The 57,671-nt window shown below is 41.0% G+C and carries 49 protein-coding genes (1 of these 49 running past the window's edge); 27 read left to right on the top strand and 22 right to left on the bottom strand.

Features of this window, described 5'->3' with window-relative positions; all coding sequences use genetic code 11:
* Positions 1-1,058: the start of an adenylate/guanylate cyclase domain-containing protein gene (locus tag G626_RS0112595; protein WP_022933147.1), read on the bottom strand. It extends 1,987 nt beyond the left edge of the window; only the first 1,058 of its 3,045 coding nucleotides appear in the window; its start codon is at positions 1,056-1,058; its stop codon lies off the left edge, out of view.
* Between the two features lie 104 nt (positions 1,059-1,162).
* Here G626_RS0112595 and G626_RS0112590 point away from each other — a divergent pair, with 104 nt between their 5' ends.
* On the top strand, positions 1,163-2,284 hold the full coding sequence (locus G626_RS0112590) for a 6-phosphofructokinase (protein WP_051142236.1): 1,122 nt from the start codon (positions 1,163-1,165) through the stop codon (positions 2,282-2,284).
* Positions 2,285-2,307: 23 nt separating this feature from the next.
* Positions 2,308-3,339 carry an alpha-hydroxy-acid oxidizing protein gene (locus tag G626_RS0112585; protein ID WP_027727174.1) on the top strand — a complete coding sequence of 344 codons (1,032 nt, stop codon included), beginning with the start codon at positions 2,308-2,310 and terminating at the stop codon, positions 3,337-3,339.
* Between the two features lie 38 nt (positions 3,340-3,377).
* Here the strand turns inward: G626_RS0112585 and G626_RS0112580 are convergent, their stop codons facing one another.
* Positions 3,378-4,154 carry a helix-turn-helix transcriptional regulator gene (locus tag G626_RS0112580; RefSeq protein ID WP_022933144.1) on the bottom strand — a complete coding sequence of 259 codons (777 nt, stop codon included), beginning with the start codon at positions 4,152-4,154 and terminating at the stop codon, positions 3,378-3,380.
* 165 nt (positions 4,155-4,319) lie between these two features.
* Between G626_RS0112580 and G626_RS0112575 the strand changes: the two genes are divergently transcribed.
* From G626_RS0112575 to G626_RS0112565, 3 genes are read left to right on the top strand one after another with little or no spacing between them, the layout of a single operon-like run.
* A complete protein-coding gene (locus G626_RS0112575; protein ID WP_022933143.1) occupies positions 4,320-4,673 on the top strand; it encodes a GntR family transcriptional regulator in 354 nt (117 codons plus the stop codon).
* 9 nt (positions 4,674-4,682) lie between these two features.
* Complete coding sequence (locus G626_RS0112570) at positions 4,683-5,381, top strand: ABC transporter ATP-binding protein (RefSeq protein WP_022933142.1); 699 nt, start codon at positions 4,683-4,685, stop codon at positions 5,379-5,381.
* Positions 5,382-5,396: 15 nt separating this feature from the next.
* Positions 5,397-6,191, top strand: coding sequence for a hypothetical protein (locus G626_RS0112565; RefSeq protein WP_022933141.1), 795 nt, complete (start codon positions 5,397-5,399; stop codon positions 6,189-6,191).
* A gap of 29 nt (positions 6,192-6,220) precedes the next feature.
* On the opposite strand, the gene G626_RS17685 is transcribed toward G626_RS0112565, so the two are convergent.
* From G626_RS17685 to G626_RS16650, 6 genes are all read right to left on the bottom strand, one after another.
* Positions 6,221-7,159: a GNAT family N-acetyltransferase gene (locus G626_RS17685; RefSeq protein WP_022933140.1), complete on the bottom strand. Its 939-nt coding sequence runs from the start codon at positions 7,157-7,159 to the stop codon at positions 6,221-6,223.
* Positions 7,159-8,520, bottom strand: coding sequence for a PFL family protein (locus G626_RS0112555; RefSeq protein ID WP_022933139.1), 1,362 nt, complete (start codon positions 8,518-8,520; stop codon positions 7,159-7,161). The genes G626_RS17685 and G626_RS0112555 overlap by 1 nt, the downstream gene beginning before the upstream one ends.
* Before the next feature lie 149 nt (positions 8,521-8,669).
* Positions 8,670-9,263 (bottom strand): hypothetical protein, encoded by a 594-nt coding sequence (locus G626_RS0112550; RefSeq protein WP_022933138.1) that lies wholly within the window; start codon positions 9,261-9,263, stop codon positions 8,670-8,672.
* 75 nt (positions 9,264-9,338) lie between these two features.
* Positions 9,339-10,424 carry a glycosyl hydrolase family 18 protein gene (locus G626_RS16655; RefSeq protein ID WP_022933137.1) on the bottom strand — a complete coding sequence of 362 codons (1,086 nt, stop codon included), beginning with the start codon at positions 10,422-10,424 and terminating at the stop codon, positions 9,339-9,341.
* Positions 10,425-10,438: 14 nt separating this feature from the next.
* On the bottom strand, positions 10,439-12,103 hold the full coding sequence (locus G626_RS0112540; RefSeq protein ID WP_022933136.1) for an ATP-binding cassette domain-containing protein: 1,665 nt from the start codon (positions 12,101-12,103) through the stop codon (positions 10,439-10,441).
* A 198-nt stretch (positions 12,104-12,301) separates the two neighbouring features.
* Complete coding sequence (locus G626_RS16650) at positions 12,302-12,598, bottom strand: helix-turn-helix domain-containing protein (protein WP_022933135.1); 297 nt, start codon at positions 12,596-12,598, stop codon at positions 12,302-12,304.
* Between the two features lie 121 nt (positions 12,599-12,719).
* On the opposite strand from G626_RS16650, the gene G626_RS0112530 reads away from it, so the two are divergent.
* The 4 genes from G626_RS0112530 to trhA all read left to right on the top strand — a co-directional run bounded on the left by G626_RS0112530 (position 12,720) and on the right by trhA (position 18,460).
* Entirely contained in the window at positions 12,720-15,530 is a 2,811-nt protein-coding gene (locus G626_RS0112530) for a DNA methyltransferase (protein ID WP_022933134.1), read from the top strand.
* Positions 15,531-16,022: 492 nt separating this feature from the next.
* A complete protein-coding gene (locus tag G626_RS0112525; RefSeq protein WP_022933133.1) occupies positions 16,023-16,520 on the top strand; it encodes a YchJ family protein in 498 nt (165 codons plus the stop codon).
* A 65-nt stretch (positions 16,521-16,585) separates the two neighbouring features.
* Positions 16,586-17,425: a 23S rRNA (guanosine(2251)-2'-O)-methyltransferase RlmB gene (gene rlmB, locus G626_RS0112520; protein ID WP_022933132.1), complete on the top strand. Its 840-nt coding sequence runs from the start codon at positions 16,586-16,588 to the stop codon at positions 17,423-17,425.
* A gap of 132 nt (positions 17,426-17,557) precedes the next feature.
* Complete coding sequence (gene trhA / locus G626_RS16645; protein ID WP_022933131.1) at positions 17,558-18,460, top strand: PAQR family membrane homeostasis protein TrhA; 903 nt, start codon at positions 17,558-17,560, stop codon at positions 18,458-18,460.
* A 133-nt stretch (positions 18,461-18,593) separates the two neighbouring features.
* On the opposite strand, the gene G626_RS0112510 is transcribed toward trhA, so the two are convergent.
* On the bottom strand, positions 18,594-19,892 hold the full coding sequence (locus G626_RS0112510) for a CotH kinase family protein (protein WP_022933130.1): 1,299 nt from the start codon (positions 19,890-19,892) through the stop codon (positions 18,594-18,596).
* Between the two features lie 97 nt (positions 19,893-19,989).
* Between G626_RS0112510 and aspS the strand changes: the two genes are divergently transcribed.
* The gene (aspS, locus tag G626_RS0112505; RefSeq protein WP_022933129.1) at positions 19,990-21,843 is read left to right on the top strand and encodes an aspartate--tRNA ligase; all 1,854 of its coding nucleotides are present in this window, start codon (positions 19,990-19,992) and stop codon (positions 21,841-21,843) included.
* An 81-nt stretch (positions 21,844-21,924) separates the two neighbouring features.
* Here the strand turns inward: aspS and amrB are convergent, their stop codons facing one another.
* A complete protein-coding gene (amrB, locus tag G626_RS16640) occupies positions 21,925-22,833 on the bottom strand; it encodes an AmmeMemoRadiSam system protein B (protein ID WP_022933128.1) in 909 nt (302 codons plus the stop codon).
* The gene (locus tag G626_RS16635) at positions 22,794-25,493 is read right to left on the bottom strand and encodes a DUF3160 domain-containing protein (RefSeq protein ID WP_022933127.1); all 2,700 of its coding nucleotides are present in this window, start codon (positions 25,491-25,493) and stop codon (positions 22,794-22,796) included. Before G626_RS16635 ends, amrB begins: the two co-directional genes overlap by 40 nt.
* Before the next feature lie 52 nt (positions 25,494-25,545).
* On the opposite strand from G626_RS16635, the gene G626_RS0112490 reads away from it, so the two are divergent.
* Complete coding sequence (locus G626_RS0112490; RefSeq protein WP_022933126.1) at positions 25,546-27,021, top strand: AMMECR1 domain-containing protein; 1,476 nt, start codon at positions 25,546-25,548, stop codon at positions 27,019-27,021.
* Here the strand turns inward: G626_RS0112490 and G626_RS0112485 are convergent.
* On the bottom strand, positions 27,018-27,242 hold the full coding sequence (locus G626_RS0112485) for a hypothetical protein (RefSeq protein WP_022933125.1): 225 nt from the start codon (positions 27,240-27,242) through the stop codon (positions 27,018-27,020). The two genes, G626_RS0112490 and G626_RS0112485, sit on opposite strands and share 4 nt — an antisense overlap.
* A 127-nt stretch (positions 27,243-27,369) precedes the next feature.
* On the opposite strand from G626_RS0112485, the gene G626_RS0112480 reads away from it, so the two are divergent.
* Positions 27,370-28,032 carry a TetR/AcrR family transcriptional regulator gene (locus G626_RS0112480; RefSeq protein ID WP_022933124.1) on the top strand — a complete coding sequence of 221 codons (663 nt, stop codon included), beginning with the start codon at positions 27,370-27,372 and terminating at the stop codon, positions 28,030-28,032.
* A gap of 75 nt (positions 28,033-28,107) precedes the next feature.
* On the opposite strand, the gene G626_RS0112475 is transcribed toward G626_RS0112480, so the two are convergent.
* Positions 28,108-28,887 (bottom strand): tRNA1(Val) (adenine(37)-N6)-methyltransferase, encoded by a 780-nt coding sequence (locus G626_RS0112475; protein ID WP_022933123.1) that lies wholly within the window; start codon positions 28,885-28,887, stop codon positions 28,108-28,110.
* Positions 28,888-29,022: 135 nt separating this feature from the next.
* Here G626_RS0112475 and G626_RS0112470 point away from each other — a divergent pair, with 135 nt between their 5' ends.
* Positions 29,023-31,128 (top strand): methyl-accepting chemotaxis protein, encoded by a 2,106-nt coding sequence (locus G626_RS0112470; RefSeq protein ID WP_196800494.1) that lies wholly within the window; start codon positions 29,023-29,025, stop codon positions 31,126-31,128.
* An 18-nt stretch (positions 31,129-31,146) separates the two neighbouring features.
* On the top strand, positions 31,147-33,123 hold the full coding sequence (locus G626_RS0112465) for an AMP-dependent synthetase/ligase (protein ID WP_231365118.1): 1,977 nt from the start codon (positions 31,147-31,149) through the stop codon (positions 33,121-33,123).
* Here G626_RS0112465 and G626_RS0112460 read toward each other — a convergent pair.
* Positions 33,120-35,117 (bottom strand): EAL domain-containing protein, encoded by a 1,998-nt coding sequence (locus tag G626_RS0112460; protein WP_022933120.1) that lies wholly within the window; start codon positions 35,115-35,117, stop codon positions 33,120-33,122. The two genes, G626_RS0112465 and G626_RS0112460, sit on opposite strands and share 4 nt — an antisense overlap.
* A gap of 393 nt (positions 35,118-35,510) precedes the next feature.
* Between G626_RS0112460 and rocF the strand changes: the two genes are divergently transcribed.
* The 3 genes from rocF to htpG all read left to right on the top strand — a co-directional run bounded on the left by rocF (position 35,511) and on the right by htpG (position 39,005).
* Entirely contained in the window at positions 35,511-36,416 is a 906-nt protein-coding gene (gene rocF, locus G626_RS0112450; protein WP_022933118.1) for an arginase, read from the top strand.
* Positions 36,417-36,463: 47 nt separating this feature from the next.
* Entirely contained in the window at positions 36,464-36,961 is a 498-nt protein-coding gene (locus G626_RS0112445) for a hypothetical protein (RefSeq protein ID WP_022933117.1), read from the top strand.
* A 64-nt stretch (positions 36,962-37,025) separates the two neighbouring features.
* Entirely contained in the window at positions 37,026-39,005 is a 1,980-nt protein-coding gene (htpG, locus tag G626_RS0112440; RefSeq protein ID WP_022933116.1) for a molecular chaperone HtpG, read from the top strand.
* Between the two features lie 2 nt (positions 39,006-39,007).
* On the opposite strand, the gene G626_RS0112435 is transcribed toward htpG, so the two are convergent.
* Genes G626_RS0112435 through G626_RS0112410 form a run of 6 tightly spaced genes read right to left on the bottom strand, consistent with a single transcriptional unit; the run spans position 39,008 to position 45,241 of the window.
* Entirely contained in the window at positions 39,008-41,203 is a 2,196-nt protein-coding gene (locus G626_RS0112435; RefSeq protein ID WP_022933115.1) for a caspase family protein, read from the bottom strand.
* A 37-nt stretch (positions 41,204-41,240) separates the two neighbouring features.
* Positions 41,241-42,044, bottom strand: coding sequence for a hypothetical protein (locus tag G626_RS17680; RefSeq protein WP_022933114.1), 804 nt, complete (start codon positions 42,042-42,044; stop codon positions 41,241-41,243).
* On the bottom strand, positions 42,028-42,528 hold the full coding sequence (locus G626_RS16625) for an RNA polymerase sigma factor (RefSeq protein WP_196800493.1): 501 nt from the start codon (positions 42,526-42,528) through the stop codon (positions 42,028-42,030). The genes G626_RS17680 and G626_RS16625 overlap by 17 nt, the downstream gene beginning before the upstream one ends.
* A gap of 59 nt (positions 42,529-42,587) precedes the next feature.
* A complete protein-coding gene (locus G626_RS0112420) occupies positions 42,588-43,436 on the bottom strand; it encodes a lysophospholipid acyltransferase family protein (RefSeq protein ID WP_022933112.1) in 849 nt (282 codons plus the stop codon).
* A gap of 21 nt (positions 43,437-43,457) precedes the next feature.
* Complete coding sequence (locus G626_RS0112415) at positions 43,458-44,126, bottom strand: beta-ketoacyl synthase chain length factor (RefSeq protein WP_022933111.1); 669 nt, start codon at positions 44,124-44,126, stop codon at positions 43,458-43,460.
* Positions 44,123-45,241, bottom strand: a complete 1,119-nt coding sequence (locus G626_RS0112410; protein ID WP_022933110.1) for a methyltransferase — start codon at positions 45,239-45,241, stop codon at positions 44,123-44,125. Before G626_RS0112410 ends, G626_RS0112415 begins: the two co-directional genes overlap by 4 nt.
* Positions 45,242-45,428: 187 nt before the next feature.
* Between G626_RS0112410 and G626_RS0112405 the strand changes: the two genes are divergently transcribed.
* The 8 genes from G626_RS0112405 (at position 45,429) to G626_RS0112370 (ending at position 53,748) form a co-directional block, all read left to right on the top strand.
* Positions 45,429-45,686 (top strand): phosphopantetheine-binding protein, encoded by a 258-nt coding sequence (locus G626_RS0112405; protein ID WP_022933109.1) that lies wholly within the window; start codon positions 45,429-45,431, stop codon positions 45,684-45,686.
* 21 nt (positions 45,687-45,707) lie between these two features.
* Complete coding sequence (locus G626_RS0112400) at positions 45,708-45,959, top strand: acyl carrier protein (protein WP_022933108.1); 252 nt, start codon at positions 45,708-45,710, stop codon at positions 45,957-45,959.
* A gap of 15 nt (positions 45,960-45,974) precedes the next feature.
* Complete coding sequence (locus tag G626_RS0112395; RefSeq protein ID WP_022933107.1) at positions 45,975-48,002, top strand: AMP-binding protein; 2,028 nt, start codon at positions 45,975-45,977, stop codon at positions 48,000-48,002.
* 104 nt (positions 48,003-48,106) lie between these two features.
* The gene (locus tag G626_RS0112390) at positions 48,107-48,484 is read left to right on the top strand and encodes an ApeI family dehydratase (RefSeq protein WP_022933106.1); all 378 of its coding nucleotides are present in this window, start codon (positions 48,107-48,109) and stop codon (positions 48,482-48,484) included.
* Positions 48,485-49,243: a glycosyltransferase family 2 protein gene (locus tag G626_RS0112385; protein WP_022933105.1), complete on the top strand. Its 759-nt coding sequence runs from the start codon at positions 48,485-48,487 to the stop codon at positions 49,241-49,243.
* Complete coding sequence (locus tag G626_RS0112380; RefSeq protein ID WP_022933104.1) at positions 49,240-50,196, top strand: hypothetical protein; 957 nt, start codon at positions 49,240-49,242, stop codon at positions 50,194-50,196. Before G626_RS0112385 ends, G626_RS0112380 begins: the two co-directional genes overlap by 4 nt.
* A 3-nt stretch (positions 50,197-50,199) precedes the next feature.
* Positions 50,200-52,644, top strand: coding sequence for an MMPL family transporter (locus G626_RS0112375; protein ID WP_022933103.1), 2,445 nt, complete (start codon positions 50,200-50,202; stop codon positions 52,642-52,644).
* Between the two features lie 120 nt (positions 52,645-52,764).
* Positions 52,765-53,748 (top strand): Rpn family recombination-promoting nuclease/putative transposase, encoded by a 984-nt coding sequence (locus tag G626_RS0112370; protein ID WP_022933102.1) that lies wholly within the window; start codon positions 52,765-52,767, stop codon positions 53,746-53,748.
* 48 nt (positions 53,749-53,796) lie between these two features.
* Here G626_RS0112370 and G626_RS0112365 read toward each other — a convergent pair whose 3' ends face one another.
* Positions 53,797-54,390: a helix-turn-helix transcriptional regulator gene (locus G626_RS0112365; RefSeq protein WP_022933101.1), complete on the bottom strand. Its 594-nt coding sequence runs from the start codon at positions 54,388-54,390 to the stop codon at positions 53,797-53,799.
* Between the two features lie 159 nt (positions 54,391-54,549).
* On the opposite strand from G626_RS0112365, the gene G626_RS0112360 reads away from it, so the two are divergent.
* Both G626_RS0112360 and G626_RS16620 read left to right on the top strand, forming a co-directional pair.
* Positions 54,550-56,133: a hypothetical protein gene (locus G626_RS0112360; RefSeq protein WP_022933100.1), complete on the top strand. Its 1,584-nt coding sequence runs from the start codon at positions 54,550-54,552 to the stop codon at positions 56,131-56,133.
* Between the two features lie 160 nt (positions 56,134-56,293).
* Positions 56,294-57,202, top strand: coding sequence for an RpnC/YadD family protein (locus G626_RS16620; RefSeq protein ID WP_022933099.1), 909 nt, complete (start codon positions 56,294-56,296; stop codon positions 57,200-57,202).
* 175 nt (positions 57,203-57,377) lie between these two features.
* On the opposite strand, the gene G626_RS16615 is transcribed toward G626_RS16620, so the two are convergent.
* Positions 57,378-57,671: IS30 family transposase (locus G626_RS16615; RefSeq protein WP_027727141.1), on the bottom strand; the 294-nt coding region annotated here is incomplete at its 5' end.

Below are 57,671 nucleotides of genomic sequence, written 5' to 3'. Positions count from 1 at the left end.
GGGTCTTCACAGATTGCATTAACTGCAATTGGCATGGAGATTGTACGGAACTTTCCCTGACTCATTTTTTCAATGCCACCGCGGTTATAGGCAATCCACATGTTGCCCTCGCGGTCTTCAAAAAGATGGTTGATGTAATCGTCGGCAAGGCCGTTACGTTTATCATAATAGGTGTAGATGCCGTTATGAAGGATAGTAATACCACAGTCAGAAGCAAACCAGAAGTTACCGGCTGTATCCTGGAGAATAGAGTTTACAACAGTTCCTTCCTGATGGTCGTGTCCAATATCAAAAACAGCTTCTTCTGTATCCTTAATGCGTACTGCATAATGAGGAGCAACACCGAACCAGAAGGCACCGCTCTTATCCTGACTTACTTCATTTACAGAAGGATTTTTGATTTTTGTGATGCCGGTAAAGCGTTCAAGCTTTCTTGTAGAATAAACAAAAAGATCATTTTCGATTGCAGTAGAAATCCAGATGCGGCCGGCAGTATCGCAGTAGAGGCGGGAAACCTGAATAGTGTCCTGACCAAGCTCGTGCAGACCCTCAGGAATTTTTACTTCTCCTTCCGGAGTAAGATAGCAGAGGCCGGAAGCAGTTCCAAGCCAGATGTTATTATTAAAGTCTTCGCAGATGGCGCGGATAGAGTTGTGAGGAAGACCGTTTTCTGTAGTGTATTTTAAGATAGCTCCGTCCGGCTCAATGCAGGTAACGCCCTCATCATTATGTCCTACCCAGAGCCTTCCTTCTGTGTCCTGGAAGATTGCACGAACAGAAGCAAAGTCATACTTAGGATCGATGTTGCGTGAAAAGGTAACAAACTCTACACCGTCAAAGCGTACGAGACCTTCATAAGTACCAATGTAGATGTAACCCTTGTTGTCCTGCATGATGGAAGTAATTGTCATGCCCGGAAGGCCATCTGTGGTAGTCCAGTTGCGGCAGACAAAGTCATTCAAAAAGGCCTGGTCAACCTTTCCTTTGGCTGCAGATTGTGAGAAAGCTGCAGTAAAGCAGCCCAAAAGTAAAGCTAATAAAAAAACTGATTTCTTCATAACCTAATATTTTAACCCATTGTTATTAAAAAGCAAATTTTGCAACTTGGGGATGACAGTTTTTTTGTTGGCTCTTGTCTCAAAAAACTGTTATAATTAAAGGCATGAAAGCTTCTACAAATAAATCTGTAAAATCAGAAAAGGCAGAAAAGCCGGTAAAGACAGTTGGAATTTTGACCTCGGGCGGAGATGCACCGGGGCTTAATGCGGCAATTCGCGCACTTTGTATTTCCGGAAAGAATAATTACGGAATGAAGTTTATTGGTATTCGTAACGGATACCGCGGACTCATAGACAACGACACCTTTAAAATGGACGAGCTGGATTTAGAGCCTCTGATTTCTCAGGGTGGTACAATTCTTGGAACTTCCCGAGTAAAGCCTTTCAAAAATCCGGTGCAGGATCCAAAAACAGGACTTTTACCTGTAGAAGGAATCAAAGAAACTTTCAAAAAAAATAAGCTTGATGCTCTTGTTTGCCTTGGCGGAAATGGTACAAATACTACGGCGTCTCTGTTGTCGGAGGCGGGCTTTAATGTAATTGGAATGCCAAAGACAATTGATAATGATATTGTGGGCACAGACGAAACCTTTGGTTTTCATACTGCAATTGATGTTGCAACCCACGGAATTGAAGCAATCAGAACTACAGCAAAGAGCCACAGCCGTGCAATGGTTGTTGAAATCATGGGCCACAAGGTTGGCTGGCTTGGCTTGTATGCAGGACTGGCCGGCCGCGCAGATGTAATTCTTCTTCCGGAAATTCCTTATGATATTAAAAAGATTGCGAAGTTCATGAAGGCTAAAAAAGCTAAAGGCCAGAACTATTTTATTATTGCCTGTTCAGAAGGTGCAATTGATTTGAATGAAGCAAAGCTTGGCAAGAAAGAGTTTAAGAAGGCCCGCGAAGCAATGCCTCAGTCAGTTGGCTTCCGGGTAGCAAAAGAGATTGAAGCAGAAACCGGAATAGAAACACGTACTTCGGTGCTCGGCTACTTACAGCGCGGCGGCGATCCGGCTCCTTATGATATGATTCTTGCAACAAAGCTTGGAAATGCGGCAGCTGATTTTCTTGCAGAACGCAGATTTGGAAATCTTGTTGCAGTAAAGAACGGTGCTATTGCGGCAACTCCTCTTTCTGTTGTTGCAGGCCGTGTAAAAGAAATTACGGAAAAAGACCCTGTGCTTAAAACGGCACGCGACCTTGGAATCTGCTTCGGTGACTGATTGAAATAGTGGGGACTAGTATTGTGAGCGTGGTGGGAAAAAAGAGCGGGCTTGCCCAGGGCGAGCTCAAGTGTCATCGTTGTGCGGTTTGCGACGGCTACGGCTGTCCCGGGATGTTACCGGGGCTCGGCGGTGTTTTTGAAGGAAAAAACTTTCAGTTGAATTGCGAGGGCTGGAAGGAGCTTTTTGATGAAGCTTGCAGCAAGGGTGCGGGAGATGAAATCCGTTCAATTCCAGTACGCCCCGAGCTTCTTCGCTGCGGTCCTGTTACCGGCGCGGTTGAAAATATCGGCTATGCAAAGGAAGCAGACTTTTATTTACCCTACCTTATGAATGCGGCGCAGGCGGGCCTTGGCCTCTGCGTAGGCGACGGCTGCCCCGACGAAAAATTAAAGCTTGGAACGGCGGCAGTGAAAGAACTCAATTCTGCGGCGGTGGTTTCGATACGGCCTTCGGCCTACTCAACCACCGGAACTACGGCAAATCCGGTGGTTGAGTGCCCGCGAAGCGGGCGTATCGAAACCACCTCAGACTCAACCACCGTAAAGGCTGCCTTCTTCCTCAAACCTTATCCTCAGGAAAAACTTTTTGAACGTATAGAATGGATCCGTCCATATGCCTCTCACATCGGAATCGACATAGATTCATATAATATTGTAACAATGCGAAATCTCGTAAACCTGGAGCGAAAAACTGCAGCCCAGCTGGAAGAGTTCCGCGAGCACACAAAGCTGCCTTTTGTTATTAAAGGTGTTTTTACAGAAGAAGACATTGCCCTGGTAAAAGAGGTTCGCCCGGATGTAGTTTACATTTCAAACCACGGCGGCCGCGTAGAAACCCGCATAGGCAGCACCGCGAACTTTCTTGCCGAACATGCGGCAGAGCTCAAAAAATATTGTAAGGAAATCTGGGTGGACGGAGGAATCCGCACCCGCGAAGATATTCAGACGGCACTTTATTACGGGGCCGACCAGGTTATCATGGCCCGCCCGCTTATCCGTGCCACCTTTGATGATCATTATAAAGAAACAATCAGGGAACTTATCGGTGGTTGAGTGCTCGCGAAGCGAGTGTATCGAAACCACCTGCGAAATTAAAACTTCACCTCATATCCGCTGTAGGTTGCCAGCAGACTGATGCGGTCATCAATTCCAACAATGTTGAAAATCTGATGCATACGGTTTTTGAGAGTACCAACTGTAATTCCTGAATCAGCTGCAATTTCTTCATAACGCTTTTCATCAAGAATCTGTTTAAGCCATTCCTTATCGCGTGTGGTAAGATCCGGGTATTGAGAAAGGTCCCAAACTCTGGCATTTTTTCTGATGTAAAGAAATCTGAAAAGACTGACTGCAAAGAAGAGGGTTGCAAAAAAGACAAGATTATAACCAATTGCAGTAATCAGGGAAGAAAGAAGAACATCAAATCCAAATTTTATATTGTGGAAAATCAGAATATAATTAGTAAGAATTGTAATAACTATTTTTATATTTCTGTGGTATCTGAAAAAGCCAAGAAAAACCAGACAGGCAGTACCCATCAGATACAAAAGCTGGCCAATCGGATATTTTGCAATGGTATCAACAAGTATGATTTTAAAAGAATACAAAAATGAAATTATTGCAAAGATGTAAAAATGCTGGGGGACAAAAAGAAAGATAAAAAAGAAAATCAGACAGACCCCGTTTACTATTGCTGTATTTAAATCAGACATCATAAATGTATGAAGATTTGTAATACTCTCAATTTCCAGTGTAAAATTTGTCTGAATGAATAAACGAAGAATGAACAGGACTTCTACAATAATTCCGTTAATACATAATAAACGAATTAAGTTCTTAGCTGTTTTTGAAAAAGTGATTTCTCTCATATTTTTAACTATCCTTTATTGATATGACCATAATCATATCGTAAAAATAAAAAAATAGCAAAAATTTGTTGACATCTAGTTTGTATTACTGTATTATGTGCTTAATACAATAAATTTGATACTAAACTAAGCATTTTTGGTTTTATGCCATATATAGGAGTTGCAATGGAATATCAGTTTACAAATGATAAACCGATTTACCTACAGCTGATGGATTATTTCAAGGCGCAGATTATTTCCGGTGAGCTCCCGGAAGGCAGCCGTCTTGATTCTGTCAGGGATTTAGCTGTAAAGGCTCAGGTGAATCCAAATACCATGCAAAAGGCCCTGTCCGAACTCGAGCGTATGGGACTGGTTCGTACTGAAAGAACTTCGGGACGATTTATTACAGATGATAAGGAAATGATTTTGAATATGAAAAAGGAAGTTGCAGAAAACGAAATAGCGGCTTTTCTTGAAAAAATGAAGTCGCTTGGATTTGATAAAGATGAAGTTATCAAGATTATTCAGGAAGAATAGGAGAGTATGATGGATACAGTTTTAGAGTGTAAAGATCTGACAAAAAAATATATTACAAAGTCTGCCTTAAAGGGGATTAACATTTCTGTTCCAAAGGGCGCTATTGTCGGCCTTCTTGGTCCAAACGGCAGTGGAAAGACAACTCTGCTTAAACTGGCAGCAGGACTTTTAAAGCCTACAAGCGGTGAGATTTCTGTATGCGGTCTTAAGCCGGGCGCCGAATCAAAATTGATTGCAGCTTATCAGCCGGACAGAGTTTACTTAAACGACTGGATGACTGTAAAAGACCTGGTTCAGATGATGGCAGATTTTTATCCAAACTTTAATAAGGATAAGGCCTTTGACATGCTTAAAAGTCTTAAGATTGAAGCGGGCGATAAATTAAAGAGCCTTTCAAAAGGAACTAAGGAAAAGGTTCAGCTGATTTTGACTATGAGCCGCGAAGTTCCTCTTTATATGCTGGATGAGCCGATTGGCGGTGTAGACCCTGCAGCCCGTGATTATATTCTGAACACAATTATTTCAAACTACAGTGAAAATGCAACAGTAATTATTTCTACTCATTTGATTAGTGATATTGAATCTGTTTTGAATTATGTTCTCTTTTTGAAAGAAGGAAATATAATCCGCCAGGGTGATGTTGATGATATTCGCCAAGAAAAGGGAATGTCTATAGATCAGCTCTTCCGTGAAGAGTTCAGATGTTAAATAGGAGTGATGAAAATGGAAAATACAAAGACTATAAGAAATCCTTTTCCCTGGATTGGAAAAGTTTTTAAATATGAGATGAAGCATTCTTCTAGAATTCTTATGCCGGTATATATTGCAATTGTTGCAATTGCTTTGATTACAGGTCTGGTAGTTCCTTTGTCTTCTGATGGAGACTTAGATTTCAATTTTTCATTTAATATGAATGGAACAGAAAATGTAATGAATGGGATTGCGGGATTCTGTTTTTTCATTTATTGGATAATTATTATAGTTGCCGGAGTTGTTACAATCAGCGTGATTTCAAAGCGCTTTAAGAACGGTTTACTTGGAGATGAAGCGTATCTAAACCTTTCGCTTCCTGTAACAATTGGCGAGCACCTCTGGGGAAGAACTCTTATGATTATCTCATGGGCATTAATTTCTCTTGTGATGATGTTGATTTCGTTTATTGCTTTGTGTATAAAAAATCTTAGTATAATTCACATTGAGGCTGACTGGGTTTACGGAATTGCTGGAGCTATTCTTTGCGGTCTGGCGTGGGACTTGTGTATTCTCCTGTTTACTTATTTGATAAATGCAATTGGACATCTTTCAAAAAAACATAGAACCATGGTAAAGCTCATTGCAATTATTGTGATTATAAGTTTTACATCAAGACTGATTGGAGGAATTACCTTTAATTATTTATCAAACGCCGATAATCCTGCCACAATGTTTTACTGGAATGCACTTTTTGGTGTAATTTTTTCTGCAATTTACGGAACAGCAACTTACTTTATTTTGAAACTTAAGTTGAATCTGGAATAACATTCGTCATCCCGAACTTGTTTCGGGATCTAATAATAGGCAATCGTATAACGCCCGCATTCTTCGAAGCCGAGTTTCCGGTAGAGAGTGAAAGCGGGCATATTTTTTTCCTTTACAAAGAGGACTGGTTTTTTGCCTGAACGGAGGGCGCGATTGCAAAGGGCCTGTACAAGGGCTCCGGCGTAGCCATTACGGCGATAAAGGGGGTGAGTGTAAACTCCGCCAATCTGCACGCAGTTGATTCCTATTGCATTTGTGTTAGCCTTGGCTACTATGTCACCGTCTACGGTAAGGGCAAAGCAAAGCTGATTTTTTAAGATTTGTCTAAGGGATATGTCTACTTCTGCATCGGTTATGGGGCGGCCCGGCACTGCAACCTCTTCTTTCATGTAATCCTTTTGCAGGGGATGGAGGATTTCCATATCGTGTTCGGTACAGCGGATTATTTCTTCGCCGCCGGACAAAACAGTTTCGGCAGGTGGTTTCGATACACCAGCTTCGCTGGCACTCAACCACCGCATCATCTTATATGAATAAATTATTTTTGGTGGTTGAGTAGGCGCAGCCGTATCGAAACCACCATTCACTAAATTAAAAATTTCAATCAGAAAGTTTGTTGCTTTTTCTTCACCACTTATACAGCGAACCGGCTTTTTCATATGATAAGGGAGCTGCTCCTTAAGAAAATCTGCATCAAGCAGGCTTGGGTCAGGGATGCAGTGATAGATTGTAGAATCAAGATTTAAAATTCCGAGAACATCGGTGGTTGAGTAGGCCGAAGGCCGTACGGTCCCTGAGCCCAGTCGAAGGGTCGAAACCACCGGTTCGTCAGAAGTCGTAATAAAAACGAGTTTGTCGCTCTTGCGCCGCACGAGAGAGGCCAGTGAAGCACAGGTCTCTTCGTGGGGAATTATAAACTGCTGCGCCAGAAGAAAATCTTCCGGCGTCTCAACAGGAATTAAAGTCATTAGTTACGGAACGAATGAATTGGTGCCGGAATTCTTCCGCCGCGGTTGATAAAGTCTGCACAGCCAAACTTGCTTACAGGCATTACAGGACAGCCACCGAGCAGTCCACCGAACTCAACCCATTCACCAGCCTTTTTGCCAGGAGCCGGAATAAGGCGGCAGGCAGTTGTTTTGTTATTTACCATACCAATTGCAAACTCATCAGCGAGAATACCGGAAATTGTAGTTGCCGGAGTGTCGCCAGGAATTGCAATCATATCCAAACCTACAGAACATACTGTAGTCATTGCTTCAAGCTTTTCAAGGCAGATAGAACCCTTCTTTGCAGCTTCAATCATTCCTTCATCTTCTGAAACCGGAATAAAGGCACCGCTCAAACCACCAACGTTTGTAGAAGCCATTACACCGCCCTTCTTTACCATATCAGTAAGCATAGCGAGGGCTGCTGTTGTTCCAGGGGCTCCACAACCATCAAGACCAATTTCTTCAAGAATGCGGGCAACAGAATCACCGACTGCCGGAGTAGGTGCAAGTGACAAATCAAGAATACCAAACTGAACGCCAAGACGCTTTGCGGCTTCGCTTCCCACAAGCTGACCCATACGGGTAATCTTAAAGGCCATCTTTTTGATTCCATCAGCGAGAACATTGATTGGCTGTCCCTTATATTCCTTAGCTGCTGCAAGAATTACACCAGGGCCAGAAACACCAACGTTGATTACACAATCAGCTTCTCCAGGACCGTGGAAGGCACCTGCCATGAATGGATTATCTTCCGGAGCGTTACAGAAAACTACAAGCTTTGCACAGCCGTTTACTTCGCAGTTCTTTGAAACTTCTGCGGTTTTTACGATTGTTTCACCCATCAGTTTAACTGCATCCATGTTGATACCGGATTTTGTTGAACCAACATTCACGCTTGAACATACAAAATCTGTTGAAGCCAAAGCTTCTGGAATAGAGTCGATGAGAATGCGGTCTGCGGGAGTAATTCCCTTCTGAACAAGGGCAGAAAATCCGCCTATAAAGTTTACGCCAAGCTCGTGGGCACAGCGGTCCAGAGTCTTAATATATGGAACGTAATTCTTAGCTTCACTGGCACCTGCAACGAGGGCGATTGGAGTTACAGAAATACGCTTGTTGATGATTGGAACACCAAATTCCTTTTCAATATCCTGTCCGGTCTGAACAAGCTTGCCGGCTTTTTTCATAATTTTGTCGTAGATTTTGTCGCAGGCACGTTTGCTGTCAGAATCAGCACAATCCAGAAGAGAAATACCCATTGTAATGCAGCGGATATCCAGCTTCTGGCGCATAAACATATTTACAGTTTCCTGAATCTCATTTGGTGAAAAAATCATAATAAGCTCCTGAGTGAAGGTAATTGTTAAGTATTTTAATGAAAACAGAGAGTGGGGGCAAGTTAGATAAGGAACTGTGAAGACAGGGAGATGTAACGGTGGTTGAGTGCCAGCGAAGCTGGTGTATCGAAACCACCGCTGGAGGAAAATTATGGTCTGTTTGGTCTAGCTCTAGACGGTCTGCTTGGACGTGAAGGTCTTGAAGGAGTTACATAAACAGTGCGTGGTGGGGTAGTTACTGCATGGAATACACCGCCAATAACAGCACCTACTACCAGAGCTCCAAGAACATCATCAGAATCTACAGTGTCTTCAACAACAACAGTCTGAACCTTTACATCGCTGGATTTTTCTGCATAGTAATCCTTTGGAACCTTCTGCTTTGCCTTGCCAACTACTGTATCATCGTAATTGTCGATAAGTTTTGCACTGATGATATAGTTTGGACCATCAACCTCAATTTTACCGGTACAGATATAATCAGCTTCATCTGATTTTGAAACAACTTCAAGCATATCTGAACAGTAAAGAGAAAACTGAACAGATTTAGAAATCTTTTTGCGCTCGTTATTTCCTAAGTCAGATGTAAAAACCTTTACGGCAACGCTTGCACCTTCATCATCAAAATCCTTTAAAAGCTTTTCAACGAGAGAATCAAAAGGATCTGTAGGGGTAGAGTCTGCAAAAGCAAATCCGGCAGAAACTGTGAATAAAATCAATAAAATAGAAAGAATCTTTTTCATGTTGTTCTCCTGGGAAAAGATATGTTTTTCCCTATTTATAATAATATAACACATGAAATAAGAAAAGGTGTCACTTTATTTACTGATTTGAACCCAGTCCCAGAAGGCCGGATCTTCCTGCCCGATTCTCCAGAAGCCCATTTTTTGAATGCCTGCATTTTCGTAAAGGCGGGCAAGCTCCAGCACAGACCAGGCATCGTTAAAATAGCCGTTTACTTTAACCTGGGCAGTATATTTGAAGGTGGGAATCTCTTCTTCATAATTTACTTCTTCAACCTTGTGCTCGGTCATAATTCTGTTGGCACCGCTGAAGTACCAGGCTCCGGCAGTTGTTTCGCTTGCCCAGGTTCTTCCATAAAAAGGAAGGCCCATAATCAGTTTTTTTGCTGGAATTGCTTTCTGGGCATATTCCATAACTTTGCGGCACCATTCTATAGAAGCAACAGGGCCAGGGCGGCCACCAGACCAGTGTTCATCATAAGCCATTACAAAAACACGGTCGCAGTAATTGGAAATTTCAGTATAAGGGTAAATATCTTCTGAAAGCAGTTTAAAGCGGGCAGGCACACAGATAGAAAACCATTTTGCCTTGCCAAGCATATAGCGCAGGTCTGAACAGAAGCTGATGAAGTTTTTACGGTCACGGGCAGGAACAAGCTCAAAGTCAATCTGAACACCATCATAAGGGGCTCCGGCTTTAACAATTGCCTTAAGAAGATTTGCCCTGGTTTTGCTGCCGGGTTCAAGAATAAAATGAGTAAGAGATTTGCTGTCGCAGGTGATTACCAGATGGCAGCGGGCTCCCTTTGTATTGATTTTAGAACGGTTTGGAATTGCCGTAAGTTCGCCGTAGCAGTTAACTTCGGCAGAGAAAAAACAGACGTCTGTTAATGGAATAGAATTATCGTATTCGTCCAGGCGGCTCTGCATAACGTAGCCCCAGCTTTCGCGAAGCTGAAGGGGTTTTCCGCTTGGCTGGCGCAGACTGTAAAGGGGGAGAAGAGGTTTTTCTTCTTCCGGTTCAACAGAAACAGAAGCTTCGTCGCCTTTCAGGGCGTATTCAACTTCTTCGGTTGGGATTTCAATATCAGCTTTTCCGCGGGCAGAACAAATGCAGCAGAAAACTGAGAGGGTAATTAATAAGCTGATTGATTTTTTCATAATGAGATTATCGGCTAGTTAACAATTATTCTGTACATCGGCTCTTCATTCGGGTGCAGTTCCAGAATGTGCTTTTCGCAGGGAAGAACCTCGCTCGGGTCGTGGGTTACATGCAGCATGGTTGTTGTGCCGCCATTACCTATAAGCTCCATCAGCTGCAGGATTTTTGCCCGATACTGCTCGTCCAGGCCGTGGCAAGGCTCATCCAGAATAAGGATTTCCGGGGTTTTTACGGCTGAACGCAGAATCAGAATAGCACGCTGTTCGCCATAGCTTAAGTTTCCAAAGTTTTCTGATTCCCGGCCTGCAAAGCCCCCCAGAGCCAGCCATTTTTTAGCTGCATCAATTTCGCTGTCTGTCGGCTGGTCGTAAAGGCCAATGCTGTCTCTAAAGCCGCTTATAATCACCGCCAGCAGGGAGGTTCCGCCCAGCATTCTGTATTCAACATGCAGGCGGTAAGAAACAATTCCAAGCCTCTTTTTAATATCCCAGATAGTTTCGCCGGAACCGCGGCGGTTGCCGAAAATACGGACATCGTTGGCAAAAACCTGCATATTGTCGCCTGTAATGAGTTCCAGGAAGGTTGTTTTACCGCTGCCGTTAGGTCCGCGTACAAGCCAGTGCTGACCGCGGCGCAGGCTCCAGTTGAGGTGACTGAGAACCTGGTGTCCGTCCCAGCCAACGTTTACATCGTGCATTTCTACTAAGATATCTTCAAGAGGTGGTTTCGATACGGCCTCCGGCCTACTCAACCACCGTGATTCGGTCTGGTGGTTGAGTGCCTGCGAAGCAGGTGTATCGAAACCACCTGCCTGAGTCAGCTCTTTAAATCCTTCCTTAAAATCACTTTTCTCTTTTTCTTCTCCGGCCTTTGCAGCTGCAGCCCGCTCAGAAATCAGCTTTTCATACTCACTGCGAGGGCCACAGAAAGAAACCTTTTTATCAGAAAATTCCAGAACATGAGTAACGGCATCCGGAACTTCATGCCAGCGTTCAAGCCCCAGAATGATGTGAGGCTGGGCACTTCCGCTCTGCTTTCCGCCGCTTCGTTTTGCAATAGAATCAAAAAAGTCTAAAAGAATTGTGCGGCTCTGAATATCCAGGCCGGCAAAAGGATCGCTCAAAATCAAAAGCTTTTTACCGGAAACAAGGGCGCGGGCCAGCAGGGTACGTCGAATCTCTCCGGTAGACATATATTTGAGGCCACGGTCTAAAATCTTTTCAATTCCGCAAAGCTTAATGGCAGGGTCGCCTTCCAGCTGTCTGGCGGCAGCAGGAAGCTCACTATGCGACATTCCCTTTTTTACATCGGTGCTGCCTCCGGAAAGGGCTTGAGCAATAAAAATACGGCCGGTTCGACCGTGGTCTACGCCGCCTTCAAGATAATCACTTTCATCATTTTCGCGCTCTTCCTGAATCAGGCGGGCTGCCCGTTCCAGAGAAACCAGCTCAGTCGAATCAGAAAAAATATCAGAAAAAAGTCCGTCGGCATTAGGAGTAATTCTTTCTCCGCCAGCCCCGCCGGCAAGCGCATTCAAAAAATCAGCCTTGCCACCGCCGTTAGGCCCAATCACCAGCCAGACCTCGCCTTCGTTCATCTTCCACGAAAGGTCAGGTACCAGCACCTCGCGATTATTCTCAATCCGACAATTCTGTAAAGTAATTAAGCTTTTGCACATGGGTACAGTATAGCTTATTATTGATATCCACGAAATACTATATTTCAGGGGAACATTAAAAAACTATTTAAATTCTTTCAAAGACACTCTCCAAAAAAAATGGCGAGGAACTTCCCCGCCGGTAGATGGACCAGGGTCTTTCGACCAGCCCGATGTTTTAAATGTATGGGAACAATTAGTTAAAGTCAAGGATAAAATCTACAGTTCCTTTTCTATAAAGTCTTCGATTTGCGGAAGCAGTTTTGTTTTTAGAACTGATTTTGTGTTGCGGACTGTTGATGATGCATTGCGTAGGAAAAGGTCGGCAGGATGTATTCCGAGAGCGGTAGCAATTTTGCATATATTTTCAAATGACGGTTTTGCTTTTCCAGATTCAATATTACCTATCATACCATTGGAACTATTTGCTTGAATTGCAAGTTCTGATTGGCTGAATCCTTTTTGTTCACGATAAAATTTCATGTTTATTCTAAAATCATCAAAATAATTATCCATAAATCTATCGTAATTGAGTAAAAAGAAGAAATTTCTATTTTAATGGAGTGTTTTAGGTGTTATACTTTATTTAATGGAGTTATAACTGTGGTTCACTCCATTTAAATGGGGGATTTAAAAAATGACTCAATCAGAACAGCAGAAAGCAGCAAAAAAGTTTAGTGAAGATTGGAAAGATAAAGGTTACGAGAAAGGAGAAAGTCAGAAATTCTGGCTTGATTTACTTTGTAACGTTTTTGATATAAAAGATTTTTCGTCATTTATAACTTTTGAAGATCAGGTAAAGCTGGACCATACTTCTTTTATTGACGGATACATTCCGCAGACCAAGGTTCTTATTGAACAGAAAAGTATTGATAAGGATCTCCGTGCTCCAATTAAACAGTCAGACGGAACTTTTTTAAATCCCTTTCAGCAGGCAAAACGATATATTACAGAGCTTCCTGTTTCAAAGCATCCCCGCTGGGTCGTAACCTGTAATTTCAAATCTTTCCTTGTTTATGATATGGAAAATCCAAATGGGGAGCCGGAAGAAATTCTGCTGGAAAATCTTGAAAAAGAATTTTACAGACTTTCTTTTATAACAGATTTAGGAAGCCAGCATCTTAAAAAAGAGATGGAGCTTTCCATAAAAGCCGGTGATATTGTAGGACTTATTTATGACCAGCTTTTAGCACAGTATCAGTTGGCGAAAAATATTGATATGGCGACCTGCTTAAAAAGTTTGAATATGCTTTGTGTCCGCCTGGTATTTTGTTTTTATGCTGAGGATGCCGGAATCTTTGGTCATAAATCAATGTTTGGAGATTATCTTAAACAATATGAAGCAAAGGATTTAAGGGAAGCCATTCTCCAGCTTTTTAAGGTTTTGGATCAAAAACCGGATGAAAGAGACCCGTTCTTAAAAGAAGAACTTGCAGCCTTTCCTTATGTAAACGGCGGACTTTTTACAGAAGAAGATTTATTGATTCCTCATTTTACAGAGCAATTAAAAGATCTGCTTGTAAATAAGGCAAGTGCAGATTTTAACTGGTCTCAGATTTCTCCAACAATTTTTGGTGCAGTATTTGAATCAACATTGAACCCGGAAACAAGGCGTTCGGGAGGTATGCACTATACATCGATTGAAAACATACATAAAGTAATTGATCCTTTGTTTATGGATGAACTTTATGAAGAATATGAATCGATAAAAAGTATTCCACAAATCTCAACGAGAAATGAGAAGCTTCTTCGATTTCAAACAAAATTAGGTAATCTGAATTTTCTGGATCCGGCGTGTGGCTCAGGAAATTTCTTAACAGAGACTTATTTGTCATTAAGAAGATTGGAAAATAAATGTCTGCAATTAATGATAGGTGGCCGCGAAGGGCAGGGCACTCTTACAGAGCTTTTTGGTTATGATTTTGTAAAAGTTCATATTCAGCAGTTCTACGGAATTGAGATAAATGATTTTGCCTGCGTTGTCGCAAAAACAGCATTATGGATTGCTGAATGCCAGATGCTCCAGGAAACAAATTCGATTACAAATTCTGCAACATCTTTTTTGCCACTAGATAATTATACAAATATTATTGAAGGCAATGCTCTTAGGGTTGATTGGAATAAAGTTGTTTCTAAAACAGGACTGAGTTACATCATGGGAAATCCGCCGTTTGTAGGATATGGACTTCAATCTATAGAGCAGAAAAAAGATATGCTTTCTATTTATGTAGATGAAAAAGGTAAACCTTATAAAACAGCTGGAAAAATTGATTATGTTTCGGCTTGGTATTATAAGGCTTCAAAATATATTCAAGGGACATCAATACACTGTGCCCTTGTATCAACGAATTCAATTACCCAAGGGGAACAGGTCGCAAGTGTATGGAAACCTCTTGTTGATCTATTCTCAACTCATATAGATTTTGCTTATAGAACTTTCCGGTGGGATAGTGAGGCAAACTTAAAAGCTCATGTACATTGTGTAATAATAGGTTTTAGTTGTTCTGAAAATGTGAAAAATAAAATTATTTATTTAAATGAAGCACAACCCATAAAAGTAAAAAACATTAACGGATATTTGATAGATGCACCAGATATATTTATTGAAAGTAGAGTTAAACCTTTATGTAGTGTTCCGGAAATGAGTACAGGAAACCGTCCTGCTGATGGTGGGAATTTAATTATTGAGGCTGATGAATATGAAGATTTTATAAAAAATGAACCATCTGCAATAAAATATATAAAGAAACTTACCGGAGCAGAAGAGTACATAAACAATAAAAAAAGATATTGTTTATGGCTTGTAGGCGCAAATCCATCAGATTTAAGAAAGATGCCATTGGTTTTAAAAAGAATTGAAGCTTGTAGAGCTGACCGCTTGAAGGGAGCAGAAGATAGACAGAAATTAGCAGATACACCTTCCCTTTTTAGAGAAACAAAGAATCCTGAGCATTATTTAATAGTTCCTAGAGTTTCTTCTGAACAAAGAAGGTATATACCTATTGGATTTTTAAATTCAGAAACGATACCGACAGATTCTGCAACTATAATTATGGATGCAACGTTATATGAATTCGGAATTCTTACTTCAAATGTTCACATGGCATGGATGCGAGCTGTTGCAGGAAGATTAAAGAGTGATTATCGTTATTCAAAGGACATTGTCTACAACAACTTCCCATGGCCAAATCCTTCAGAAGAACAGAAAAAGAAAATTGAACAGACAGCACAGGCAATTCTGGATGCTCGTGCATTATATCCAAATTCATCGCTTGCAGACCTTTATGATGAAACATTAATGCCGCCAGAACTCAGGCAAGCTCACAGAGCCAACGATTTGGCAGTTTGTCAGGCTTATGGTTTTAGCAAAGATGTAATGAAACTTGAAAGCAGATGTGTCGCAGAATTATTCAAAATGTACGAGGAACTTACAAAAAAAAGCTTATGAAATGATTAGTTACGTTTGGAGAGGTAAGTCCAAATTCCTTTTTTTTGCGAAAAATGCATATAATTTAACGAATTATTCATTTTTATATGCACACTTTAGGTTAAAATCATCAGAAATGTCCGGATTTTCTTGAATTTTGATTAAATTTCTGGGTGTAAAACGCTGAAAACGTAGGAATTTATCAAAAATTACGGAAAATGTGCATATAATTTCGCTTAAAACTTGATTTTATATGCATTTTTCGTGCGTTAGCGCTGGGAGCCCCTTGCCGACCGCAGGGCACCGGGGACAGAGAGCTGGTGGTTTTGGTACAGCCGCTTTGCGGTCACCCAACTACCATGTGTGCCCGAGGACGGTGAGCGTTAGCGAAGGGCGGACATAGCGACCCGAGTGTAGTGAAACGAAGCGAGGGGAACGCCCGGAAAAATCCCTGAAAATCCCCCTGAAAAATAAATCTTGTAGACCGCCGGTAAATTCATTAAAATATCCCACATGAGTAATACTAACGAATTATGCCCTTGTGGTTCGGGCAAAAAATATGGCGAATGCTGTGAACCAATCATTAAAGGAAAAATTAAGGCTCCTAGTGCAGAAGCTTGTATGCGCGCACGCTACACTTCTTATGTAGTTGGTGAAATCGACTACATCATCAACTCTTGCGAAGAAGGCGAAGGAATCGGCGAAATTGACCGCAAGGCAACAGAAGACTGGAGCAAGCAGTCACAGTGGAACGGACTTAAAATTCTCCGCACAGAAAAAGGCGAAAAAGAAGACGAAGAAATTGTTGAATTTGAAGCAGACTACACACTTCACAATATGCACGACGTTCATCACGAAATCTCTCTTTTCAAGAAGGTTAATGATGACTGGAAATACGTTGCAGGTAATGTAATTCCTACAACTGTAAAACGTGTTGGTGCAAAGGTTGGTCGTAACGATCCATGCCCTTGCGGAAGCGGAAAAAAATATAAGCAGTGCTGCGGTAGATAACAGGAAAGCAAGGTGGTTTCGATAAGCCTGCTTCGCAGGCACTCAACCACCAGACGTGGACTAATATGTATATAACCGGTTTTCACTCAATCGAAGAAAAAGTTCGCTCTCAGAAAAAGGATGCCCAGTCTGCTTCAAAGGCTGGTGCTTCATCCGGCTACAAAATTTATTTCAGCAAGCCGGGCCCTCGTGTAAAAAAGATTCTCGCTGCCGCAAAAGAGGCAGGAATCACCTGCGAGCAGACAAATGATGCCGAACTCAACAAGCTTGTAAGCGGTCTGGACGAAAGTCTGCGAGACCACCGCGGTATCGTAATGGAGATTTCCGGCGCTAAGCAGCCGGCGGCTAATCTTGTAGACTTTGATTCCTGGGTGAAAACACACAGTGGCGAGGCCGGTACAAACGAAGATGCCGACACAAACGGCGATGCCGGCAAGAACAACAATACCGCACCCCGCTGCACCGTCGTAATCCTCGACAGCATCACCGACCCCCACAACGTAGGCGCCATACTCCGCAGCTGCGACCAGTTTGGTGCTTCACTCGTAGTAATACCGGAACACAATTCAGCCAGCGACATAGCCGGCAACGAAGTAATAGGCCGCACCTCCGCCGGAGCAAGTGCCTGGGTTCCTGTTGCAATAGTAAATAACCTGGTTCGTGCCACCGAGCTCCTTAAAGAGGCCGGCTTCTGGGTATACGGAGCCGATGCAGGCGGCAAGAACTGCCGCACAATAGACTTCCCTGCAAAATCCGTTCTCATAATGGGCAGTGAGGGCACCGGCATGTCACAACTGCTCGAAAAACAGTGCGACACAATTGTCTCAATACCAACCTGCGGTAAAATCGACAGTCTAAACGTTTCAGTAGCAGCAGGCGTCCTTTTATACGAACTCTCAAAATAGATTCCCGGGTCAAGCCCGAGAATGACATGTTTTGAAAGGAGCCCGAAAGGGCGACGCGGCAATCTATTTTTATTTTGACAAAACCTCTAAATAATGTCATAATAAATCAAATCAAAAAAATGAGGTGTTCCTATGTCCAGACAAGATGATATCGCAGAAAAAGCAGTAAGAAAATCAACCTTAAAATCACTTAAGAAAAAGAAGCGTTCCCGCCTTATCCAGCTTAAAAAAGATTACGAAAGTGCCGTACAGCAGATTAATATTCAGTACGCAGAAGACCCGGAACGCCTCAAGGCAAAATACGCAGCAGAAGAATATGCAAAAAACGAAAAAGCAAAAAAGCGTGCAGCACGCCGCATAGAAAACGAAAAGAAGCTTCTTGAGCTTGCAAAAAAATCACGTCGCCTTACACTGGGCGAAGAAATCGGAAGCTCAATTGTTCAGGGAATCGGAGTAATGCTTTTTATCGCAGCCACAGCAATCCTCGATACAATCGCCGTTGGCCAGCTCAAAACCTTTGTAAACGTAACAACAGTTTTCTATTCACTTTTCGGCGCTTCAATGATCCTCATGTACCTCTGCTCAGTACTTCAGCATGCGCTTACAAACATCACCGCAAAGCAGGTCTTCAACCGCCTCTCGCACGTATTCTCTTTCCTGATTATAGGCTTTGGATACAGCGCATACACAATCACAAAAATTCAGGGAAATACAGGCTGGATTCTTTTCGGAATCGTCTGGGCTCTCGTTCTTGTCGGCATTCTCTTCTATGCAATAGCCGGTGAAAAATACGAAAAACTCAATGTAGTGCTTTACATACTTGCAGGCTTCTCAGGCCTCTTCGTAGCAAAGAATCTCTTCGAAGTCCTTTCTGCAAAAAGCTTCAGCATGCTGGTTCTCGGTGCAGCCTTCTACCTCGTAGGCATCATTTTCTACAACCTCAAGAAAATCAAGTTCATGCACCTCTTCAGCAACATCATCATGCTCTTTGGCAGCGTTTACATTTTCTTCTCGCTCTTCTTCTTAGGAGCATAAATTTTTATAAAGGAGGGGGAAGTCTCCCCCTCGCGCCAGCCCGCTTCGCGGTCTTGCGCTACCCCTTCTCCTAGGGGGAAGCAGCAAGCTGCTTACCCCTAAGACCCCCATCCGGGCTAACAAAAAAATCTAATTACAGTCCATTAAGAGCAGTATTCAAATAAGAATAGCGGTCGTTCAACCAGTCCGTCAGATAATCAATTTCACTCTGGTAAGTTGTTCTTTTATAATATCCGGAAGGATTAGGCCATACATATTTTCCAAGAATTTCCCATCGCGAAAAATTCACATATGCAGCTTTCTGCAAAGACAAAGCCTCTTCTGGAATCCATGTATTTATAGATGCGAAAAGAGGCTCTCTTGTAGAATTCCATTTATTCTTTACATTGTTTACAAATCCTGCATCAAAGAACATCTGATGAATCCAGATAGAATTATTTTTTACATACAAATCTTCAGTAGAGTCACAGTCAGCATAATTTACATTTCCGTATGCAAGGTCAAAGTCCCAGTTAGGCCCCATGTGAATAAGCTTATCAGAAGGATCATAATAAAAATAAATAGAAGCATAATTTGCAGAATCAACATTTTTACCAAGTTCATTCATCAGATACCAGGCAATGACAGAAGCTTCGTCAAAGTACTTTCTCCAGCCATTTGCAGGGTCGGCAAAGTTTTCACTGTAAAGAGCATCTTCTGCTGTCTGAATTATGTCTTTCACCCTCTGCTGAATTTCGTCACTAACTTCATCAGGATCTTTTAAACTTATGCAGACACCTCTGCCTGTTACAAAATTAAAGACTTCATCCTGCCTGCCATCAATTTCAAAAATAAAGCCGCCCTTGTCTATACTTTTGGCTTTGCTTATATCTTTTATGTTTACACGGTTATCATCAATTTTAATCTGTTCACCCAGCATATACACGCCCTTGTACTGGCCGTTAAGAATAAGGTGAACAGACTTAAAAGAAGGATTCCAGGTTTCCTTGTAAATAGTGTTTGCAAGGTATGAAGCATAAAGATTTCGCAAAAGAGTTTTATCGCTGTAGTTTGCAATCAAAACCCATCTTTTGCTTTTTGGCATTCCAAGCATTTCTGCTTTTTCTTCAAGTTTAAGAGAGTAAGGTTTCTTTGGCTGTTCCCAGGTAGAATTACCTCTGCCTTTTACTTTAAGAGTTTCAATTGATAAATCTTCAAAACCACATGCATTTCCTAAAATTGCAAATGAGGCATCCTTCCATTCATCTTTTGACTCAATAGTTTCTCCATCTTTTGTATTAAGTTGAACTACAGGAATTCCTGTTTTTTCAAGTCTGGCTGGAGAAGGGTTATATGCTTCATTCTCATAGTCTGGATAAAGTTCATCATTAAAAGAACATGATGCAAACAATAAAATTGTTAAAACTGCAAAAATTGAATGTTTAATTTTCATAGTAACTCCTGAATAAAAAGTAATAATATCACACAAAAAATGATTTTTATATATCTAATTGTAAAACTTCTTTCATAACGCTAAAATGATTTTTACTATGGAAAATACAAAGCGTACAGTCACCTGCGGCGAGCTTCGCAAGAGTGATGTTGGTAAGAAAGTTGTTTTGAATGGTTGGGTAAGCCGCACCCGCGACTTGGGCGGTCTTTTGTTTATTCGTCTTCGCGACCGCTATGGAATTACTCAGGTAATGGTTGGCGATAAGGCTAGTGATGATGTTAAGAAAATTGCTGCCAGCCTCAAGAGTGAATATTGTATCGCAGTTGAAGGCGTGGTTAATGCCCGCGCTGATAAAGATATTAATGCCGATATGGCAACTGGTGAAATTGAAGTTGAAGCTACTGATATTGAGATTTTCACAACCTCTCAGGAGCTTCCTTTCTCTATCGAAGAGGTTCGCCAGAAGGACGGAACTCTCGTAGTTGCTAACGAAGACCTTCGTCTCAAGTACCGCTACCTGGACCTGCGCCGCGACCCTATGCAGCACAATATCATTTTGCGCTCTCAGGTTGCTTTTGCTACCCGCGAGTACCTTACATCAAAAGGCTTCCTCGAGATTGAAACTCCAACCTTTATTAAATCTACACCGGAAGGAGCCCGCGACTACCTGGTTCCAAGCCGTGTTCATCCTGGAAAATTCTATTCCCTTCCACAGAGTCCTCAGCTTTACAAGCAGCTTCTGATGGTTTCTGGTTTTGATAAGTACTTCCAGATTGCCCGCTGCTACCGCGATGAAGATGCCCGTGGAGACCGCCAGCCTGAGTTTACTCAGATTGATATGGAAATGTCTTTCACAAACCGCGAAGAGGTTTTGAGCACAACCGAAGGTATGATGGGCTACATCTTTAAAAAGACTTTGAACTATGATTTGCCAGCTAAGTTTGACCGCATTGCCTGGGAAGATGCTTTTGACTGGTATGGAAGCGACAAACCTGATTTGCGTTTTGATATGAAGATGCAGGATGCAGTTTTCATGGCTGACCTTGCTGATTTCAACGCCTTCAAGGCAGGGGCTGCAAATGCAGGCCGCGATATTCAGCGCCACAAGAGAAGCGGACTTAAGGCCCTCGTCGTAAAGAACGTTGCAGACAAATACTCACGCAAAAATATTGAAGCTCTCGAAGAAATTGCAAAAACTTACAAGGCAAAGGGCCTCGCCTGGATGAAGGTGGTTTCGACAGGCTCAACCACCGACGCGGTTCAGTTCGAAGGCGGAATCTCTAAGTTCTATGCCGGAAAAGAAAGTGAAATCTGCAGCAAGCTTGGCGCAGAAAAGAACGACCTTATTCTTTTTGTAAGCGACGAAAACTGGCAGCTTGCCTGTACAGCACTTGGTGCAGTCCGCAAGCAGCTTGGTAAGGACCTCAACCTTTATAATCCAAAAGATGAATTCCACTTTGCATGGATTATCGACTTCCCATACTTTGCATGGAACGAAGAAGAAAACAAGTGGGAAACAGAACACCACATGTTCACTCTCCCTCAGAAGCAGTACTGGGATACACTGGAATCTGACCCGGGCGCAGTAAAGGGTGACCTTTATGACCTGGTACTCAACGGCTACGAGCTTGCATCGGGTTCTATGCGTATTAATGATCCTGCTCTCCAGCAGCGCATTTTCAAGATTGTTGGTTACAGCGAAGAGCGTGCTCAGAAGGCCTTCGGCTTCCTCGTTCAGGCCTTCAAGTTCGGTGCTCCACCACACGGAGGAATTGCCCCAGGACTCGACCGCCTCATCATGCTCATGTGCCATGAGGAATCAATCCACGAGGTTATCGCCTTCCCTAAGAATAACCTTGCAGCATCTCCTATGGACGAGTGCCCATCACCAGTAGATCAGCAACAGCTGGATGACTTGCACATAACTATTCATGATGCCGAGAAAGACTAGTAGATAAATAACCTGTCATGCTGAACTTGTTTCAGCATCTCCAATAAGATCCCGAAACAAGTTCGGGATGACGGGTATCAGTTAATCATAAAACAAACTAAAGAAATAGCTTGTTATATCATTGCCGTCCAGACCGGAAAGTTCGAAAGAATTAGTATGGTAAAGGACGGCATTTTTTGTCTCCGGAGTCAAAAGCCTGGAAATCACGTAAATACCCGGCCGGTTATCACAGCCGCAGAAAACCCAGCTTGAATCTGTAGGATTGTTAAAAAACTGCCGGCTCCTCTCATCTTTAAACTCGGTTCCTGCCAGATCCCCGTGGTGGGCAAAATCAGTTGAAATCAAAAGAAAGTTTTTTTTGCGGCCAGCTTCGGTAAAGTAGGGTGTAAGAGCATCTGCCAGCTTCAGGGCGTTTTTCTGATTAAGTGGCGGCTCCCCGTGAACGGCAATTACACAGACCTTTGCTTTTGGAAAATAGCGCGAGATATAAGGAATAAGGGCATTTACTCCGTGCTCGCCCGGGAACACCTGAGGGTCGTAAGGCACATCAAGTGCCCGGGTAATTTCTTTTTCAATTTTCTCATCTGAATAAACAATGCCGTTGGCAGTTTCCCAGTTACAATCATCCAGTGACCATTCATTTGCAGAAAGGCCGTAGTGAGAAGGGCAGATTACAAAAAAAGTTTCAACCTTGCGTCTCTTTGCAATTTCAGAAAACCAGCGGTCAATCTGTTTGTATGCCAGCAGGTGGTGGCTTACAGTTCCGCTCCAAACCTGGGCCTTTGCCGGAGGAAGGGCCTCAAGTTCAGGCTCATAAATTACAGGCGGAATCTCTTCGCCAAGAAGGTCCCAGGTTTTTATAAGCTGACCTGACGTAAGCTGACTGCTGCGGTCTGACTTCTGGCAGCCTGTAAAAACAAAAGCTGCCAGAGCTAAAACCGTAGTTAAGACTAACGGAATACAGAAAGTGTAGTTTCGTCTAAGAAGCATTCTTTTTCCCAGAAAGGCATGTATTTTTCTAAATCAGCACCAGGCTGATAAACAATCTTTTTCCATTGCTCGTCAGTCATACGGTCTGTCATGCTGTGAGTAAACTCTGCATAGCTGAAGCTGTAACCAATTGCAATTCGTTTTCCACCCTGAGAGTCATTAAGAGGAACATAAAGTCTTACAGGGTTTCCAACTCCAACTTCAAGACATACTCCAAGCTCACCGTTAGTATAAACATCAGCAATGCAGGCCATCTTCAAAAGTTCATCATCATCAACGTATCCGTTATTGTTATGTACCATAACAAGCTGGCCCAGAGAAGAAGGAATAGTTGGAATCCAGTCAATATCATTCTGAGCAACAGGCTTGTTTTCAACTTCCAGTTTTACAATATTCAAAATATGCTGATAAAGCTTAGAAAGGCTTTCCAGAGCATATTTTGATTCATCATCAAGCAAATCATAGTATTCATAAATAGTCATAAGATTTGCAACTGAGGCAAGTGACCCCTCCCAGAAAGGCAGGTTAGGCTCAATGTAATGAACAGGTTTTGGCAGCGGCTCTGTTCTAAAGGTTGGTTCAAAATCTCCGTCGCCGGCTCGTTCTGCAACAACCTGCTTAACATAGAGAATTGTGTCGTGGCGTAACTCTGCCCAGGTTGCATGAGCCGCAATCTGTGACTTAATGTTCCAGGCAGGAGATTCTGTAAAGTAGAAGCCTGCTCCCTGTTCAAAGGTTGCCTGAGTTTTTACCTGATACAAAACCTGATTGTAATAAGTCTTGTTCCAGAAGTCGCTGTCGTACTGTGCAAAGGTCTCTTCAAAATTATCGAGGATTTCTTTGAGGCCTGGCATTTCAGGATAATCAGATTTTTCAAGCAGGGCATCTGCAGTTTTAGAACCAAAGGCCTTCATAACATCAAGACCGCGTACAATGTCACGAGGCATAAAGCGTGGTGGAGAAACCTTTTCGTGAACCAGAGAATCATAAGTAAAGCGCTGGCCGAAGAGTCGCCATCCCATTGGAACCTTTGGAGTTCCGCTTTCTTCATCAACTTCTGCATACATATTAAATACAGACTGGCCGCTTATTGCAGGCGGGCGGAGAGTGTCTGCACAAAGAGACATAAAGGCAACAATGTTATCGCGGTTAGAAGCCCATTCAGAATAATCAGTAATGTTCTGGTCCTTCCAAAGAGGGCAGATATCATCAAAGCTCAAATCATCTGACATACCAATAAGCGAAGTAATAGGATTAAAGAGATTTGCCCATTTGATGTAAAGGTCGCCGTCCTTCTGAATTGTATCAACAATCAAAGTTATAACAGCTTCCTTCTGTAAAATTTCTTCTGGTGTAGGCTGGTCTTCGCGGGGCTTTGTAATTGTAAAATGAAGGTGACCATACCACATAGTTGCGCGGAAGTAAGTTTCGAGCAGTGGATTTTTTGTGTAATGACCGCGTGGTTTGTACTGGCTGAAATCTTCATCTTCATTAAAGATTGCTTCTTTACCAGGCATAGCATCCATTACAAGTTTGTAATCTTCTTTTACTGCGTCAGAATAAGTTGAAAGCATGCTTTCGATTTCGCTTTCTGATTTTTTCTGATATTTTATCGGGTTATAAAAATCTCCGGTTTCTACAACAAGAGGAGCACTTTCAATAATTGCAAGAGGAACCTGAAAATACTGGATAGCCTGCTCGCGAATCTGCTCGGGGGCATCAGTACGTTTTGAAAGAGCGTCAATAAAATCTTTTGTAAGCTCATGCATCTCCGGCAGGAAAAAGTTTTCCTCGGTGTATTGCAGCATGCGGTCAAAAATCAGATGCTGGCTGTGAGCTGCTAAATCAGTTGTAATAAATAGCGGAACAGATTTTATATAGCGCAGATTATTGTAGCGGTCAATTAGATCATCTTTAGAAACCCATTGTGCCGGAGCTACAGACTGCATTGCAAGCTTATTGTTTTCAAGACTTTCTACAACATTCTGCTCCAGAGGAATATAACCGGAAATAGGATAGAAGGAATCATAAACTCCGCCGGTAGAATAGAGCAGGGCAGAAATTCGGTTGTTTTCTGTAGTATCTTTAAGGCCGTAAAGGTCGGCACCAAAAATCCAGCCTTCCATACCATTATATTCAGTCTTATAAAACCAGTTCCAGTTATCCTGGAAATTGAACATTCCCTGCTCATAATTATTTTTGCTGTCTAAATTTTCAAGCTTCTGGCCGATTTTCACAATTGTTGCAAAAGGAACTTCCTGGCCAAGGGAATCAATATTTTCATTTATGTTTGCCCTGTCGCCGTCAAAAGTAAAGGCTTCATTCGGATAGATTTTACAAACACGGCTGCCTACTACAGCGGTTTTTTCATCATTTATATCCTGAGTTGGAACTGCATTGAATTCCATAGGATCATCCAGAAATTCCTGATGTGCATCTGTGTGGAATGCGTCTGTAGAAAGTTCCTGTCCCTTAAAATTATAAATGGAATCAAACTTAACTTTTTTGGGAGCAGGAGGCTCTTCAACCTTTTTTTCAACAACAGGGGCTGGCTGTTGAACAGGAGCCGGTGCTTCAGTTTTTACTTCCTTTTCTTTTTTGCAGGAAGCAGCAAAACAACATAATAAAAGAATTGAGAAAATAAATAATAGTTTTTTCATATTATAAATATGATACTTTTCAAAATGACTGTCTATATGCGATAATTCCAATATGAAAAAGAAAAAACGTGTCATGAGAGTTATGGGTGTTCCGTCTCGTATAAGTGCAAGCCTTGCTTCTTTGTTTTTGATTTTCTTCACTCTCATATTTTCTTCCTGCGGTCGGCAAAAAACTCAAATTCATCTCCACGACAGACACGGACTTTCTTACGATTTTGTAAAGGCTTATGCACAGGAGCATGGCGCTATTACGCTGGTTCTTCTTGATTATCATCACGATATAAGACCCGAAATTGAAAGTGTAACCAGCGTTAACTGGGTTGGTAAGCTTGTTGAAGAAGATTACGTAAAAAAGGTTATATGGCTTTCGGGAAAAAAACTTTTGCTGCCAAACAGAAATGCCCGCATGGACTGGCTTGAACGAAGCCTTAAAAATACTTACCCGGAAACTGCAGATAAAATGCGGCAGACAGTGCAGCTTGTAGACTGGGATGATTTGCAGACTGTTGAACTTACAGGCCCCTTTGCCATTACCCTCGATTTTGATGTTTTTATGAAGGACCCGGGAGATCCGGCTGAGCTTTTTGTAGACCAGTTGTGTAACTGGATTCAAAAGCAGAAGCCTGAGCTTTTAACCCTGGCCTTTTCTGCCGCCTATCAGCCAAAGCCGGATAAAGCATGGGCCTGGCTTGAGCAGTTTACAGAAGCTTATAAGTCGCGCTCAGACTGGTTTTTAGAAAGCGGAGAATTCGGCGAAAAGTTTGAAAGCAATGATGAAGCGCTGGCCTGGGAAGAATGGAGGAAAAATCCTGCAAAATATTGCGCTGCGGAAACCCCTTTTTATGCCGGCGCTTATTTCTGGCAGAATGCTCCGGAAAAATGTATAGAACTGTTGAAAGGTAAAAAAATACAGGCGGGAAATGATAGTGCCCGGGAGATTCTTGGCAGCTGGTATGACAGAGACTTAATTGCCATGAAAGATAAGTTTTCTACTGCCAGAAAGCAGGCTCTTTGTGATCTTGCGGACAGGGCAGCAGAAGATTTCTTTGCGGGGCAGGATTTTGCTGCTCCTGTTCAGAATACCGCAGGTCCAGAGAAAAACTATGGAATTGCAGTGCGCTTTAGAAATGCCGAAGAAGACAGAGGCTGTCTTTCTTTGTATGAAGGGGTGGCAGAGGAAGACTTTGAGCAGGCAGTTCAGTTTTGTACAAAAGAGGCTCTTGTAGACCCCAGATACAGTTACATAAGGCCGGAAGAACTTGCAGATTTATATACCAATATTTCAATTTTCGGAAAGTGGGAAGAAATATCCGGGCCATTTGATTTTGAACCAGGTCTTCACAGCCTTATATTGGAAGATGAAAAAGGCGAAAAAACTCTGCTGCAGGCTTCTATTGCCCTTGAGCGTAATTACACCAGAGAAGATTTTCTGGCGCGGCTTTCCAACAAGGCGGGGCTTGGTTTTGACGGATGGAAAAAAAATGCCCTGCATTTTTACAGGGCACAAACAATTACCTATACAGATTAGATGTTAAGAAGTCTTAAAATTTTACCTGTAAAAAGCATCAAAATGATGTCTATAATCCAGATAATGTTCCATCCAAGCAGCAGACGAAGCAGTCCTGCGAGGAATTTGCCTTCCTGGAAGCGTGTAACAGCTCCAAAAAGCCATGAAGTTACCGGAATAATTGCAAAAATTAAACTGATAAGCCAAGGCATTCCAAAATAGTCTTTTCCTTTTTTAGCCATTTAAATGACCTCCTGATTTGTCTTTATTTATATTTTATAATGAAATTTCAATTTTGCAATCTTTTTAAAACTAACTAACGTTAATTTTCTATTAAACTAATTAACGTTAGTTACCGATATTTATAGTATGAGTAAGAAAAATATTTCACAGGAAAAAATAATCCAGGCATTTCTTGCCTCTGCTTTTGATAAGGGTGCAGGTGCAACTTCTCTTGCAGACGTTTCAGAAGGACTGGAAATTAAAAAAGCTTCGCTCTATAACCATTTTGAAAGCCGCGATGCAATGTATGAGGCTACAATTTCTTATAGTGCCAATGAAATAAACAGTATAAGCTTCCTTGAAGAAAAAACTCTTGATGGAGTTAAGGGAGGGAAAACCGCTCCATCTGCAGTTTTTAAGAAGCTTATAACACGTTATTTCCAGCTTTTTGAAAATGAACCTTTGTTCCAGATTTATGCTTTCGTACGCAGCGAGCAGTATTTTAATCTTGCAGCATTGAAGATTGTGGAAGGGGAAAACAATCAGATATGCGATTCAATTAAAGATCTGCTTTCAGCCTTTGCAGCAGCAAAAAAGATTACAAAGAAAACAGAAAAGGAATTTAAGGACATTGCCAGTGAATTTGCAGCAGTAATTATCCAGCAGCGCGATTCTTATATTGCGGCTAGAAAAGAAACTGTTCGACAGAATCCTGACAGTAAGGCAGGCGGACTTTTTGCCCTTCCTACAGACGAGGCAGCCCTCGGCCGCACTCTTAAGCTGGTTGAGACAATGCTTAAGAGCCTGTAGAAGAAACGGTGGTCGAGTGCCGCGAAGCGGTGTATCGAGACCATATCTAAAGGTGATTTCGATACGGCCGGAGGCCTACTCAATCACCGGAGTATTGTAGATCTCCTGTACTTCTACAGTATATTCACCATCATCATTACGTACTATAAGCGGCGGTTCTATTGTGAGCCGTCGCTTTGCATTTTTACGGGCTTCTATCAAAACCATGTTGGGTTCTTTGCCTGCAAAAGGCTGAATCAGGCGCATTCTTTTTGCTTCCAGCTTGTGAGCCGACAGTGCCTCAAAAATCTCCGGCAGGCGGAAGGGTCTGTGAATCATAAAAAACTTTCCGTGTGTAGCCAGTAAATCATCAGCTGCCGCAACAACATCTTCCAGAGTACATAAAACCTCGTGGCGGGCAATAGTTTTTGCATCCAGAGCATTACGACGGCCATGTTCATCTATCATATACGGCGGATTACAGGTTACCACATTAAAGCTGTGCCTTGGAAAAAGGCTACCCGCTTCCTTCAAATCACCATGTACAATCTGAATCTGATTTTCAAGACTGTTTAAGGCAACACTCTGAGCTGCCATTTCAGCAGAAGCCTCCTGAACTTCTAGGCCGGTAAAAGTAACCTGCGGTGCTTGAGTGCCGCGAAGCGGTGTATCGAAAGCACCTTCCGTCGACTTCCACCGGCCCGCGAGCAGCAGTGGAATAATCCCGGTTCCTGTTCCCAAGTCGATTACCGAGTCCCCGGGCTTTACTTCTCTGGCTGCAAAATCCGCCAGCAGCACCGCATCAATTCCGAATTGAAAGCGTTCTGTGTCCTGAATTATCTTATATCCGTTTTTTAAGGTGTCTGTCTGAATCATTTCATTCCCTGGTGCTAATAAAAAAAAGATTACACATTTAATAATATTGTGTTATAATTATTATTATTCTACTTTCATTTAAAAAATCTACAGAAAAATCCGTAAAATATATATAGAGATATAAGGATGGTATTTATGGCAGAAAAAAGCAAGCTTCGTGTAATGCTTACAGTAAAGCTCCTCGTTATGTTTATGATAGTCGTAATTGTTTCGAGTCTTTCAATTGGTATTATTTCTTATAGAAATGCATCTAAAGGTTTGGTTCAGGGTGTATATACCCGAATTGAGGCAGTTTCTACAGATGTTGTAAACAAGGTTGTGGAAATCAATAAGCGGCATTTCCAGACCCTTCATTCCCTGGCAGAATTAACTGTTATAAAGGATGAAAATGCTTCCCTTGCAGAAAAGCAGGAGCAGCTTACTCATATAGCCGCTTCTATTGCTGCAAACTGTGAGAATGTTGCTTTTTATGATGCAAATGGAGATGCAATTGTTGCAGATGGCCGAATAATGAACTTCAAAACAAGAGCTTATTTTACAGAAGCTTTTGCAGGTAAGGACTATGCTTCGGATCCAACCTTAAGTCCTGTTACAGATACAGTCCTTCAGCATTACAGTGTTCCGGTTCGTAATGAGAATGGAAGAATTATTGGTGCAATTGTAATGGTTATCAGCGGAAACTCAGTCGCAGATACAATTGCAGAAATTGATATGGGTGGCGGAATGCATCCTTCTGTTATTAACTGGGCTACTTCAACCACAGTTGCAAATTTAAATGAAAATACAGAAACCAGCGAAGAAGATGGCGGTGCGGCACTTGATGATACACAGGGCCTTGGACTTATTCTTAACAATATTTTTGCTGGAAAAGAAGGTATAGATGAATTTGTTGACCCGAATATTCATGCTCATCTTCTTGCTTCTTATAAGAGAATTCCTGATACAACCTGGACTGTATTTGCAGTAGCTCCTTTTGACATGTATTTTGGTTCTCTTAAGCAGCTCCGTACTTCTGTTTTCCTTATTATTGTTCTTACAATTCTTATAGCAGGCGGATTAATTACCTTCTTTATCTCCCTGCTTATTAAACCTCTTAAAACCGTTAAGAGCTCAATTGAAACTATTGCAAGCGGAAATGCAGATCTTACACAGCGCATTCCACTGGCAACAAACGATGAAATTGGTGATGTTGTAAACGGCTTTAATTCATTCGTAGAAAAGCTTCAGGGTATTGTAACAAATCTTCAGAAGTCAAAATCAAATCTTATTACTGTTGATAGCGGACTTCAGGAAACAACCCAGGATGCTTCTACATCAATTACAGAAATCATTGCAAATATTGAAAGTGTAAATGGTCAGATTTTGAATCAGGTAGGCGCTGTAGATGAAACAGCCGGTGCTGTAAACCAGATTAGTTCAAATATTGAATCACTTAAGAACATGATTGAATCTCAGGCTGCCTGCGTAACAGAAGCTTCTGCTGCAGTTGAACAGATGATTGGTAACATTAATGCAGTTAATAAGTCTGTTGGTCAGATGATTACTTCATTCACAACTCTTCAGACTCATTCTCACGAAGGTTTTACAACCCAGAGCAATGCCAACGAAAAAATCATGCGTATCGAAGAGCAGTCTAAAATGCTTCAGGATGCCAATACTGCAATTGCAAATATTGCAGAGCAGACAAACCTTCTTGCTATGAATGCGGCAATCGAAGCGGCTCATGCAGGCGAGGCTGGTAAGGGCTTTGCAGTCGTTGCCGACGAAATCCGTAAGCTTTCAGAAACTTCTACAGACCAGTCTAAGACAATCGGTTCTGAGCTCCAGAAGATTCAGGCTACAATTGAAGAGGTTGTTAGCGTTTCTAATGATACTAATACAGCCTTTACTGCAATTGAACAGAGCATCAGAGAAACAAGCCAGATTGTTGAACAGATTAAGGGTGCAATGGAAGAGCAGCAGATTGGTTCAAAGCAGATTATCGATGCTTTGCAGTCTATGAATAACTCAACTTCCGAAGTACATGGTGCTTCTGATGAAATGGCAGAAGGAAATAAACATATTCTTAAAGAAATTGAAAGACTGCAGATTTCTACAGACTCAATGAAGGGAAGCATTGAAGAAATGCAGATTGGTATTGAGCGAATGAATGCCACTGCAGCAGCCCTTTCTGTAATTTCTGGAACAGTAGGCGACAATATTAAGCAGATTGGTTCAGAGATTGACTTATTTAAGGTCTGAGTGTATACTTTAGAATGAATGACAAAATGTACTAAAAATGTCATTCATTCTGGAGTAAAAACTATGATTTTCGACGACGACTACACAATCCCTAAAATGGTCCGCAATTCTGCAACTGAGTTTGCGGAAATAGATGCCCAGATGAAGCGCCTTAAGAACGGACAGTTTGAGCCTGTTCTTTACCGTGAGCTTTATCAGTATGGCCTTGATTTTGGTGCAGCCCTCCTGAGCCTTGGAATTAAACGCGGAGATCCTATTGGTCTTATTTCCGATAACCGTGCAGAATGGCTTTATGTTGATTTAGGAATTATGAACATTGGTGCGGTTGATGTTCCGCGCGGCTGTGATGCTACTCCTATTGATCTTGAAAAAATCCTTTCTATTACAGAAGCAAAATACTGTGTTGTAGAAAACAATTCTCAGGTAGCAAAAATTGTTTCACTCAAAGACAAGCTTCCGGAACTCAAAACAGTTATTTCTATTGAAAGTGAAGTAAAGCAGGAAAACCTTGATGCCGCAAAAGCTGCCGGTGTAGAAGTTCTTTTTTACGAAGAACTTATGAAAATCGGCCAGAAATGGCGTATTGAAAATAAGGGAAAGGTAGAAGAGGAACTGGAAAAGGGTAAGGGCGATGACCTTGCTACAATCATCTTTACTTCGGGAACTACTGGTACTCCAAAGGGGGTAATGCTTACTCATCATAACTTTCTTGCCCAGCTGGACGAAATTCCAGAACGAATCTATCTGAATCCTGGCGACAGAGCCTTGAGCGTACTTCCTGTATGGCACGTTTTTGAACGAGAGGTTGAATACGTTATGCTTATTCAGGGTGCAGTTCTTTGTTATTCTAAGCCTGTTGGTTCAATTCTTCTTGCAGACTTTAAGACACTTAATCCACATATTCTTCCTGCCGTTCCTCGTGTATTCGAAGCAGTTTACGACGGAATCACAAAGAAAATGCGCAAGACCGGTGGTATTGTTCTTGCCATGTTCAACTTTTTTGTTAAAGTTGCCAAGGCACAGAAGGCTATGAGCCGACTTATGTTCAACAAGAATGCCTGCTATACCCGTTATTACACTGTTTTCTGGTGGATTCTCTGTCTGATTCCTTGGACTCTCTTATGGCCTCTTTATGGTCTAGGAGATCTTTTGGTATTCAGAAAAATCAAGTCTATGCTTGGAACAAACTTCCGTGCCGGTGTTGCAGGTGGTGGAGCCTTCCCTAAGTTTATTGATGAATTCTTCTGGGCAATCGGCGTTCAGATTGTAGAAGGTTATGGTCTTACAGAAACAGCTCCAATCGTTGCAGTTCGCCCAATGGCAGATCCAATCTTCAGAACTATCGGTTCACCAATTCGTGGTGTAGAAGCCCGCATTGTAGACCCTCAGGACGGTTTTGTTCTTGGCCGCTGTAAAGAAGGTGTTCTTCAGATTAAGGGCCCTACTGTTATGAAGGGCTACTACAAGCGCCCAGACCTTACTGCAAAGGTAATTAATGAAGACGGCTGGCTTGATACAGGTGACCTTGCAATTATGACTATTCACAACGAGCTTTGCATTAAGGGCCGAATTAAGGATACTATCGTTCTTCGTGGTGGTGAAAACCTTGAACCTCTTCCAATTGAAACAAAGCTTTCTGAATCACATTATATTAAGCAGGCAGTTGTTGTTGGCCAGGACCAGCGCTATCTAGCAGCCTTGATTCTTGTTGATGAAGATGAAGTTAAGAACTATGCAGCTTTCAACGGTATTCAGTATGATACATACGAAAACCTTCTTGAGTCTGAAGTAATTCAGAAGCTCTACGAAAACGAGATTGCAAACCTTATTTCTGCAAAGAATGGCTTTAAGATGTTTGAACGCATTTCAAAGTTCAGCCTGATAACAAAACCATTTGAAGTAGGTGTTGAACTTTCTGCAAAACAGGAAATCATGCGCTTCCGCATCAACGACCTCTACAAAGACAAGATTGAAGCAATGTTCGCTGAAAATTAATTTTTTTCCTCAAGGAATTTGAGGTAGTCGGCAGCTGGAAGCGGTTTGGAAAAGTAGAAGCCCTGAATGTAGGTTACGCCCATCTTTTCCAGATAATCCAGCTGCTCTTTTGTTTCTACGCCTTCTACAACAATTTTCTTTCCAAGACTTAAAATCATTGTAATCATGTTATCAAGAATGATTTTTGCATTTTCCTGAACCGGGTTATTTTTGTCAAAGCAGGGCCACAAAAGGCTCTTATCAATCTTTATAAGCTCATAGTCAATTTTTGCCATTTGCGACAGGTTTGAATAGCCCGTACCAAAATCATCCATAGAGAAGGTACAGCCTATTTTTTTAAGCTCGTCCATATTCTTCTTAAGCATAAAGCTTGAAGTAATGGCAATTGATTCTGTAATTTCAAGATTCACGATATTTGGGTTTAACTCATATTTTCTGAGCAGCTGGGTCATCTGTTCCGGAAGAGCTGCATCTACAGACTGCAGGCCCGAAAGATTTACTTCAATATGGCTTATTCCCTTATCTGCAATTTTATTTGAAGCAACAAAATCAAAAACCTGATTAAAAATTCTGTCTGAAAGCCTCATAATAAGGCCATGCTTTTCTGCCAGTGGAATAAATTCTTCAGGGCTGATGTAGCCGTAGGTTTTATTATCTTTAAGGCGGACCAGAGCTTCAAAGTTCGTAAATTTTTTAGACTGAACTTCGTAAATCGGCTGATAGTACATTTCTATTCCGTCGGTATCTATGGCCTCGCGGACAAGCTTTACAATCTTATTATGACGTTTTCGATTTTTTACCAGCTCCGGATTTGCCTGGCGGACAAAGCCTAAGTCTTTTGAATAAAAGTGCCATTCATTAATAAGACTCATAAATTCATGAATGGAGATTTCTTTATTCAAATCATCAGGGTAAACAATGAAGTCGCAGTGAGAAGAAAGATAAAAACTGTTTTCTCCTACAAACCAGGCCTGCTCCAGTCTCTCCTTTAAGCGCTTTAAAATTACATCAATATAAAAATTATGTTCAAGACGTTTGTTATTTGGCACAATCAGAGTAATGGAATTTGGAGCCACATGAAAAACCGGGAAGGTAAAGGATTTTAGTGCAAACTCACTTACCTTTGAAATCAGGGCTGTAGCTATATTTTCTCCAAACTGTTCTTCTATTGATTCATAATCTTCTATATCAATATTGAGAATAAAGAAAACTTTTTTATGGCTGATATAGTCCTGCAAAAAGAGTCGCAGGGCTGTGGAATTCATGGCTTCGGTATCGTGGTCAATATAGTTACCCGGAGTTTCCAGACCCATATATATCAAAAAGCACATGGCCGCAACGCCGATGCTGGAAATTGTCGTTCTTGATTGTATGATTTGAATTACTACTATGATAATCCAGACGGCAAGGGTCCAGTAAATATAGCGTCTTTTTCCACGGAAAAAGGAATCCGGATTTTTCTTGTAGAAGATCCGGCTTTCAATCAGGGTCATTGAGGCATAGAAAAGAGAAATGATGTTGTTGATAAGGTTTATTACATCGTAGGCAAAAAATCCCTGCTGCTCATTTTTTGTTAGGAAGTTTACACTAATAATCGAAATTACTCCAAATCCGTAAATGGTAAATATTCTGAGTCCGTCTTTTATGTTAATGTGCTGTCGTCTGCCCTGGAGAAAGGTTATGTAGAGGTACTGGCACAAAGAGAGATTCAGATATGCATAAAGACGCAGCTGGCTGGCTAGTCTTATTCCCCAGTTTCTTGGCAATTGAAGCTTTGAAACAGGAATAACCGAGGTGTCTGCAATAATGAATACGAGTGAAAAAATTAAAATGCCTATAAAGGTTCGGGTAGAAAGAATGGGAAGCCTTCTGCGGTGAAAATACATTATTTCCAGAACAAGCAGAAATGAGAGAGCCACCAGCTGCAGCTGGATTGGGGTTGTAAGGTCTAAAAAGTGTTTTATTTCTCCGGCAATAAATCCGAATGTATCCATATTCTAATAATAAACTAAAATGATGTAAAAAGCGAATTTTTTCGGTTGTCATTATCGGGCATTAGCAGGGCTTCCGCATTATAAAGTAATTACGAAAACATTGGCTCCCAGTCACGGTTGCGTGATTCAAAACCGCGCAATAATGCGCTACACGCTTTTTGTGGTATAGAAACTATTGAACTGCCGCTTTCGCAGCAGCCACAAAAAGAGTGTTTTTGAACCACGCCCCGCTCCTTCGCGCCAACATTACGGAAAAGCGTTTATAATGCGGAAGCCCTGCGGGCTTTACTGCCGTGTCATTATCGTACTTGATTGCCTGTGTCATTATCGGGCATTACTGTCTGTGTCATTATCGGGCTTGACCCGATAATCTCTTTGTCTTAAAATTCAATTATGAACGTTCATATTTTAGAGATGCCGCTGGACTTTGGTGCCAGCAGACACGGTTCCGACATGGGGCCTTCTGCAATCCGTCTGGCGGGATTAAAAGAAAAGCTTGAATCGCTGGGACACGCTACTTATGTCCACACAGATATCATAAAATTTACGGCTCAGGAATACGAAAAGCCCGGAAATCCAAAGGCTAAATATCTTAAGCCAATAGTAAAGGCCTGTAACAGACTTGCGTCTGAGGTTGAAATTATTACTTCTGAGGGTGACTTTCCTCTTGTGCTTGGCGGTGACCATTCTGTTGTTCTTGGTTCGCTGGCGGGCCTTTCTGCTACTGCAAAAAAACAGGGAAAAAAGATTGGTGTCCTTTATGTCGATGCGCATGGTGATTTTAACACGGCTGAAACTTCGCCGACCGGAAATATTCACGGAGAATGTCTTGCGGCTTCTGCGGGCCTGGGCTTGAGCGAGCTTACAAATCTTTATTTTGAAGGGCAGAAGGTGGAGCCGGAAAATATCTGCTTTGTGGGATCTCGAGACCTGGACCCCGGAGAAAAGCTTTTGATGAAGCAGGCCGGTGTTACCGTGTTTACAATGAGCGATATTGACCGCCAGGGCTTTGCTCAGGTTGTGGGTAAGGTTGTGGATTTTTTCAAAAAAGTTGATATTATTCACGTAAGCTTTGATATGGATGTGCTGGATCCTATGTTTGCGCCCGGAACAGGTATTCCGCTTCCGGGTGGACTTACAAATCGTGAGGCACTGCTATTAATGGAAGAAATTGCGGGCACCGGTAAAGTTTGCTCTGCGGAAATTGTAGAAGTGAATCCGATTCTGGACCTTCGTAATCAGACTGCGATTCTGGCGGTAAGTCTTGCGGCGCGGCTGCTTGGCGAAAAGCTGTATTAACCTTGTCATCTTCGGGCCTGACCCGAAGAGCTATTCATGGAAGGAAGATGAAAAAGTTTGCTTATATTATATTGATTATTTTGGCGTTGCTTTTTACCGGCTGTTTTTCCGAAAAGAAAAGCCCTTTTTACGACAGCGAATGGATTATGCAGAATTATGACAATCAGATGAAGCTTTATTATCATCATTTGATTCTCTATCCAAATCACCGTGTTATGCTGCGCGCTTCTTATGCAGATTCTTCGAATATTCTGGTGTGGACCGGAAACTATAAAATCAATTCAAAAAAAATCGATTTTGATTTTGCCGAATGTGTAAAATATGAAAACGGCGAAATTGTAGGTCAGTATAAATCTGGTGCGGTTGTAAAGTTTTATCAGGGTGATTTTTATTATTCTGTAGCCGAACTGGAAGAAAAAGCCGCAGAAGGCGAGGAAGCAAAAAAGCAATATCACCTGGAGCTTATCCGCCCCAAAAACTACTTCTACGGAGAAAATAAAGACATCTTCGGTAATCCGCTGGAAGAGTTTATAAAGGTAAAATAAAAAATACTTGCCGAAAGCTCCTTTTTGTTATTATTTTTAAAAGTAATACAAAAGGAGTTTTTAAATGGCAAAATACGAATTCCAGACAGAAGTAAATCAGCTTCTCAAACTTATCATTCATTCACTTTATTCCAATAAAGACATTTTCCTGCGCGAAATCGTTTCCAACGCTTCTGATGCGCTGGATAAATTAAAGTATCTTACAGTTTCTGATGAGGCTTATAAGAATATCAAGTTCGAGCCAAGAATCGATATCACTTTTGATGAAAAGGATTCTGTGCTTACCGTTCAGGATTCCGGTATCGGTATGACAGACGAGGATTTGACTAACAACCTGGGTACAATTGCCCGCTCTGGTACTAAGGCTTTTATGGAGCAGCTTACTGCAGAGGCTTCGAAAGACTCGGCTCTGATTGGTCAGTTTGGTGTAGGTTTCTATTCTGCCTTCATGGCTGCTAAAAAGATTGATGTTTATACCCGCAAGGCTGCAGGCGACGGAAAAATCTGGCACTGGTCTAGTGACGGTACAAACTCTTATGAAATTGAAGAAGTAGCTGCAGATTCTGCCGCTGCAAAGAAATATGGTTTTGATAAGCCAGAGCTTACAGGTTCTGCAATCGAAATGCACTTGAACGACGATAGTAAGGAGTTTGCTTCTCGCTGGAAGATTGAAGAACTCATTAAGAAGTATTCAGACCACATTGCCTTCCCAATCTATCTTCACTACGAGCAGAAAAAATACGATGACAAGGGAAAAGAAACCGGCAGTGAAAGTAAGATTGACCAGGTAAACTCAGCTTCTGCCCTCTGGAAGCGTTCTAAGAGCGAGCTTAAGGAAGAAGATTACAACGAGTTCTACAAGACCTTCGGCCATGACGGACAGGATCCTCTTCACTATGTTCATACACACGCAGAAGGAACACAGGAATATACTACTTTGTTCTTTGTTCCACAGACTGCTCCTTTTGATATGTACCAGGCAGATTACAAGAGTGGATTGAAATTGTACGTAAAGCGAGTATTCATCACTGATGATGACCGCGAGCTTTTGCCAAGCTACCTGCGATTTGTTCGCGGTATTATTGATAGCGAAGACTTGCCATTGAACGTAAGCCGCGAAATCCTTCAGCAGAACCGCATTCTGGACAATATCAAATCAGCCAGTGTAAAGAAGCTGCTAAGTGAGTTTAAGAAAATGGGCGAGGCTGCAGACAAGGCAAAGAAGGTTGAAGCAGACAAGCGCACAGACGACGATAAAAAAGCAATCGAAAAGTGGGAAAAGTTTGTTCGCAACTTCAACCGCCCAATGAAGGAAGGTCTCTACAGTGATTATGCAAACCGCGACGAAATTGCAGAAATCGTTCGTTTTAAGTCTACAGATGCATCTGGCACAGGCGACGGAAACTACACAAGCTTTGCAGACTACGTTCAGCGCATGAAGCCTGACCAGAAATCAATCTTCTACATCAGCGGAAGTGACGAAAAGAATCTTCGTGCAAATCCACTTGTAAAAGCTTACACAGACAAGGGCTTTGAAGTTCTTATCATGGATGATGATATCGACGACATCGTAATTCCAGGTTTCGGCAAGTACAAGAACGAGTTCGAGCTCAAGGCTGTAAACCGCTCTGGAAGTGACGAAGACCTCGGCGGTGACAAGGAAGAGGCTAAAAAGAAGGAAGAAGAATTCAAGCCTGTTACAGAAAAAATCAAGAAGGCACTTGGCGACAAGGTTAAGGAAGTTAAACTTAGCAAGACCCTCACAGGTGAAAACCCATCTTGTATCGTAGTAGACGAAAACGATCCAAGCTATCAGATGATTCAGATGATGAAGGCAATGGGCCAGGCAGGTCCTGATTTGAAGCCTATTCTCGAGGTAAACGGCGACCATCCTATTGTTGCCCGCCTCAAGGATACAAGCGACGAAGCAGTAATTGCCGACATCTCAGAAGTTCTCTTTACTCAGGCCCTCATGATTGCCGGCATGGAAGTAAAAGAACCTGCTGAGTTTGTAAAGCATTTGAATAATTTACTGTCTAAGTAGCCTTACTTAATCTTAAAACCAATGAACACTGCCGGGTGTACAGTTGTATCATCTTCATCATCACCGAAGCGATGATATGTGTATGCGAAGGCAGTGTCATTTGCACCCCAGTTATGAATATCAAAGCTTGCACCAAGGCTAAAATCAATATGCTTCAGGCTGAACGGATTAAAGGTCAGACGGAAGGATGGAATAAAGAGCTGTCCAAAGTTATATTCGTAAGCTTCACTTCCTGTCTGAGGTAATTCATTTCTGTTGTAAACAAACTTACCAAGGAATTCCAGATCAAGACTTGAGAAACCGAATCTGAATTCAGTACCAAATCCACCGTAGTAAACTCGAGTAGAATCATCCCAATCTTTGTCAGAGAAAAATTCTTTAGCATCGGTTGCTACACCAATTGTAATAAAGAGGTTCTTTGTACCGCTCTGGAAGAACATATCAAACATTCCGTTTGTATCCCAGTTGAAGCCCAGGTGGTGCATACCATCTTTAATAATATTAATTACACCAATTGCAAGACCGTCATTTGAATCAGCAATGTTTATAACACCAAGCTGAACGCCCTTTACTTCTTTGGCAGAGTTGAAAAGGCCAGCTGCCTGCACACCGTTTACTTTCTGAGCCACATTAAACAATCCGGCAGTCTGTATACCATTTACATCTTTTGCTGTATTGAAAACTCCGGCAACCTGTGCACCTGAAACATCTCCGGAAGTGTTGAATACTCCGGTTACCTGAGCACCTCTAACCTGGCCTGCGATATTAAATACTCCGGATAACTGTAAACCATTAAGATTATTTGAAACAATGTTCATGACATTTGAATGCTGAATGGCATAAATATTCTTATCAAGAGCTCCAATTATACCTACAGAAAAAAGAGAAGACTCAGATTCAAAACCAGCTAAGGTTACACCCGGCACAGCAGAAAGGTGGAAAACATTCATACTGTTTGGATCAAAAGGTTTATCCATGATAGTTTCAACCTTTATGATTTTTGGTTCATCATCGTCTTCCGGTTCTGGGAGTTCGTCCATGTTGTCTGTGTCGTAACGGCGTCGAGAACCCCGGCGGCTGTTTTCTTCAAGATCATCAATTGGAAGAATTTCATCATCATCAATTACTTCACCACCGCGAACTCTGTTTGTTTTACGTTTGATAGTTGAAAGAGAATTCTGATCAAGTACATAAACCTGATCTTTTTCCAGAACGAAGTAGCCCTGCTTTGTAGAGTATTCATCAATAATTACTGCAGAATACTGGGCAGCCGGCAAAGCCATAAAAATAGGCTGGCCTGCAACCTTGTTTATTTCAGAAATCAATTTTCCGTTTGCATCGCGGATAATGAACTTTCCTTTTGCTTCCTTTGAAAGAGAAAGCATTGATTCTGCAGTAGAAATATCAGAAAGAACAAGGTCTCCCGAACCTACAAGAGTAATGTTGTAGTTAGGATGCTGAGGGCCTGCCTTGCTTGATTCTGTTTTAGAAAGAGTATCGTTGAAGGCATAAGAGTAAAGCTCGTTAAGAGTTACCTTATTGTCGCCGGAAGCGTCTGCTGCACCACGAAGACCGGTAATCATGGCATTTGTAAAGTAAGAAGATTCAATTTCATCAGATTCCTGTGAATATTCGTTTGTAGAACTCGAAGAAAGATATGCGTGGCCGGTAACTACAGAAGAGTCATCAATCAAAAAGGGCTTACGCTTCTGGCCACCCTTTGTACGGATAAAGTTACCTGAATAGCAGGAATCAAGAATTACAACGTGAATATCACTTGGAACTTCTGTAATTGCTGCCTTGAGGGAAGAATAATCGTAAGGAATATCTCCAAGCAGCAATGCATTTTCATCAGAATGTCCTGAATAATAGAAAATAAACTCAGAACGTTTTGCGTGACTCTGGCTGTTATTAATTTTGCGTGAGATATTATTTAAGGTTTGATCAATTGTTTCTTTTGAAGGGTCAATGAGAACGTAACTGTTATCTTCAGTTACGCCGCCAATTTCTGACATAGCCTTCTTAAAATTCTGAGCATCGCTGCCGGCATATAAAAGCTCTTCGCGTCCCTTTCCACCTTTATTTGAACCAATATAAACTGCGTATCTGTCTACACCGCTGGCATTATCATCTGCAGCAGCCGCAAAAATCGGTGACAGTGAAAGCAGGGCTACTGTAATAAAAATCAGTTTCTTCATTTTCTCCATCCTTTTCAAACTAATGTAAATAGCTGCTTTACTTTTCGAGGGTAAAAGTTACCCCTTCTGTTTTCTTAGGCAAATAAGAAAGCTTTGTAATGTAATCAATATCTGTTTTATTTTTGATTTTTGATTCAATATCTTCAAGAGAGAACTCTTTTTTAGAAGTTACCATAACAAAGCATTCAAAGTCCGGTGCATTATCCAGCTCGTAAGAAAAGTCGAGCGGTGTTTCTTCCGGGCTTTTTTCCAGGTGAGCAGCCTGCCAGCTGTTTTCAGGGAAGTGGCGGGTAATGTTACCGTTACCGTCTACACTAAAAATAACACCATATTCATCTGTGCCTGCATTGTATGTAATCTGAATTACGTCACCTGAATGGGCAAAGTCTCCGTTGCTTAAAGCTTGAATTTCCCGGCCCTTCTGTCTGTAAAGCTTAATCTGAGGGTCTGCAGAAGCAGGTGCCATAGCGTTACCCTTAATGCGTTCTGTAGGAGCATTGGCTGCAGCGATTTTAGAATTCTTAAGTCCAGCCGGAATAACAATAGCGGCAAGAAGAACCGCAGCAGCGGCGTAAGTAATAAATCTGGCAGCTGGGAATCTTAAGGTATTTGCAGCCGGGCGGCTTTCGATATTATTTGTCTTGAGCTTACCGGCAGCCAGTTTTCCTGCAACGGCTGCCTTCATAGACTCTACAGAATAGGTATTTAAAATCTCCTCATCCGATTTTTTGAGGTCCTTTAAAGCGGCTTCGATGTTTTCTTTTCCATAAATTGAGTAGAAGTTTTCAGCATTAACTTCAGAGTTCTTAATTTCCTCTAAAATTCTAGTTGGAATTGCCATACCTTCCTCCTGCATATTCTTTAAGTTTTTCCAGACGCTTTCTGATTCCGGAAACGGACATTTTCATTTTCTGGGATGTTTCTTCAAGAGTGTATCCGTCTACATAATGTAAAATTGCAATCTGCCTGTCTTTGCTGTCCCTTTCAGAAAATATGCAGTCCAGAAGAATAGAAGTTTCAATTTTTTCTGTTCCTTCAGCACTTGCGCTATCTTCCACAATTTCTGCAATTACATCAAATTCCGGACCATTTCGCAGTTTGTCTGAGCGTATCTTGTTCAGACAGATATTTGTTGCCATTGTATAAAGAAGGCTGGAACACACGTTGCTTATCTTTTCCTTTCTTTCAATAAGGCGAACAAATACATCCTGCATGGCATCAAGCGCTTTTTCTTCATTTTTAAGAATAAAACGGCAGCGTCGGAGTACCATAGGACCGTACTGGCGGTATAGATTATCAAAATCATCCATCGACAAAGTTTTCATTGTACAAATTATCCTGTCATTAAGTATAACAGTTGAGGCGGGGAAAAGTGTTCCTTTTTTTAGTAATTATTCAGCGTAAGTCCAGTGTAGGTTTTACCATACTCATCACCGGCTGCACGAATAACCTTTTCCATCTCTTCTGTAAGATGTTTTGCGGCAATAGGTTCAGAAAGTTCTTTATACTGATTAACCGGAATTACCGGCAGCATCTTAATATCATAAAGGTATGGTTCAACATGATTATAAGACCAGAGAGGATCATGTTTACCAAGACCATATTTATCGCTGCCACCGATAAACATAGGCTGAACGTCGCAGCCACAGTAAAGAGCAATTCTGGCAGCCCCTTTTTTATAATTGTTCTGTCCAACTCGCGGCGAACGGGTTCCTTCCGGAAAAACAATTACGTTACAGCCCTTGTCGGTAAGCTTTTTGCATTCAGCAAGAACATCCTCAAAATCGGTAGTATTTGTGATGTATGCCTGCTTAATTACTCCGCGGAGAGGAGTATGAGTAAGACCACCGCGTACGATGCAGGTAGAGTTTGGAACCAGAGCCATAATGTATACAAAATCCAGTAGTGAAGGGTGATTGGCAATAATAATTTTACTGTGAATATTGTGGAATTCAGGAATGTTCTCTACTTTCAGGATAGAAACCTTACAGATATGCAGGTAACCAAGAAAAATCCTGAAGGTATGAGAAACATAAGCGCGGGCAATAATGCCAAAATCTTTATGAGCTAAAGTAAAAAGCCTTATGAAGGGAAAAACAAAAAGAGCAAGAATTACAGCACCAAGGCCAAACCAGAACATAGCCAGTATTTTAGAAATACAGCCATACATGTAGAAGAAAATATTCTTGATTTTTGGCAGTTTGCTTTTATAACTCACTTCCTGTCTGCTCATTAATCCTATCCTACTATATTTCTATTTTAATAAAAAGCGCAGGAAGTCAACCGGCGATTTTCCAACATTCGAGAAATCTTCTATTATAACACCATTATTTTTCTTCTCAGAACTGATAAGGCAGGCAAAGGCCAGAGGAATATTTTCAGAAGGCCTTTTATCACTATAAAACTCTGGAACCAGTTCATCTGCATAAACAAGAACAATTTCTTTTTCTGTTCCCGCCAGAACAGGAGCAGCGGCTGCCATAAATGCCTGCTTAAAATCATTCTTAGAAGGATATAAAACAGAATACCCGCCTTTTAAGCCGAAGGCAAGGGTCGCAGAAGAAATAGGAGTATTAAAGACAGAAAGCGAAAAACCTGCAGGCAAAATCATTCCGTCTTCAATTATACCTTTATTGATTGTAAATTCTCTTTCAATTTCACCACGCAGGGAAATAAAAACAAGTTTTGTTTCCGGGCTAATATGAGTTTTTTCAAGAAGATTATGAATTACGTGCACCGTCATCTTTGTAATTTGCGAAAGGCGGCGGCGGAAGAGCGGGTCTGTGTATTCCAGCTTTGGAGATTCTTTAATCTGTTCAATTTTTGTCTGAGCATCACCGCGAGCCCACTTCTGCCAGAGACCTTCATCGTCTGCAAGACCGGGAGCCCATTTGCTTATGTCAGATATATATAATTCTTTCATTTCTTCCTAAAGCACAAAAGCGAATATGCATTACTTCCCAGATTGTGGTGAGCACAGTCCAGCTTAAAGCCTGCTTCTTCAATTGCATCTACCAGCTCCTGGTAGCGGTACATCTTGCTGTTGCCGTTTGCAATACAAGTGAAGTAAAGAGAAGTTCCCATAAGAGAATAAGAACTTGCCTCAAACTTCTGCTTGTCCCAGAGCGGTTCCAGTACCCAGACGTTAGTCTCAGGTGTTGCGGCCTCGTAAACCTTTCGTAAAATCTTAGTTACCTGATGCAGGCTGAAGCAGTCCAGGAATTGGCTCATCCATACAGCGTCTGGCGCAGCAGGTAATTTTGTAGATTCTTCGAGCACGTTACCCATGCTAAAGTCTACACGGTCTGCAAAGCCTGCTTCTGCGGCATTCTGCTTTGCAACATTAGCCTGACCCGGCAAATCACAGATTGTCATTTTTACATCAGGGTCGTAGCGGCAGCAGGTCAAAGACCACTTGCCGGTGTTTCCCCCAATGTCCAGAATATGTTTAGGCTTTTTAGCAAATACAATAGGAAGAGCTTCCGGAAAAGCAATGTCAGAATAAAAATGGTCAAATTCAAACCATGATTTTTTAGGCTGGTCGGGCAGGGTAGAAAGAGCCTCGTAAACAGTGACCCATTTATCACCAAAAACTTTAAGACCTTCCGGCTTGCCCTTGCGCACAGATTCTTCCAGATCCCAGGCACCCTGATAGCAGATATCATTTGTAAACCAGAAGTTCACGCGGGTGAGGTCATCTTCCAGAAGCATCCAGCCGGTTTTTCCAAGTTTATATTTTTCACTTTTAGGGTCAGATTCAGAATCTTCAGTAAGCTTAATGACATTCATTCCAAGAGCCATTTCGCAGAGAACTCCGGCACCATATTCAGAAACCCCGCATTTTTCTGCCAGGGCGGCGCGGTTAATACCTTCGTCTCCTGCATCTTCTATTGCCTGTAAAAGACCAAGGTTTATCATGGCTTTTATAGCCTGAAAAGCCAGCGGGGCAAAGGCAATCTTCTGAGCTTCAAACTTTGCGTCTACAGCACGAAGGTCATCTTTTTTGTACTTGTTAATGTCAAAATAAGCTTTATCCATAACATAAAGTTATAGTATATTAGTGCTTTTTTCAAGAAGGTGACAATTTACTGCAAATTAACGCAATATATGTCAAAGTTTTCAAGGCATTTCTGTAAAAATATATCTTTCTATTGCTTTTATTAAAATTATTCAATAAAATAGTGCTAATTTTCTACGTTAAATTTGTTATTTTAGGGAATGATTTATGGATCAGTTGAAAAACGAAATAAAGGAAGTAATAATTTCTTCCCTTCAGCTTGAAGATATTAAGCCGGAGAATATCGTGGATTCAGAACCGCTTTTTGGAGACGGACTCGGTCTTGATTCTATTGATGCACTTGAACTTGGCGTTGCATTAAAGAAAAAATTCGGAGTAAAGTTTTCTGCAGAAAGCGGAGAAAATAAGAAGCATTTTGCTTCAGTAAATGCATTGGCCGAATATATTGCGGCTCAGAGAGCATAATCTTTATATACGAGGTTTTGTATGTCAAAAGACGAAATTTTCGAAAAACTTAAGGGAATCCTTGTTTCAGAGTTCGAACTTGATGAAGGAGATATCACTCCGGATGCACTTCTTGGAGATGATCTGGATTTAGATTCAATCGATTCAATCGACCTTATCGTAAAAATGAAGGAATTTATGCCTGCAGATAAGGGAAATGTTGATCCGTCAATTTTCAAGACTGTAAAGACAGTTCAGGATGTAGTAGACGCCCTTGTTCCTTACATGGCATAAGGTGACTAAAGACTGATGAAAAAATTCCTTAAGGCGCTTTTTTATGTGATTGCAGCCATTTATCCAATTCTTGTTTTTACATTACTTGTAGTATTAAAAGTAGAAACAAAGATTCTTTCCCTGTGCATAGTAGCACTGGCAGCTGCATTCTTTTTAAGCGCTACAGGAAGCAAAAAGACCAGTAATAAAAAAAGTGCATTGGACTGGAAGCCGATTCTAAGTTCCCTGCTTTTTTTAGCCGCTGGTCTTTTTTGTTTTTTTACCGGCAAAGAGTTTTTCCTTAAGCTCTATTCTGTTGTAATAAACGCAACGCTTCTTGTAGTTTTTGGCTCAACACTTTTTCTCGAGCCAAATATTATTTTCAGATTTGCCACTCTTGCAGACAAATCAATTGCCGGCTCTTCCTATGAAAATCAAGTTAAGTTATACTGTAAAAAGGTAACGATTGTATGGTGCTGCTTTTTTATTCTGAATGGAAGCGCAGCGGCCCTTACAACCTTTGCAGATAAACTGTTCGGTCTTAGTCCGGATCAGGCCAGAAAAGTCTGGGCAGTTTACAATAGCGGCATTTCTTATGTGCTTATGGGAACTTTGTTCCTTGTAGAATTTATAATCAGAAAACTGGTAGATGCAAAAATGATTAAAGCTTATCCAATTACAAAGTTTAATGCAGATTCACGCAAAGATGACTACGTTATGTGTTACGAAGACACATGGACCGGAAGTAAAGAAGGCGGCTATAAAACCTGGAAAGATTTTTTAATTGATTCAGCAAAGATGCGTCGTTTTATTGAGGCCACTGGTGCAGATGAATTTATTCTTCACTGCGAAGATTACTGGTATTTCCTTTGTACCTTTGTTGCCCTCTTGCAGTGCCAGAAGGCTGCCTACCTTACACAAAATATAAGCGAAAATTTTATGGCCGATGTTCGCAAGCCGGGAATGGCTTTTCTTACAGACCAGAAAACAGAAATTGCAGATGCAGTTTCAATTCAAAAAGTGATAGAAGAGGCAGCTCAGCCAGACCAGGCAGAGTACCGCACAACACCTGCCATAGACGGCGAAAAAACAAGAATCTTCCTTTTTACTTCAGGCAGCACAGGAAAGCCAAAGGCAGTTCCTCAGCGCATGAAGGAGTTCGAAGAAGATAACGCCTTTATAATTTCAAAGTGGGGACAGGAATTTACAGAGCGTAAGCTTATTACAACAGTAAGCCAGCACCACATTTACGGTTTCCTTTTCGGTATTTCTCTGCCTTTTACTCTTGGTACTCCTTTCCGCCGCCACAGAGTAGAGTTCCCGGAAGAGTTTGAAAAACTAACGGATGTTAGTTATATTCTCATTGCAACTCCAGCCTTCCTTAAACGTACGGTAGAAGTAGAAGAAAAGCTCGATATGAAAAAGGTCTGGATTTTCACAAGCGGCGGTGCAGTATCTCCGGAACTTGCCCTTCAGACAGAAAAGGTATTCGGCTTCTGTCCGCTGGAAGTTTATGGTTCAACAGAAACTTCTGGAATTGCCTACCGCCAGCAGAACAAAGACAAGCTGGTCTGGACACCTTTTGACAATGCAAAAATCTGGCTGGGAGATGACGGCTGTATCCGTATTATTTCGCCATACATTAAAAATCCGGAAGGCTTTGCCACAGCAGACCTTGCAGAGATTTACGAAGACGGCCGCTTTATTCTTAAAGGCCGTTCAGATTCAATAGTAAAAATAGAAGAAAAACGCATTTCTATGACCGAGGTAGAAGCCCGCCTTATGGAAAGCGGCCTTGTAGAAGATGTAAAAGTAGTTGCCCTCAGCAACGATGTACGTCAGTATCTTGCAGCCGCAGTCGTACTCAACGCAAAAGGACGCGAGCAGTTTAAGGACACAGAAAAGTTTATGATAAACCGCTGGTTCCACGACTTCCTTATGAAATATTTTGAGAATGTAGTAATTCCAAAAAAATGGCGCTTTATGGACAAGCTCCCAACCGACGTTCAGGGAAAGAAACATAAGCTGGAAATAGAAGCCTTGTTTACAACGGTGGTTGAGTAGCCCGAAGACGATTAAAGATGGTGGTTGAGTAGCCCGAAGGCGATTAAAGACGGTGGTTGAGTAGCCCGAAGGGCGTATCGAAACCACATCATCAGGAGGACAATATGATTTTTAATAATCACGACATAGACAACGAGGTTGTAGTTAGCCGCGACGAAAGCAAAATCGCCCTTGAGTTTACAATCCCGGCCACCAGCGATTTTTTCGACGGACACTTTCCCCAGTACAAGCTGCTTCCGGCAGTTGCCCAGTTTGAAATAATCACACGCTTTTCACGAAAATATTTTTCAACCCAGCGTTATGTTCCAAACATCAAAAGAATAAAGTTTTCAGCACCAATCAAACCAGATACAAAAATCCATCTGGAGCTTACTTATAAAAGAGACAAGTCTTCTGTCAGCTTTAATATGGCAGACGCAAATGTAGAAGGCAAGGTTTATTCATCTGGTTCCTTTGCTGTTCTTGAGGAAGTTACTGCATAAATGAAATTCGGTTTTGTAATTCCTGTATACAGACACGGTTCTACTCTCCAGACAGTTGTAAACAGCATAGCTGCATTCGGCTTTCCGATTATTGTAGTTGATGATGGAAATGATGAAGAAAACCGTAGCTTTATATCAGAAGTTGCAGAAAAAAATCCTCTGGTTACTTTAGTAACAAGAGAAAAAAATGGCGGTAAAGGCCTCGCAATGGTTTCCGGCGTTAAAAAAGCTCACGAAATGGGCCTTACCCATATCTTGCAGTTAGATTCCGACGGTCAGCACGATGCAGAAAAAGCAGCCCGTTTTTTTGAAGTTTCAAAACATAATCCTGATGCAATAATCTGCGGTTACCCGGAGTACGATGCAAGCGCACCAAAGAAAAGAGTAAAAGGCCGCAAGGTTGCCAACGGCTGGATTCATCTGGTTACCCTTTCACAAGACATAAAAGACGCAATGATAGGTTTTAGAATCTATCCTGTAGAAGATTTTTTGAATGTATACAAGCATTCACTTTATATAGACGCCCGCATGGGATTTGATATAGAAGTGCTGGTAAGAATGTACTGGCGCGGAGTTCCGGTAATTTCGGAGCCCGTTAAAGTTTTTTATCCTGCAGACGGAATTTCTAATTATAATTATTTTACAGATACAGTACGTATTTCCTGGGTTTACACAAGACTTTGCCTGGAACTCATACTTCGTGCACCTGTTCTTATTTTTAGAAAGATAAAAAGAAGCATAGGGGCAAGAGGCAAATGAGCGAAGAACACAAACATTGGGCCGAAGAAAAAGAAGTTATCAAAACAAATAGACCGCTAAAGCTGCTGCTGGTTTTATTTAAGTATTCACCAGGTTTTATGGTTCGCTCACTTATTTATCCGGTAACTTTTTTCTATTATATTTTTAATAAAAATGCCAGAAAGGCATGTCAAACTTATCAGAAACAGCTTCGTGAATTTACGGGAAGAAAAATCCCGCCAAGAATCAGCGCCTACAGACAGATGCGTTCTTTTTCTCTTTGTGTTTTGGAGAAGATGGAAGGCTGGCTCGGAAAAATAAAATTCGACCGCATACAATATCATAACGATGATGTAGAAAATATTCTTGATTTACTCCGCTCTGGAAAAGGAGCACTTTTAATTACATCGCATCTGGGAAACATGGAGCTGCTTAGAAGCCTTTCAGATTATAACAAACAGCTCGTGGGCCGTGAGGTTCCTGTTTATGTTGTAATGGATATGGATGTAAACCGTAATTTTTCGGAAACCCTTAAAAGTGTAAATCCAAAAGTTTCGTTTAATGTAATAAATTCAAACGACATAGGACCCGATTCAATCGTAACCTTAATGGATGCGATAGAAGCCGGTTCTCTGGTTGTAATTGCGGGTGACAGAACATCAGTTGCCCTAAAAGAAAAGAATTTAAGAATAAGCTTCCTTGGAAAAGATGCACCTTTCCCATACGGAGTCTTTTTGATAGCAGCCCTTTTAAAAGCCCCAGTATATTTTATGTTTGGTCTGCGCAGCCGCCTTTCAATCTTTAATCCAAAGCAGAACGTTTATATAGAAAAATGCCATACAGATTTTAACTGCCCTCGCTCAGAACGTGAGGCCCGCATTATTCAGTGCTGCGGCGAGTTTGTAGCCCGCCTGGAAAAGTACTGCATTCTCTATCCATATCAGTGGTATAACTTTTTTGATTTCTGGGAGTAGTTTATGAACAGACTGATAAATATTTCTCAAAAAAAACTCCTGGGCGCATGGATTATTTATCATTCGCTTATCCTTGCCTTTTTCATTTTTTCACTGATATTTTTTCACGGAAAAATCAGCATAGATTCAGATCTTTTTAATCTTGTTCCTAAAAGCATTTCAAAGGCTTCAGTAAAAAAGGCAGATGAAAAAATGATGGCTGTAACATCGCAGAATGTTTTTGTACTTGTCGCCAGCGAAGATTTTGCTCAGGCAAAGCAGGTTGCAGAAGCGGTTTATGACAGGCTAAAAGACAGCCATAATTTTGAATCTCTTTCGCTTTACAACGATGTAAGTTCCATGGGCGAGATAACAGATTTTCTGTATAAATACCGTTCCTTTCTTATTGATGAAAAAACAGCAGACAAGATTCTGACAAACCCGGAGGGTGCTCAGGATTTTGCCATGGAAGCCCTTTCAAAAGCCTACGGCGGTTTTACAATGCTGCCTCTGGACAATCTGGACAGCGACCCCTTTTTACTCACAGAACATCATCTGCAGAATTATCTTACTGCAGTCCAGAATGCCGGAACCGCCATGAGTGTAAAAGACGGAGTGCTTGCCTCAAAGTTCGAGGGAAAATGGTATGTAATGATAAGGGGCGTTTTAAGCCGGGAGGGAGCAAAACTGGCATCAAAAAATAATGCCATTACAGAAATTTACTCGGCCACAGCAGAATTCCCTGATGCAACATTTGTCTACTCGGGAACTCCTTTTCACAGCCACGAAAGTTCTAATTCTGCCAGCAGGGAAATTTCAATTATTGCAAGCCTTTCCATGCTGGCAGTAATAATTCTTTTAATTTTCATCTTCCGTTCCCTGCAGCCCCTGGCCTATTCCGTAGGCTCAATTTTAATTTCACTGGGAGTGGCTGTGCTTGCAACCCTGGCTGTATTCCATAAAATGCACGTAATCACTCTGGTCTTTGGTACCTCGCTTATAGGTTCCTGTATAGATTACAGCCTGCATTTTTTTACCCACTGGTCTGCCAACACAGAATTAAAATCTGGAATCGAAATCAGAAATCATATTTTTTCCGGCCTCTTAATGGCCATTATTTCAACAGGAATCTGTTTTGCAATCCTGCTTTTTGCCCCCTTTGCAATTCTTAAACAGATGTCCTTTTTCTGTCTCACAGGTCTGGTAAGTTCCTTCCTTACAACCATCGCAGTTTATCCATATATCAAATTGCCCACCCAGAGAGGTAAGGTTCGTTTTACAAAAGGCTTTGCAAAAGTTATCAGACGCCTTGAGCAGAAGTGGGTAGGCAGAAGCGTTATTATAGGCCTCTTCCTTTTTGCCCTTATTTCGATTTTAATTTGTCACAAAAATGTAAAAATCAAAAACAATCTCCTTACCCTTTACGATATGAAAGGCCGCCTTCTTCAGGATGAAATTACAGCATCGCAGGTAATTCAGTATACCCCTGGCGGCTGGTACATTGTCAGCGGAGAAACGGAAGATCAGGCACTGGCAAACGAAGAAGCCCTTCGCCACAAGTTTGAAGAAATGACAGGCGGCCAGATTGGCTATGTAAGTACATCAAGCTTTGTTCCGTCACAGGCAGTGCAGAAAAAATCCCGCCAGGCCTATAAAAAACTGATGGAAAATGCCGGTGACCAGCTTTTGAATCTTGGTTTTGATGAAGCAGAAACATCAGCTGCGCTTAAAAACTTAATGGAAGATTATGAAGAAAGCGGAAAGACCTTTGTTTCTTTTGAAAATGGAAACATTCCGTCTTTTATAGAATCAGCAATCTCTTCTGCCTGGCTCGGTCAGGTTGATGGAAAATACTTTACAGTAATGTTGCCAACAAAGGTTACAGATTATACTAACTACCGTTCATTAGCAGAACAGGATGACAACGTATATTTCATAAGCAAGTCTCAGGATATAAGTGCAGACTTAGACAGCCTCACCATTATGATTTTCAAGTTCTTTATAATTGCATATATTCTGATGTTCATAATGCTCCGCTTCTTTTACAGCTGGAAGCAGGCCCTGAAAATCATTTCCGTGCCTTTTTTAATTATCCTGATTGTAGTAGCAGTTTTTGCAATCTGCAAAATAAATATGGAATTCTTCTCGGTAACAGGCCTTATTCTTGTCTTCGGCCTCGGCCTTGACTACATCATCTACATGATGGAAAACGAAAAACGCACGGTGGTTGAGTGTTCGCGAAGCGAACGTATCGAAACCACCATGTCCAACGAAACCACCGCGTCACAAAACGAAACCACCATCCTCGAGCCCTTTGCCACAATGGTCTCCTTCGTAACCACCATAATCTCCTTCGGCGCCCTTGCCCTCAGCTCCTTCAAACCCGTCCACCTCATAGGCCTCTCAATCTTCATCGGCCTCGCCACCGCCTACATCAGCTCATTTTTCTACGGAAGAAATCACAAATAGTTTTTTCAAATTTTTTCCAAAAAAGTGTCAGAAATGACATATCAAATCTAATTTATATATAGAGATATGTAAGGGCCGCGGTGCGGCACTATGTCCCATTATATAAATCAGGAGATTTTTATGGAAGAAAACAAAAAGGAAGATGACAAAGAATTTGAACCTCAGTATCCGGCACAGCTGTATATTAAGAGGCCTAATCCTACGGCACTTTTGAGTCCGCTGTATGACTCAACCTTTAAAGGAATCTTTACTCAGGAAACTGAAGATTCAAACCTGGCATTGCAAAGTTTTATCTCTGCAGTACTTGGGCGAACTGTAAAGTATGTGATATTAAAACCAAACGAACCACCTAAGGATGCTCCTAATCAAAAAGGAATGAGCTATGATATAACAGTTGAGTTTGATAACGGAGAATTATCTGATATTGAAATCCAGGCCTGGAAGGAAGATTATGACTATGCGGTTCGTGCAGAAATTCAAGCGTCGAGACTTTTGAATAATAATGCTAAAAAAGGTGACAACTGGGATTCTCCAAAAGTCTATCAGATCTCCATACTCAATTTTCATTACAGGAAAGATGACAATAAAATCCTATCGTGGTATACTATGAAAAATGAATCGGGTCAGGGACTTTCGGACAGGCAGAATATAATCTTTATTGATTTAAGAACTATTCGCAAAAAGCTCGGTACCCCTATTGAGGAACTAACTCCAGTAGAAAAATGGGGATTGTTTTTCAGTTATGTAGACAATGACCAATATGCTGATTATATCAGCGAACTTGTCAGGAGTGAAAAAGGAATTATGGCTGCAGAAAACACTGTAAAATACATGAGCGAAGCAGACGACAACTGGTTCGTTCAGAATTCTCGTTTCATTGCCGAACGCGACAAGAATACACAAATACACAACGCTGAAAAACGAGGTCACGCAGAAGGTTTACAGCAAGGACTAGAACAGGGGGCACAACAGAAGGCCGAAGAAGCCGCTATTAATCTCTTAAAAATGGGCAAGCTTTCTCCAGAAGAAATCGCCCAGGCTCAAGGTCTTACACTCGAAAAAGTCCAGGAACTAAAGGAAAAAATAAACCACGAACCTGCGTGAACAGGAATTTATTATTCATACGGCTTGGTTTCCCAAGCCGTTATTGTTTTAAAACTCCGTCGAATACTTAGAAAACTCGCGATGTAAGAAGCAGACTTCAGTTCCAGAAAGATAATTCAGATTAGCACGTTTAAGAGGAATTATCTTTTTAGACTGCCCCTTGTGAATTGAAGTATTCAGCATTTCAACAAGATTCTCAGTTTCCATCTTCGCTATTTCGTTTGCATAAATCTCAAGGCCTTCAGAAAGAGCCTGCTCTGGATAATAAAGCGAAGTCAGGGAAACAAAATACTGCTCGTAAAAATCCTTATGAATTAAATAAATGAGCTTATAAAAATCAGTTTGAGTAAGATAAACCAGATCCCCCGCCGTCTGCAGCGCATACAAAACAATCTGGCGGAACTTTTCCGTATCTCGGTTATTCGCTCCCATATAGGAAATAGTATCTTCCGGCATAACGCCATCAATAATATTTCTGTATTCAATCTGATATAAATGTGCCAGAGTACGAATAGCAGACGCATTGAGTTCAACATCACCATTTTCATATCTGATATATGACTGTCGTGTTACACCTAATTTCTCGGCAACAAAATCCTGAGTAAATTTATTCCTGTCTCGCAATAATCTCAAAATATTCATGTTTTTATTATAACTGATAAAAAATGTAAAAAAAAGTATAAATATTGCTTCAAAATGAACTTTTTTGTGACTTTATGCTTTACTTTAAACATAAAGTGTATTATATGTATTATACAATCTATGTAATGTAAAAATATTAATACAATATAGGAGTAATGTATGGCATATTTATATTTTTCAATTTCAAATTCAGTAACTCAAGAGGAATGGACAAAAGTCTATGAAGAGACTCTTGTTTTAGCAAATAAGATTTATCTTACAGACTGGGAAAAGTTTTATTACAAGGGGGTAGGGGCTTATGCTTTTTGCAAGGTAAAAGAGCATACAAATAAATATTTCGGAGAGAAAACTCATTTCTGGCAAGCATCCAGTGATTATAATTATATGAATACAGGAGATATATTTCGATTAAAAAGAGAAATAGATAACTATGATGAAAATGCAGCGCCGGCAATCCTGGAACAATTATATTTAAGTCCAGATGTACGTTCAAAAATTTATGAAAATCAGATTAGACAAAGAGGTCTAAGAATTTATGGAGATACTTATTATATAAGACTTTTAGCAATTCTATGTTTCATGGAAAGTAAACTAAAAGAAAAAATATTTATCTGTGGTGACTTTGACAGAGAAGATTGCGAAAAAGCGGTAAAAATTGTTAATAATATTCTTGATGAACAAATTGAACTCCCTGCCCGCTGTGACTTCAACAGACTTTATAGTATTGTTAGGAAGACTGATATTTCAGAGGAAGAAAAAATTTATCTCATGGAAAAAACTTATCTGGGAAACATAAACTTTTATTATAAAGAACTTATTGAAGAAAAATTTGGTAGAGAAACACTCAATAATTTTTGGAAATACAGATTCAAAGAATATGAAATTGGAAGCTATAATTTTCAGCAAGCACTGGAGGCTTATTTTTCTTATGGCCTTGCTTTTAAAGATTTAATTAAATACATCCAGTTAAATAATACAAAAGAAGATTACTTAAAACTTTTGAAATCGATAATTGAAGCGGAAAATAATAGAGACAGATATTCCAGAAACGTAGGAATTTCAAGAGATCCTAAAAATAATATAGTACATGGCTTTTCTTTGGGATTCAGCCATTCTTTATTTGGACCTGATACGACAGACTCTTTCATTTTTATAAAATTTACAATTGATGATTATATAAATGAATTATCAAAATATTTCGATAGCCAGATTGATATCAGAAACTTCTTGTTAGAAAATATAAAAGAAGAAGATGAAGTTTCCTTCGAAAATAGATTAAGAGAATGTTGTCATAAAGATTCTTATGTTATTTTCGATGGTGAAAAAGACTACGACATATTTTTACCCCAAGATCTTATTTATTATAAAATTGGTGATAGAATAGCTCCTTATCTCCTGGATAAAATTCAAAACGTGGGAGAAAATATAAAAAATAAATTGGAAGATAAAGAGTTCAAAGAAATCTCTCAAAAAGAAACAACGGACCAAATTTATGAACTAATAGATATTGATTATCAATTCCCTGCTCGAGATATAGATTGGGTTCATGCAATTGATTATTTCAACACTCATTCAGATGCTCTGGAACGATATTATCCTCTGTTCCGTATGCAACCCGAATTGATTTCACCTGCGGAAGAAATTACAAAAGCTATATTTATTAATGATGCGTTTTATGATTTTTGTAAAAATTTATGGTTATCAGTTAGAAACAATCAGGAAAAAGTTCCTGCCAAAGCCTAACTTTATAAAAAGATTTTTCAACTTTTTTCCAAAAAAAGTGTCAGAAATGAACAAAGTGAGTCTATTTATATAGTGTGAGGAATTTGTTTTGCCGGCGGGCGGTAACAGCTGGTCGGTATTTTAAACAATTTCCAAAAAACTATATTAAAGAGGTTTAAATATGACTCAGACTCAAGAAAATTCAGAAGGTTTTACAGTTCAACACAAAATCTATGACAGCCTGTTCATTGCAGTTTTTGGAAAAGACAGTGAACGCAGTAAACGCTGGCGGCTCGAGCTTTACAATGCGCTAAATAATACAAATTACACTGATCCAGATGCACTTATGCTGAACACGCTCGATAATGTGCTTTTCATAAAGATGCATAATGATGTGTCATTTCTTGTAGATTCACAGATGACACTTTTTGAACATCAGCGAACAACAAATCAAAATATGCCCCTGAGAGGTTTCTTTTATTTTTCACAGCTTTATCATAAGTTTCTCATAAATGCAGAAGAACAACTTACAAGCAGTACTCTTATAAAAATACCCAATCCAAATTATGTAGTATTTTACAATGGAGATACCATCCGGGATGAAGATTATGAACTGAAGCTTTCAGATGCATTTATGCAGGAAGATAAAAGCGGAAGATATGAATGGACTGCCCGTGTGTTAAATATCAATAAGGATTACAATCTACCTCTTCAAAAAAAATGTAAGTCGTTGTATGATTATATACAGTTCACAAGCCGTATAAAACAAAACAGAGATAATGGCATGCAAACAGAAAAAGCTGTAGACGAAGCTATAGAATGGGCAAGTGAACAAAACCTTTTGGAAGGCTATATCAGAGAACAGAAGGCGGAGGTAAAGATGACGTTACTTACAGAATTTAATGAAGAATTAAGTATCAAAGGCTGGCTCCGCGACGGCATTATTCAGGGTAAACAGGAGAAGGCTATTGAAGCTGCCAGAAATTTCTACGCTAACAAAGTTCCAATAGAAGTCATTGCTAAATCTCTAAAAATGCCAGAAGAAGAGGTTCGTAAAATAGTAAGCGAGCCTGCTCCTGAACATTTGTGACATAAAACGTTTTACAAAACCTGCAATTTTAAGTATTTCCCCCCACAAAAAATCATCATTAATAAACATATATAATATAGAAGAAAGTTAATGGGGAGGGTAGTCATTAAAGTTATTTTTCCTTGTAACTTGTAAATAATAATGTCGCCAGTTTCTTTAAACTGGTGATATTTTTTTATATTGGAATCTTAAAATTCATACCTATATGTTTTTGAAGTTCCAATTCTGGAGTTGACCCTTTAAGGATTTTTCTCGGATAGTTATTCATCCATTCCTGAACTTCAGCAAAAAGTTTTGGATTCAATTTAGAAAAATCTGTTCCCTTTGGATAAAATCGTCTGAATATCCTGTTGTGATTTTCATTAGTTCCTCGCTCACTTGCACAATAAGGATGCGCAAAATACAAACAAGTTCTTTTTCTTCCATCCTTAGAATTTTCAATTCCTGAGAAATCCATAAATTCTGAACC

It is taken from the genome of Treponema bryantii NK4A124 (genome assembly GCF_000421345.1).
Lineage (GTDB): Bacteria > Spirochaetota > Spirochaetia > Treponematales > Treponemataceae > Treponema_D > Treponema_D bryantii_B.
This window is presented reverse-complemented; position numbering and strand designations above follow the sequence as displayed.

What these genes read in the sequence shown, in the direction of transcription:
- G626_RS0112590 (WP_051142236.1), top strand. Translation starts at nt 1,163, where the DNA reads ATGAAAGCTTCTACAAATAAATCTGTAAAATCAGAAAAGGCAGAAAAG.
- G626_RS0112580 (WP_022933144.1), bottom strand. Translation starts at nt 4,154, where the DNA reads ATGAGAGAAATCACTTTTTCAAAAACAGCTAAGAACTTAATTCGTTTA.
- G626_RS0112575 (WP_022933143.1), top strand. Translation starts at nt 4,320, where the DNA reads ATGGAATATCAGTTTACAAATGATAAACCGATTTACCTACAGCTGATG.
- G626_RS0112570 (WP_022933142.1), top strand. Translation starts at nt 4,683, where the DNA reads ATGGATACAGTTTTAGAGTGTAAAGATCTGACAAAAAAATATATTACA.
- G626_RS0112565 (WP_022933141.1), top strand. Translation starts at nt 5,397, where the DNA reads ATGGAAAATACAAAGACTATAAGAAATCCTTTTCCCTGGATTGGAAAA.
- G626_RS17685 (WP_022933140.1), bottom strand. Translation starts at nt 7,159, where the DNA reads ATGACTTTAATTCCTGTTGAGACGCCGGAAGATTTTCTTCTGGCGCAG.
- G626_RS0112555 (WP_022933139.1), bottom strand. Translation starts at nt 8,520, where the DNA reads ATGATTTTTTCACCAAATGAGATTCAGGAAACTGTAAATATGTTTATG.
- G626_RS0112550 (WP_022933138.1), bottom strand. Translation starts at nt 9,263, where the DNA reads ATGAAAAAGATTCTTTCTATTTTATTGATTTTATTCACAGTTTCTGCC.
- G626_RS16655 (WP_022933137.1), bottom strand. Translation starts at nt 10,424, where the DNA reads ATGAAAAAATCAATCAGCTTATTAATTACCCTCTCAGTTTTCTGCTGC.
- G626_RS0112540 (WP_022933136.1), bottom strand. Translation starts at nt 12,103, where the DNA reads ATGTGCAAAAGCTTAATTACTTTACAGAATTGTCGGATTGAGAATAAT.
- G626_RS16650 (WP_022933135.1), bottom strand. Translation starts at nt 12,598, where the DNA reads ATGGATAATTATTTTGATGATTTTAGAATAAACATGAAATTTTATCGT.
- G626_RS0112530 (WP_022933134.1), top strand. Translation starts at nt 12,720, where the DNA reads ATGACTCAATCAGAACAGCAGAAAGCAGCAAAAAAGTTTAGTGAAGAT.
- G626_RS0112525 (WP_022933133.1), top strand. Translation starts at nt 16,023, where the DNA reads ATGAGTAATACTAACGAATTATGCCCTTGTGGTTCGGGCAAAAAATAT.
- rlmB (WP_022933132.1), top strand. Translation starts at nt 16,586, where the DNA reads ATGTATATAACCGGTTTTCACTCAATCGAAGAAAAAGTTCGCTCTCAG.
- trhA (WP_022933131.1), top strand. Translation starts at nt 17,558, where the DNA reads ATGTCCAGACAAGATGATATCGCAGAAAAAGCAGTAAGAAAATCAACC.
- G626_RS0112510 (WP_022933130.1), bottom strand. Translation starts at nt 19,892, where the DNA reads ATGAAAATTAAACATTCAATTTTTGCAGTTTTAACAATTTTATTGTTT.
- aspS (WP_022933129.1), top strand. Translation starts at nt 19,990, where the DNA reads ATGGAAAATACAAAGCGTACAGTCACCTGCGGCGAGCTTCGCAAGAGT.
- amrB (WP_022933128.1), bottom strand. Translation starts at nt 22,833, where the DNA reads ATGCTTCTTAGACGAAACTACACTTTCTGTATTCCGTTAGTCTTAACT.
- G626_RS16635 (WP_022933127.1), bottom strand. Translation starts at nt 25,493, where the DNA reads ATGAAAAAACTATTATTTATTTTCTCAATTCTTTTATTATGTTGTTTT.
- G626_RS0112490 (WP_022933126.1), top strand. Translation starts at nt 25,546, where the DNA reads ATGAAAAAGAAAAAACGTGTCATGAGAGTTATGGGTGTTCCGTCTCGT.
- G626_RS0112485 (WP_022933125.1), bottom strand. Translation starts at nt 27,242, where the DNA reads ATGGCTAAAAAAGGAAAAGACTATTTTGGAATGCCTTGGCTTATCAGT.
- G626_RS0112480 (WP_022933124.1), top strand. Translation starts at nt 27,370, where the DNA reads ATGAGTAAGAAAAATATTTCACAGGAAAAAATAATCCAGGCATTTCTT.
- G626_RS0112475 (WP_022933123.1), bottom strand. Translation starts at nt 28,887, where the DNA reads ATGATTCAGACAGACACCTTAAAAAACGGATATAAGATAATTCAGGAC.
- G626_RS0112470 (WP_196800494.1), top strand. Translation starts at nt 29,023, where the DNA reads ATGGCAGAAAAAAGCAAGCTTCGTGTAATGCTTACAGTAAAGCTCCTC.
- G626_RS0112465 (WP_231365118.1), top strand. Translation starts at nt 31,147, where the DNA reads ATGACAAAATGTACTAAAAATGTCATTCATTCTGGAGTAAAAACTATG.
- G626_RS0112460 (WP_022933120.1), bottom strand. Translation starts at nt 35,117, where the DNA reads ATGGATACATTCGGATTTATTGCCGGAGAAATAAAACACTTTTTAGAC.
- rocF (WP_022933118.1), top strand. Translation starts at nt 35,511, where the DNA reads ATGAACGTTCATATTTTAGAGATGCCGCTGGACTTTGGTGCCAGCAGA.
- G626_RS0112445 (WP_022933117.1), top strand. Translation starts at nt 36,464, where the DNA reads ATGAAAAAGTTTGCTTATATTATATTGATTATTTTGGCGTTGCTTTTT.
- htpG (WP_022933116.1), top strand. Translation starts at nt 37,026, where the DNA reads ATGGCAAAATACGAATTCCAGACAGAAGTAAATCAGCTTCTCAAACTT.
- G626_RS0112435 (WP_022933115.1), bottom strand. Translation starts at nt 41,203, where the DNA reads ATGAAGAAACTGATTTTTATTACAGTAGCCCTGCTTTCACTGTCACCG.
- G626_RS17680 (WP_022933114.1), bottom strand. Translation starts at nt 42,044, where the DNA reads ATGGCAATTCCAACTAGAATTTTAGAGGAAATTAAGAACTCTGAAGTT.
- G626_RS16625 (WP_196800493.1), bottom strand. Translation starts at nt 42,528, where the DNA reads ATGAAAACTTTGTCGATGGATGATTTTGATAATCTATACCGCCAGTAC.
- G626_RS0112420 (WP_022933112.1), bottom strand. Translation starts at nt 43,436, where the DNA reads ATGAGCAGACAGGAAGTGAGTTATAAAAGCAAACTGCCAAAAATCAAG.
- G626_RS0112415 (WP_022933111.1), bottom strand. Translation starts at nt 44,126, where the DNA reads ATGAAAGAATTATATATATCTGACATAAGCAAATGGGCTCCCGGTCTT.
- G626_RS0112410 (WP_022933110.1), bottom strand. Translation starts at nt 45,241, where the DNA reads ATGGATAAAGCTTATTTTGACATTAACAAGTACAAAAAAGATGACCTT.
- G626_RS0112405 (WP_022933109.1), top strand. Translation starts at nt 45,429, where the DNA reads ATGGATCAGTTGAAAAACGAAATAAAGGAAGTAATAATTTCTTCCCTT.
- G626_RS0112400 (WP_022933108.1), top strand. Translation starts at nt 45,708, where the DNA reads ATGTCAAAAGACGAAATTTTCGAAAAACTTAAGGGAATCCTTGTTTCA.
- G626_RS0112395 (WP_022933107.1), top strand. Translation starts at nt 45,975, where the DNA reads ATGAAAAAATTCCTTAAGGCGCTTTTTTATGTGATTGCAGCCATTTAT.
- G626_RS0112390 (WP_022933106.1), top strand. Translation starts at nt 48,107, where the DNA reads ATGATTTTTAATAATCACGACATAGACAACGAGGTTGTAGTTAGCCGC.
- G626_RS0112385 (WP_022933105.1), top strand. Translation starts at nt 48,485, where the DNA reads ATGAAATTCGGTTTTGTAATTCCTGTATACAGACACGGTTCTACTCTC.
- G626_RS0112380 (WP_022933104.1), top strand. Translation starts at nt 49,240, where the DNA reads ATGAGCGAAGAACACAAACATTGGGCCGAAGAAAAAGAAGTTATCAAA.
- G626_RS0112375 (WP_022933103.1), top strand. Translation starts at nt 50,200, where the DNA reads ATGAACAGACTGATAAATATTTCTCAAAAAAAACTCCTGGGCGCATGG.
- G626_RS0112370 (WP_022933102.1), top strand. Translation starts at nt 52,765, where the DNA reads ATGGAAGAAAACAAAAAGGAAGATGACAAAGAATTTGAACCTCAGTAT.
- G626_RS0112365 (WP_022933101.1), bottom strand. Translation starts at nt 54,390, where the DNA reads ATGAATATTTTGAGATTATTGCGAGACAGGAATAAATTTACTCAGGAT.
- G626_RS0112360 (WP_022933100.1), top strand. Translation starts at nt 54,550, where the DNA reads ATGGCATATTTATATTTTTCAATTTCAAATTCAGTAACTCAAGAGGAA.
- G626_RS16620 (WP_022933099.1), top strand. Translation starts at nt 56,294, where the DNA reads ATGACTCAGACTCAAGAAAATTCAGAAGGTTTTACAGTTCAACACAAA.